At 57.4% G+C, this 54916-nt stretch carries 43 protein-coding genes and 1 tRNA gene (1 of these 44 running past the window's edge); 31 read left to right on the top strand and 13 right to left on the bottom strand.

Going from position 1 to position 54916, the window contains the following annotated elements:
• Nucleotides 1-158: 158 nt before the first annotated feature.
• The 3 genes from aac(6') to QMZ18_RS13520 all read left to right on the top strand — a co-directional run bounded on the left by aac(6') (nt 159) and on the right by QMZ18_RS13520 (nt 3270).
• On the top strand, nt 159-605 hold the full coding sequence (gene aac(6'), locus QMZ18_RS13530) for an aminoglycoside 6'-N-acetyltransferase (protein ID WP_322097207.1): 447 nt from the start codon (nt 159-161) through the stop codon (nt 603-605).
• Between the two features lie 347 nt (nt 606-952).
• Nucleotides 953-1369, top strand: a complete 417-nt coding sequence (locus tag QMZ18_RS13525; RefSeq protein ID WP_282606818.1) for a VOC family protein — start codon at nt 953-955, stop codon at nt 1367-1369.
• 359 nt (nt 1370-1728) lie between these two features.
• Nucleotides 1729-3270 carry a M81 family metallopeptidase gene (locus QMZ18_RS13520; protein ID WP_282606817.1) on the top strand — a complete coding sequence of 514 codons (1542 nt, stop codon included), beginning with the start codon at nt 1729-1731 and terminating at the stop codon, nt 3268-3270.
• A 235-nt stretch (nt 3271-3505) separates the two neighbouring features.
• On the opposite strand, the gene meaB is transcribed toward QMZ18_RS13520, so the two are convergent.
• Complete coding sequence (meaB, locus tag QMZ18_RS13515) at nt 3506-4441, bottom strand: methylmalonyl Co-A mutase-associated GTPase MeaB (protein WP_282606816.1); 936 nt, start codon at nt 4439-4441, stop codon at nt 3506-3508.
• A 94-nt stretch (nt 4442-4535) separates the two neighbouring features.
• Complete coding sequence (gene ggt, locus QMZ18_RS13510) at nt 4536-6317, bottom strand: gamma-glutamyltransferase (RefSeq protein WP_282606815.1); 1782 nt, start codon at nt 6315-6317, stop codon at nt 4536-4538.
• 159 nt (nt 6318-6476) lie between these two features.
• On the opposite strand from ggt, the gene QMZ18_RS13505 reads away from it, so the two are divergent.
• Complete coding sequence (locus QMZ18_RS13505) at nt 6477-7319, top strand: class I SAM-dependent methyltransferase (RefSeq protein ID WP_282606814.1); 843 nt, start codon at nt 6477-6479, stop codon at nt 7317-7319.
• Between the two features lie 100 nt (nt 7320-7419).
• Here the strand turns inward: QMZ18_RS13505 and QMZ18_RS13500 are convergent, their stop codons facing one another.
• Complete coding sequence (locus QMZ18_RS13500; RefSeq protein ID WP_282606813.1) at nt 7420-8973, bottom strand: gamma-glutamyltransferase; 1554 nt, start codon at nt 8971-8973, stop codon at nt 7420-7422.
• A 209-nt stretch (nt 8974-9182) separates the two neighbouring features.
• Here QMZ18_RS13500 and QMZ18_RS13495 point away from each other — a divergent pair, with 209 nt between their 5' ends.
• Both QMZ18_RS13495 and QMZ18_RS13490 read left to right on the top strand, forming a co-directional pair.
• A complete protein-coding gene (locus QMZ18_RS13495; RefSeq protein WP_282606812.1) occupies nt 9183-9455 on the top strand; it encodes a hypothetical protein in 273 nt (90 codons plus the stop codon).
• Between the two features lie 178 nt (nt 9456-9633).
• On the top strand, nt 9634-10851 hold the full coding sequence (locus QMZ18_RS13490; protein WP_282606811.1) for an amidase: 1218 nt from the start codon (nt 9634-9636) through the stop codon (nt 10849-10851).
• A gap of 24 nt (nt 10852-10875) precedes the next feature.
• Here the strand turns inward: QMZ18_RS13490 and QMZ18_RS13485 are convergent, their stop codons facing one another.
• A complete protein-coding gene (locus tag QMZ18_RS13485) occupies nt 10876-11391 on the bottom strand; it encodes an adenine phosphoribosyltransferase (protein WP_282606810.1) in 516 nt (171 codons plus the stop codon).
• A gap of 535 nt (nt 11392-11926) precedes the next feature.
• Here QMZ18_RS13485 and QMZ18_RS13480 point away from each other — a divergent pair.
• The 9 genes from QMZ18_RS13480 to QMZ18_RS13440 all read left to right on the top strand — a co-directional run bounded on the left by QMZ18_RS13480 (nt 11927) and on the right by QMZ18_RS13440 (nt 24449).
• Nucleotides 11927-12913, top strand: a complete 987-nt coding sequence (locus tag QMZ18_RS13480) for a TAXI family TRAP transporter solute-binding subunit (protein WP_322097206.1) — start codon at nt 11927-11929, stop codon at nt 12911-12913.
• A 143-nt stretch (nt 12914-13056) separates the two neighbouring features.
• Nucleotides 13057-15651: a TRAP transporter permease gene (locus QMZ18_RS13475; protein WP_282606809.1), complete on the top strand. Its 2595-nt coding sequence runs from the start codon at nt 13057-13059 to the stop codon at nt 15649-15651.
• Between the two features lie 15 nt (nt 15652-15666).
• Nucleotides 15667-16098 (top strand): universal stress protein, encoded by a 432-nt coding sequence (locus QMZ18_RS13470; RefSeq protein ID WP_282606808.1) that lies wholly within the window; start codon nt 15667-15669, stop codon nt 16096-16098.
• A gap of 389 nt (nt 16099-16487) precedes the next feature.
• Entirely contained in the window at nt 16488-17603 is a 1116-nt protein-coding gene (locus QMZ18_RS13465) for a DUF2336 domain-containing protein (protein ID WP_282606807.1), read from the top strand.
• Between the two features lie 372 nt (nt 17604-17975).
• A tRNA-Pro gene (locus tag QMZ18_RS13460) sits at nt 17976-18052 on the top strand.
• Nucleotides 18053-18464: 412 nt separating this feature from the next.
• Nucleotides 18465-19409: a metalloregulator ArsR/SmtB family transcription factor gene (locus QMZ18_RS13455; RefSeq protein ID WP_282606806.1), complete on the top strand. Its 945-nt coding sequence runs from the start codon at nt 18465-18467 to the stop codon at nt 19407-19409.
• 83 nt (nt 19410-19492) lie between these two features.
• Nucleotides 19493-20458 carry a methylenetetrahydrofolate reductase [NAD(P)H] gene (gene metF / locus QMZ18_RS13450; protein ID WP_282606805.1) on the top strand — a complete coding sequence of 322 codons (966 nt, stop codon included), beginning with the start codon at nt 19493-19495 and terminating at the stop codon, nt 20456-20458.
• 3 nt (nt 20459-20461) lie between these two features.
• A complete protein-coding gene (metH, locus tag QMZ18_RS13445) occupies nt 20462-23986 on the top strand; it encodes a methionine synthase (protein WP_282606804.1) in 3525 nt (1174 codons plus the stop codon).
• 58 nt (nt 23987-24044) lie between these two features.
• The gene (locus tag QMZ18_RS13440) at nt 24045-24449 is read left to right on the top strand and encodes a hypothetical protein (protein ID WP_282606803.1); all 405 of its coding nucleotides are present in this window, start codon (nt 24045-24047) and stop codon (nt 24447-24449) included.
• A 13-nt stretch (nt 24450-24462) separates the two neighbouring features.
• Here the strand turns inward: QMZ18_RS13440 and QMZ18_RS13435 are convergent, their stop codons facing one another.
• Together QMZ18_RS13435 and QMZ18_RS13430 are read right to left on the bottom strand one after the other, a co-directional pair.
• Nucleotides 24463-24681 (bottom strand): hypothetical protein, encoded by a 219-nt coding sequence (locus QMZ18_RS13435; protein ID WP_282606802.1) that lies wholly within the window; start codon nt 24679-24681, stop codon nt 24463-24465.
• A 39-nt stretch (nt 24682-24720) separates the two neighbouring features.
• Nucleotides 24721-25743 carry a polyprenyl synthetase family protein gene (locus QMZ18_RS13430; protein WP_282606801.1) on the bottom strand — a complete coding sequence of 341 codons (1023 nt, stop codon included), beginning with the start codon at nt 25741-25743 and terminating at the stop codon, nt 24721-24723.
• A 231-nt stretch (nt 25744-25974) separates the two neighbouring features.
• Between QMZ18_RS13430 and QMZ18_RS13425 the strand changes: the two genes are divergently transcribed.
• The 6 genes from QMZ18_RS13425 (at nt 25975) to ppdK (ending at nt 34147) form a co-directional block, all read left to right on the top strand.
• Nucleotides 25975-26190, top strand: coding sequence for a DUF2007 domain-containing protein (locus QMZ18_RS13425; protein ID WP_282606800.1), 216 nt, complete (start codon nt 25975-25977; stop codon nt 26188-26190).
• Nucleotides 26187-26972 (top strand): tRNA1(Val) (adenine(37)-N6)-methyltransferase, encoded by a 786-nt coding sequence (locus QMZ18_RS13420; RefSeq protein WP_282606799.1) that lies wholly within the window; start codon nt 26187-26189, stop codon nt 26970-26972. The genes QMZ18_RS13425 and QMZ18_RS13420 overlap by 4 nt, the downstream gene beginning before the upstream one ends.
• A gap of 78 nt (nt 26973-27050) precedes the next feature.
• A complete protein-coding gene (locus QMZ18_RS13415) occupies nt 27051-27950 on the top strand; it encodes a S49 family peptidase (RefSeq protein WP_282606798.1) in 900 nt (299 codons plus the stop codon).
• A gap of 490 nt (nt 27951-28440) precedes the next feature.
• A complete protein-coding gene (locus QMZ18_RS13410) occupies nt 28441-29385 on the top strand; it encodes a glycine--tRNA ligase subunit alpha (RefSeq protein WP_282606797.1) in 945 nt (314 codons plus the stop codon).
• A 4-nt stretch (nt 29386-29389) separates the two neighbouring features.
• Nucleotides 29390-31468: a glycine--tRNA ligase subunit beta gene (glyS, locus tag QMZ18_RS13405; RefSeq protein WP_282606796.1), complete on the top strand. Its 2079-nt coding sequence runs from the start codon at nt 29390-29392 to the stop codon at nt 31466-31468.
• A 9-nt stretch (nt 31469-31477) separates the two neighbouring features.
• A complete protein-coding gene (gene ppdK, locus QMZ18_RS13400) occupies nt 31478-34147 on the top strand; it encodes a pyruvate, phosphate dikinase (protein WP_282606795.1) in 2670 nt (889 codons plus the stop codon).
• A 214-nt stretch (nt 34148-34361) separates the two neighbouring features.
• Here the strand turns inward: ppdK and QMZ18_RS13395 are convergent, their stop codons facing one another.
• Nucleotides 34362-34853 (bottom strand): methyl-accepting chemotaxis protein, encoded by a 492-nt coding sequence (locus QMZ18_RS13395; RefSeq protein ID WP_322097204.1) that lies wholly within the window; start codon nt 34851-34853, stop codon nt 34362-34364.
• A 274-nt stretch (nt 34854-35127) separates the two neighbouring features.
• On the opposite strand from QMZ18_RS13395, the gene QMZ18_RS13390 reads away from it, so the two are divergent.
• The gene (locus QMZ18_RS13390; protein ID WP_282606794.1) at nt 35128-36447 is read left to right on the top strand and encodes a nucleoside recognition domain-containing protein; all 1320 of its coding nucleotides are present in this window, start codon (nt 35128-35130) and stop codon (nt 36445-36447) included.
• Between the two features lie 429 nt (nt 36448-36876).
• Here the strand turns inward: QMZ18_RS13390 and QMZ18_RS13385 are convergent, their stop codons facing one another.
• The gene (locus tag QMZ18_RS13385) at nt 36877-37653 is read right to left on the bottom strand and encodes a class I SAM-dependent methyltransferase (protein ID WP_282606793.1); all 777 of its coding nucleotides are present in this window, start codon (nt 37651-37653) and stop codon (nt 36877-36879) included.
• A gap of 404 nt (nt 37654-38057) precedes the next feature.
• Between QMZ18_RS13385 and QMZ18_RS13380 the strand changes: the two genes are divergently transcribed.
• The gene (locus QMZ18_RS13380; protein WP_282606792.1) at nt 38058-38582 is read left to right on the top strand and encodes a glycine cleavage system protein R; all 525 of its coding nucleotides are present in this window, start codon (nt 38058-38060) and stop codon (nt 38580-38582) included.
• A gap of 881 nt (nt 38583-39463) precedes the next feature.
• Entirely contained in the window at nt 39464-40243 is a 780-nt protein-coding gene (locus QMZ18_RS13375; RefSeq protein ID WP_282606791.1) for a creatininase family protein, read from the top strand.
• A 26-nt stretch (nt 40244-40269) separates the two neighbouring features.
• Here the strand turns inward: QMZ18_RS13375 and QMZ18_RS13370 are convergent, their stop codons facing one another.
• Nucleotides 40270-41544: an MFS transporter gene (locus tag QMZ18_RS13370; protein WP_282606790.1), complete on the bottom strand. Its 1275-nt coding sequence runs from the start codon at nt 41542-41544 to the stop codon at nt 40270-40272.
• A 486-nt stretch (nt 41545-42030) separates the two neighbouring features.
• Here QMZ18_RS13370 and QMZ18_RS13365 point away from each other — a divergent pair, with 486 nt between their 5' ends.
• From QMZ18_RS13365 to QMZ18_RS13355, 3 genes are read left to right on the top strand one after another with little or no spacing between them, the layout of a single operon-like run.
• On the top strand, nt 42031-44511 hold the full coding sequence (locus QMZ18_RS13365; RefSeq protein WP_282606789.1) for an RND family transporter: 2481 nt from the start codon (nt 42031-42033) through the stop codon (nt 44509-44511).
• An 8-nt stretch (nt 44512-44519) separates the two neighbouring features.
• Nucleotides 44520-45356 (top strand): outer membrane lipoprotein-sorting protein, encoded by an 837-nt coding sequence (locus QMZ18_RS13360; protein ID WP_282606788.1) that lies wholly within the window; start codon nt 44520-44522, stop codon nt 45354-45356.
• Nucleotides 45356-46633 carry a hypothetical protein gene (locus tag QMZ18_RS13355; RefSeq protein WP_282606787.1) on the top strand — a complete coding sequence of 426 codons (1278 nt, stop codon included), beginning with the start codon at nt 45356-45358 and terminating at the stop codon, nt 46631-46633. Before QMZ18_RS13360 ends, QMZ18_RS13355 begins: the two co-directional genes overlap by 1 nt.
• Nucleotides 46634-46672: 39 nt before the next feature.
• Here the strand turns inward: QMZ18_RS13355 and QMZ18_RS13350 are convergent, their stop codons facing one another.
• Complete coding sequence (locus tag QMZ18_RS13350) at nt 46673-48364, bottom strand: DUF427 domain-containing protein (RefSeq protein ID WP_282606786.1); 1692 nt, start codon at nt 48362-48364, stop codon at nt 46673-46675.
• A 220-nt stretch (nt 48365-48584) separates the two neighbouring features.
• On the opposite strand from QMZ18_RS13350, the gene QMZ18_RS13345 reads away from it, so the two are divergent.
• Entirely contained in the window at nt 48585-48986 is a 402-nt protein-coding gene (locus QMZ18_RS13345) for a response regulator (RefSeq protein ID WP_282606785.1), read from the top strand.
• 133 nt (nt 48987-49119) lie between these two features.
• Here QMZ18_RS13345 and QMZ18_RS13340 read toward each other — a convergent pair whose 3' ends face one another.
• Nucleotides 49120-49257: a hypothetical protein gene (locus tag QMZ18_RS13340; protein ID WP_282606784.1), complete on the bottom strand. Its 138-nt coding sequence runs from the start codon at nt 49255-49257 to the stop codon at nt 49120-49122.
• Between the two features lie 396 nt (nt 49258-49653).
• On the opposite strand from QMZ18_RS13340, the gene QMZ18_RS13335 reads away from it, so the two are divergent.
• Nucleotides 49654-50418 carry a DUF4197 domain-containing protein gene (locus tag QMZ18_RS13335; protein ID WP_282606783.1) on the top strand — a complete coding sequence of 255 codons (765 nt, stop codon included), beginning with the start codon at nt 49654-49656 and terminating at the stop codon, nt 50416-50418.
• Complete coding sequence (locus QMZ18_RS13330) at nt 50408-51538, top strand: DUF2332 domain-containing protein (protein ID WP_282606782.1); 1131 nt, start codon at nt 50408-50410, stop codon at nt 51536-51538. The genes QMZ18_RS13335 and QMZ18_RS13330 overlap by 11 nt, the downstream gene beginning before the upstream one ends.
• Before the next feature lie 30 nt (nt 51539-51568).
• On the opposite strand, the gene QMZ18_RS13325 is transcribed toward QMZ18_RS13330, so the two are convergent.
• Nucleotides 51569-51997, bottom strand: coding sequence for a CHAP domain-containing protein (locus QMZ18_RS13325; protein WP_282606781.1), 429 nt, complete (start codon nt 51995-51997; stop codon nt 51569-51571).
• Nucleotides 51998-52584: 587 nt separating this feature from the next.
• Here QMZ18_RS13325 and QMZ18_RS13320 point away from each other — a divergent pair.
• Entirely contained in the window at nt 52585-52824 is a 240-nt protein-coding gene (locus QMZ18_RS13320; RefSeq protein WP_282606780.1) for a YMGG-like glycine zipper-containing protein, read from the top strand.
• 132 nt (nt 52825-52956) lie between these two features.
• Here the strand turns inward: QMZ18_RS13320 and QMZ18_RS13315 are convergent, their stop codons facing one another.
• Nucleotides 52957-54916, bottom strand: the 3' portion of a protein-coding gene (locus QMZ18_RS13315) for a methyl-accepting chemotaxis protein (protein ID WP_282606779.1). 194 nt of this gene lie beyond the right edge of the window; only the last 1960 of its 2154 coding nucleotides appear in the window; its start codon lies beyond the right edge, outside the window; it ends in the stop codon at nt 52957-52959.

The following is a 54916-nucleotide window of genomic DNA, read 5'->3' as shown; positions in this document are numbered from 1 at the left end:
CATGAAAAGCGAAACGGGCCAACGCGCCTATACAATCAAGTCATCACCAGAAGCGACTTTTTCAACGGTATCCGGACAAAGCTGACATCCCAACTGAGTGAGATCGCGTCAGCTCATACCGATTTGCGGACATTCCAGAAACCGGTCTAAATCGAGCTATGCCAATACGGATCGCGACTTCTTTGGATATCGAAGATTGGGCTGAGCTCCGCATCCAGCTTTGGAAAGACATGGCATATGACCAACACCTGGACGAAGCTGTGACGATGCTCGCTAGGCCATCTGGTGAATTCGTCGCCTTCTTGGATGTTGTCGATGGAAACGGCATTCGTGCATTTGCCGAGGCCGCGTTACGCTACGATTACGTAAACGGATGTAAGACTTCACCGGTCGCTTTCCTGGAAGGTATCTTTGTACGCCCCACAGATCGGGGGGCTGGCATCGGCAGGAATTTGTTGAAGTCGGTCCAGTCCTGGGCGCATCAGCAGGGATGCTCTGAGCTCGCATCCGACGCACATCTCGACAATGTGACAAGCCACGCGTTTCACACGGCCTTGGGCTTCGAGGAAACCGAGCGTGTCGTCTATTTTCGCAAAGCGCTATAGGACCGCTTTTGCGCTTCGACGGCATTCGTGACCTCTGCGGCATCTGTCACTATGGGCTCAAAGCGGAAGTTCGTTGCACTTTAAACCAATGACGGCAGTGCGGACAACGTGAGCTTTCGCTGCAATTGCACCAATGTCGGCTTTGGGGGAGACGTTCAACAAACGGTCGTTTTCGGTGTGATTTTGCCAGCGTACGAATGACTACTTCAAGCCCCTAGCCGCAATACGCCTAAATGGTCGATCATGCGTCGTTTCGTGTAGCGGTTATTGAGCCGAATTGTGTGCTGGCCAACCATAATGCAGTAAACTCGTTACAATAACCAAACTTCCGGAAAGGAACGCGCAGCATGATTGCCTACGTCACCGTCGGCGCTGATGACATCGCTAGCGCGAAACGGTTTTACTCTGCGTTCCTGCCAGCTCTTGATTACGGGCTGAAGGAGGGTCCTGAGGGTCTAAGCTACGCGTTGCCCGAACAACCGGGTCAATCTGCCGCTCTGCCGGATTTCTACGTTAAACCACCCTTCGATGGACGTCCGGCCTCGGCTGGGAACGGTGCTATGATCGCATTCGAGGCTCGCAGTCAAAAGCAGGTTCGTGACCTTCACTCCGCCGCGCTTGCCGCAGGCGGCTTTGACGAGGGCCAGCCGGGTTTCCGTGACTCCTATGGACCTCATTTTTATGTTGGCTACCTCCGCGACCCTCAAGGCAACAAGATCGCACTGTTCTCCAACGATCCAGCCGAACCCGGACGAGACGGATAACGCAGGTTACACGGGCGACAAAAACGCATTGTTCGCATGCCAGGCCTAGGGGCCGCGCAGCAAAGGCTCGTTTGCGGAGTGTGACGTACCTGCCTTGTTTTGCACCACCACAATCCTTGTTAAAAAACCAAAGCAGTAGTTGAAGGTTTTTTCCTCACCCATGATAGAAGCCATTCGCCGCGTTGCAGAAGATCGGTAAAATGGGCTCACAGCGGAAGCTCGTTGCACTTTGAACCAATGACGGCAGTGCGGACGAAGCAGCCTTTGGCGCCTATGGTTTGAAGGGCCGCGTAAGCTCTTGACCGTTTACATCTGCCCATGTTTCCTCACTTTGCGCATCACTTCCAAAGGGCTCACGCATGACACCTCCGAAAATCGCCCTTCTTGGTGCAATTCTCGAGTCAAATCGCTTTGCACCCCCGGCCGAGTTGGTCGACTTCACGTCGCTGACTTGGCTCGCTGGCGATGCTTTGCTGTCCGAGGCCCGCGCCACGACCCCGAAGCTTGCGACAGAATTCGCCGCGTTTGTCCGCGCGATGGATGCCACGGGAGACTGGACGCCGGTGCCGTGCATGTTGGCGGCCAGCCATCCGGCAGGTCCGGTACGCAAGGCCGTTATCGAAGAGGTTATCGCGACGTCGGAAGACATGCTACGTGCGGCTGGTCCGGTTGATGCGGTCTACATATGCAATCACGGTGCGATGGTGGCCGAACACGACCATGACCCCGACGGTTTGTTGATGTCACGCATACGCGGCGTTGTTGGACCGGATGTGCCGATCGCTGCAACGCTTGATCTACACGCGAACATCTCTGAACGCATGGTCGAGGCTTGTGACTTGATCGTCGGCTATCGAACTAATCCTCACGTGGATCAAATTGAACGCGGCGAGGAGATCGCCTTTTCGCTTCGACGGATATTGGCGTCGGGCGTTCGACCCAGGATCGCGCATGTCAAACTGCCTCTCGTGCCGGCATCGGTCACACTCTTAAGCGCCGAGCACCCCTATGGCACCTTGATCGACCTCGGTCAGCGAAGACAGGCCGAGTATCGGGGTGAGGTTCTCAACGTGTCTGTCTTTGGCAATTTCCTTTTCTCGGACACACCCGATAATGGCCTGAGCATTGTTGTCACAGCACGTGAAGACGCGCACGCGGCCAATGCTCTGGCGGTTGAGTTGGCCGACATGGCCTGGTCCTTGCGCAAGGACTTTGTTCGGCAATTGACCTCCATCGAGGAAGCCGTGGCGATTTCTTCGGGCCAAGCTTCGGGCCAAGACCGGGCGCCCGTGATTTTCTCTGATGCAGGCGACAATCCCGGCGGCGGAGGAAGTGGTCGGACGACAGAGCTATTGGCAGCCCTTCACGCGGCTGGCGTCTCAAACTGTCTTTTTGGGTCTTTCTGCGACCCCGAGCTTGCGAGCGAAGCGCACCGCGTAGGTGTCGGCAATCGGTTCAAAGCGCGCTTTAACCGGTCCTGCGATACGACGGTTTCCTGGGCGAAATGGGATCTGCCCTTCGAGGCCGACGCAGAGGTCCTGGCGCTTCATGACGGGGATGTGGTCGGCGAACGGGGCATGACGGCGGGGCGACGACTGGCTCTCGGGCCGTCCGCAGCGCTTCGCATCGGCGGTATCACCGTGGTGGTCATTACCGATCGCACGCAGACCGCCGACCCGGTGTTCTTCCACATGTTCGGACTGGACATCACGTCTGCCCGGACAGTCGTCGTCAAATCCCGAGGTCACTTCCGGGCCGGGTTTTCCAACTGGTTCTCTCCGAGCGAGGTCTTCGAAGTTGACACGGGCGGCCTGACGTCGCCGGTCCATGACCGCTGGCCGTTCACGCATCTGCCGCGCCCGAACTATCCGATGGACGAAGACACTGCATGGTCAGCGTGAACACTTTCTTTGTGGCGCATGCCGAAGCCCCGTCTGGCGGTCTCGATAACTCCGGCATGGGTCGTGAGGGCGGAAGATAGTCTATCCGCGACTATCAGATCACAAAATTGACTCACATGATTTGGACGTAAGCGGCTCTTCGTGCGAGACGCCACATCTATCTCTTTGGGCGCGTTGCCGTCATTCGATCCCACCGGATTAACCGGTCCTGCCCTTACTGAGCCGACGGGATCCGTCACTTCATCAAATCAGGGATGAGCTCACCCATGCGGTCAAAGGGTGACGCGGCCGCAGGCAACTTTAGAGTCCCTGCCTTTCGTAAGCCCTCACGGCCGAAGCGGTCGCGCACCGCGGCGCGCAGCCAGAGCTCGGCCTGGCTGTGACGTACAGCCGCAAGTCCTCCGGTTTCTCGAAGCCATGCGAGATGCCGGTCCAAGGTTTCGATAAAGTCGTCGAGGCCTCTCCGCTCGGCCGCAGCGATCGACATGACGGCTACTTTCCACTGCTCTTTCGGCTGTTCAGTAAGAGACAATGCCCCTTTGAGATCTGCGAGTGCACGCTGCGCCGCCTTTCCCATATCTGCCTTGGTAACCAGGGCAATATGCGGGATTTCGACAATACCCGCCTTCATGAATTGAAGGGAATCGCCAGAGCCCGGCTGAACGCAGAACACCACCGTATCGGCCACGCTGGCAACATCGGTCTCCGACTGGCCGACGCCGACCGTCTCGATCAGAACCACGTCGAAGACCGCGCGCATCAGAACCATGGCGGCAATGGTCAGATCGGCCAGGCCGCCGAGCCGGTCCCGCGCCGCCATGGAGCGGACGAAAACCCCTTCATCGACGGTCTCGCGCGACAGCCGGACCCGGTCACCCAGCAAAGCACCGCCCGAGCGCGTGGACGAAGGGTCAACCGCGATAACACCCACGGTCCGCCCGTCCGCGCGCAGGGCTTCGATCAGGGCGCCCATCAAAGTCGATTTGCCGACGCCGGGCGGCCCGGTCAAGCCAATGACATGCGCGCGCGGCGCAGCGTAGGCATCGCTTAAAAGCGAGAGGCTTTCGGCTGCATCAGGTCGCCGCTCGAGCTGCGCCAAGGCGCGTGCCAGCGCCGCCTTACCACCGGCGGCAACCTCTTCCAGCGACAGAGTGATTCCACTTGCGTTCATAGGGCCGCAGTTGGCCTTCACAGCCGCCCGACGTCAAGCCCCGACAGCAGTGAGACCAACCCCAGCGAAAGCTCTATGAACTTACCTGAAGGCGTCAGTCGCCTAGCACCATCCCTTCGCGCCGGGGATCTGCACCACCGACCAATTTATCCTTGGCAATGACAATGCCGTGCAGGCCGCTGTTAAGGTCGCGGACCTTAACCTCATGACCAAGGCCTTCCAGCGTTTCCTTGTAGGCCTCGGCATCGGTCCCCTGCTCCAGGTCGGTGGCCCCGTTGCGGTTGACGAAGTGCCCCAGGTCGATCGCCTTCTGGATATCCATCTCCCAGTCGAGAACGGCAACCAGGGTCTTGGCGACATAGTTGATGATCCGGCTGCCGCCCGGCGAGCCGATCAGCAGAACCGGTTCACCATCCGCGTCAAAGACGATAGTCGGCGCCATGGAGCTGCGCGGGCGTTTGCCGCCCTCGACCCGATTAGCAATCACCTTGCCATCTTTTTCCGGCGCACGGGAAAAGTCGGTCAGCTCATTGTTAAGCAGGAAGCCGCGCACCATCACCCGGCTGCCGAAGCCGGTTTCGATGGTGGTAGTCATGGAGACCGCGTTGCCATAGCTGTCACGGATCACAAAATGGCTGGTACCCGGACGTTCCAGGCCTTCATCCGGCGACCGGAGGGCTGCGTCCTTCCAAGGCGGCGTGCCGGGCGAAGCCTTGCCCATGGCGCCGTCGCGCTTGATCAGGCCGGCGCGGTCCGAAAGGTAATCGGCATCCAGCAATCCCTTGGTCGGCATGCGCACAAAGTCGCTATCCGCCATATAGAGCCCGCGGTCGGCATAGGCCAGCTTACCGGCCTCGGCAAAGAGATGCGCGGCTTCCGGCCCCGGTCCCATCGCGGGCAGATCGAAGTGGCTCAGTATGTTCAGAATCTGACCGACCGTCAGCCCACCCGAGGTCGGCGGCCCCATGCCGCAAACTTTGTGAGCACGATAGTCCGTACAGACAGGGTCCCGCTGTTTAACGTCGTAGTTGGCAAAATCCTCAAGCGTCAGGATGCCCGGATTTTCAGTCGTCGCAGCAACCGCAGCCACGATGTCCTTGGCGATATCGCCTTTATAGAAAACATCCGCGCCGCCTTCGGCAACCGCCCGCAGGGTAGCCGCGAACTCAGGGTTCTTCAGCAGGCTTCCGGCCTCCTTGGGCGTGCCGTCATCCTTGAAGAAGTAGGCCTTTGCAACGGGGAATTTATCCAGTCCCTTTTCCTGAGCGCCCGCGATCGATTTTGCCATGCGCGGAGAAATTTCAAAGCCGGCGTCCGCCAAACCGATAGCCGGTTGTAACAGGTCGCTCCAGGAGGTCTTACCGTGCTTGCCGTGCGCAACTTCAAAAAGCCGCAGGGTGCCCGGTACGCCGACTGAACGGCCGCCGACCACAGCCTCCCAGAAGCCTTTGGGCGTCCCGTCTTCCTTGAGAAAATACTCAGGTGTCGCTGCGGCAGGTGCTTTCTCGCGGCCGTCATAGGTTTCAAGCGTCTTGGTAGTCGCATCCCAGTAAAGCAGAAAGGCGCCGCCACCGATTCCGGACGATTGAGGCTCGACGAGATTGAGCATCATCTGTACGGCAACCGCGGCGTCGATGGCCGTGCCACCGGCTTTGAGAACATCGTAGCCCGCCTGGGCGGCGAGCGGATTTGCGGCGGAAACCATGAAGTCCTTCGCAGCCACCGATTCTTTCGATAGGCGCCCCGTCCCGCTCTCCGGTTGTGGGTCCTGAGCCTGCGCTCCTCCAATCCCCAGGGAGGCGGCGAGTGCCAGCGCAGCGAGGCCTCGGCGCAGCGATAGGCTCCTTTGCCCTGTTACGAGTTGATTTTCCGTCATAATCCCAACCTCCAGAAAACGGCCAATTTGGCACTTGTCGCCGACCAGATAGTTTTTCACACTTGGATCTGCTTGTCAGTCTTGGGATTCGCGGTCTGCGGGTAAAAGCAGTTGTTACGGATCCAGCCTGACTCCAAACCTGTGGCGATGGATGGTGTCATGATGGATCTAGTTCATTCGCACTACGCCCGCTTCGGCGTTCTGACCCAACGCTTGCTGGCAGCCCTCTCCGACGCGGGCCTTACGTCTTCGGCATTGAGAGGCGGCGATCTGGCGGCGCTGGATCAGTTTCATGTCGGCGGCCGCCGGGCGAGCGAAGACTTGGCCCACCTGCTGTCGCCCCGGGCCGGCACGAAGATCCTGGATCTGGGCAGCGGAATCGGCGGCTCGGCCCGGTTGCTTGCCGAGGAATATGCCTGCGAGGTCGTAGGATTGGATCTGACCGAGGTCTACTGTCAGACGGCCCGTGCGCTGGGTACGGAGACCGGGCTTCAATGGTCGCTGCATTTTCTTTGCGGTAACGCGCTTTCCCTGCCCTTCGCCGACAACAGCTTCGACGCCGTTTGGAGCCAGGACGTCGCGGTAAACGTTGCGGACAAAAATGCGCTTTACCGCGAAATCGTCCGTGTGCTGAAGCCCGGCGGGAAGCTCGCCATCAACGACATTGTTGCGAGTGGTTCAGGCGCGCTTCAATTCCCCCTGCCCTGGGCACCGGAACCAAGATGGAATCACCTGCTGGACGCCGACGCTCTCCGGCACTGCATCCTGGACAGAGGCCTACAGCAGGTCGCTTGGCAGGATAAAACGCAGGAGGCGAAAATATGGGACACCGCGTCCCGTCGTCAGGCCCTGCCCACGAGTGAACAGACCGGCCGCGTGCCGCCGCCGATGGGCGCGCAACAGACCTTCGGACCGGACTTCAAGCTTATGACCGATAATCTGTTACAGGCGCTCGAAGATGGTGTTATCGAGGTTGTTCAGGCGGTCTTCAGGAAGCCCTGAATCCGCTCCGCCTCACTTGATTGGCGTCGTTTCACCGGGATGACAGATCACCTGTGATTCCGTCTAACATCAACGCTCCTTGGTATAACCAGGAACCACTCTAGAGAACACGCGCCGCCCCGCCCCGCCTTGGATCGCCCGCGGCGGATAGAGCGCCGTTTGCCGCACGGTGCACGGAGTGGACACCGCCAAAGAAGAGGTTGTGCTCGGGCCAGTTCAAGGCCCGTGTGACTAGATCGCCCATGCCTGCCACATCAGGCGCCTCCAGGCCGCCCTCCAGATTGGCAACGCCGCCCTCGACATGCAGCCTGGGTGCTTCGACTGCCTCGCGCAAAGGCAGGCCGCGGTCGATCAGATTGATGAGAACCTGCAGGATCGCGGTACGGATGCGGTTGGAGCCGCCGGAGCCGAGTCCGATCAGGCTGCCGTCGCCTCGGGTTGCGACGGTCGGCGCCATCATCGACGACATTCTGCATCCTTCCTGCCAGCCGCTCATTCCTCCGGGATTGAGATCTTCTTCACCCAGCATGTTGTTCAGCATCACACCGGTGCCCGGCAGAATGTGGCCGCAGCCCTCGCCATTGGACAGTGACATCGCCGCGACGTTGCCCTCGGCGTCCACCACGCTGATGTGCGTGGTGCCCCGGTCCGCCCGTGGCGCTGCGGCGACTTCCGCGCGGTAACGCGCCAGCAGATCCGGTGCATAGAGCCGCCGGGCCGCTTCCCCCTCGACATTAAGGTTCTGGTCGAGCGCGGTCTGCATCCTGGCCCGGTTGGTCAGGGCCATCACCCGCCCCAGCGACGTGAGCCGGGCACCCTCGTCCTGCGTCTCCGCTTCCATCGAGGACAGGAGTTCGAGGGCAAAGCCAATCAAAATGCCGCCTGCGGACGGCGGCGGATTGGTCAGTATCTCCGCGTCGCGGTAACGCCGTGCGATCGGCTGCCGGCACTTGACGTCGTATCCGGAGAGATCTTCCTGCGTCAGGTGCCCGCCCTGGTCTGCACAGCCTTCGAGGAGGAGACGGCCCAGATCGCCGCCGCCGTAGAGCAGGTCTTCGCCTTCGCGCAGCAGAGCCTCGAAACTATCCGCCAGGTTCGGCTGCCGCTGGCGGTCGCCCGTCGTTATGAGCGCGCCGTCGTCCTTCGTGTAAAGCGCGCGGGCCTCGGCTTCCGCAACAAGAATAGGCGAGACCACCTCGATCAGGTAGGCGTCCACGGGCCGCAGCACCACGCCCTCGCGGGCGAGCCGGATGGCGGGCTCCAAAATGCGCTTAAGGGGGACACTTCCGAGGTCCTTATGGACCCTGAAAAGGCCCTTGATCTGCCCGGGTGTTGCAGCGGAACCCAGTCCGATGTGGAATTCTTGCGTCGCCGTGCCGAAATCCGCATGAATCGGGTAAAACGACGTCTCTTCCGCCGGCCGCCTCCGCCCCGGCGTATCCACAAAAAAATCATAAACCGTTGCAGAACCGTCCGCAGGGCGTGCCAGGAGGAAGCCCCCTCCAGCGAGCGAAGAGAAAATCGGCTCGGCAACACAGGAAGCGGCAAGACCGGCAAGCACGGCATCGAAGGCATTTCCACCGTCCGACAATATTTCTTCGACCGCGGCGGCAGTTGCGGGGTGACCGCAAGCGACGGCGCCGTGATTGCTCATATCTTCCCCCCAGTTTCCATGGCCTCAAAGGTTCTGCACTTGGTATGAATCGGCCGGTCTTCTGGCATGTCCGGGATTGGATGTCGAGCCCTGCGATTTACCATGACGCCCCAATATTGCCACGTTTGATAACTAGGTTTCAGGTCTGTATATTCGCGCAACGCCCCACGGCAGGCATTTTGCCTTATCCAGGAAAGGATCTCTTCGCCATGCGTCGCGGACTTTTAATCTTAAGTTTGACGGCTTGCGTCCTGCTCATGGGATTGCCATCGGCTCAGGCGCAGGACGAAAAAGACCCCAGCGAACTGGCCCGGGAAAGCGTCGAATTGATGATGCGGTCGCTCAACCTGCTGATTGAGCGCATCCCGCAATACGAGCTACCGGAAATCAACGAAAACGGCGACATCATTATCCGGCGTAAACGCAGCACCGCAAAGCCGAAAAATGAAGACGATTCGGATTTGGAAAAGACCCGCATCTGATCGTTTGAAAGGTCCTCTGCTGCGCGGCAAAAGATAGCACCTGTCCCAGTCGGCACCACGCTTGACAGTCAGAGCGAAAAGCTGAAGCTTTGGTTTCGCCTGGACTGCGCGCGAGTTCGATGCGGTTCTGCCCAAACCACAGAAACCAGTCCTTCCGGGCTGACAGCGGACGTAAAAAATGATCGACAGTCTGGGTGCCTTCCTACCTGACAGCAATGTCAACTTAGCCGGTGCGGACGACGGTCCCTTGCGCGGTGTCACCTTCGCCGCAAAGGATATTTACGACATTGCCGGTCACGTGACCGGGTGTGGAAATCCTGATTGGGCACAGAGTCATGCCGCCGCCACCATGACGGCACCAGCGGTCCAACGCTTGCTCGATGCCGGCGCCTATCTGGTCGGCAAAACCATTACGGACGAGCTGGCGTACAGCCTGAACGGTCAGAATCATCACTACGGCACGCCTTCCAACTCGAACGCGCCTGGCCGGATCCCGGGCGGCTCGTCGAGCGGGTCCGCGTCTGCTGTGGCCGGCGGACTGGTCGATACCGCTTTGGGCAGCGATACCGGCGGTTCGATCCGCACACCCGCCAGCTATTGTGGCCTCTACGGCCTGCGTCCGACCCATGGCCGTATTCCGCTGGATAATGTAATGCCGTTGGCGCCGAGTTTCGATACTGTCGGGTGGTTCACGCGCGACGCAGAATTGCTGCGCCGTGTGGGCGAGGTGCTGTTCGAGGAAGCGGTGGACAGCACGGCAGCACCAACCCATCTTCTGATCGCCGAAGACGCCTTTGCGCTCGCGGAACCCGACGTCCGCACAGCTTTAGAACCTTTCGTCCAGAAGCTGGAAGCCCGCCTGACTGCAGGAAAAGGCATGATCCTGGGTGAACCCGGCGGAGGACTGGGCGAATGGATGTGGCGCTTCCGAAAGATTCAGGCGAGCGAGATCTGGCGAGTTCACGGCGACTGGATCGAGGCGCAAAAACCTGCGTTCGGGCCTGAGATAGCCGAGCGCTTTGCCTGGGCACAATCGGTCGACCCTGGAGAAGCCGCCGATGCTTCAACTGCGCGGCAAGAATTCACGGCTAGGATCGATGCTATAATACCGGCCGACACACTGCTCTGCCTGCCCAGCACGCCAGGGATTGCACCGCTGGTTTCCGCAAGCACCGAATCCTTGCTGGAGCACCGCGGAAGCGTATTGAGCCTGAATTCCATCGCCGGATTGAGCGGGCTGCCTCAGGTCACTCTGCCCCTGGCAACGGTTTCCGGGTGTCCGGTGGGCCTATCACTGATCGCCGGGCGCAACGCCGATATGGCGTTGCTGGCTTTCGCGGAGGCCTTCACGCACGATATGACAAACGCAGAGCTCGAACCCCGCTTCGGTCTTTGATGACCGAATTACAGTTCGCTGGATTCAGTCGTCGTACTGGATCAAGGTTGTCACAGGCATATCGAGGCCTTCACGCCCCTTCAAAAAAGCCAGCTCGATGATGCAGGCAGCAGCACGAACGTCCGCACCGCTTTGACGCAGTAATTCGGCCGCAGCTCTCATTGTACCGCCGGTCGCCAGCAGATCGTCGAGCAGAACAACCCGTTGTCCGGGATGGAAAGCATCCGCCTGGACCTCGATCGTGTCCGAACCATATTCAAGGTCGTAGGTGTAGGGGATGGTTTTGCCAGGCAGCTTGCCTTTCTTGCGGACCATCGCGAAGCCCAATCCGAGTTTCAGCGCAAGGGGTGCCGCAACGAGGAAGCCACGCGACTCGATCCCTGCAAGAATGTCGGGCTTGTGTTCCATAACCGCATCGGCAAGGCGCTCGACCGTCGCCTGCCAAGCCTTCGGATGCGCTAAGAGCGTCGAAATGTCGTAAAACAGAATTCCGGGTTTCGGGAAATCCGGAATGGAGCGAATGTGTTGTTTTAGATCCATAGTGTCAGATAGTCCCCACGAAGAATTTGATCGAAATCGGAATCCTATTTTTTTGCATACACGAGGGCGATCATCCCTCGCACCGTCCCCCTCCAATCGACGATCAGAGCTCTTTGCAGAATTCTCGTCTCGCGCGACACCTATAGGGAGCAAGCCTTCATTCCTACAGAGGCTGCCGCAGGGTGGCAATGGGGAGCTGGTTAAATTCAATCACTATCGAGACGACTTTTACTCTCTGCAGGCGTGCCGACTTCGACAAGCCTGATCGCCAAGGTGGTATAGGCTTCGCCGTATGGCTGAATGCAGTGCAACATACTTAGGACTGGCGCACGCCTGGGGAAGTATGTTCAAATTGGTAAACAAGCGCACACAAACAAGATGCGTAAACAACAAAACTGGGTGCAGGGAATGCAGAAAAATCAACAGCTTGCTTCGGCTCGGCGAACACGACTCTGCGCGTTGTGTCGTGCGGGCTGCTCTGCCCTGTTGAGCAGGTTCAATCGAATTACAAGGTCATAAACGGGAGAAAGACCCAATGAGAAAATTTGCGTTTAAGACAGCGGTCGTAAGTGTCGCCATGGGCGCGCTGATCGGTCTTGGCATGAGCGCGTCGACGGCGTCAGCAGAAGACAAATTCGTTACGATCGGCACCGGCGGGCAGACCGGTGTGTACTATGTGGTCGGCGGCTCGATCTGTCGTCTGGTCAATCGCGGAACCAAGAATCACAACATTAAGTGTACCCATACGACGGGTGGTTCCGTGGCCAATATCAACGGTGTTCGTGCCGGCGACCTGAACATGGGCGTCGCGCAATCCGACTGGCAGTACCATGCTTACAATGGAACGGCACCGGACAAATTCCCCGATGGCGCTTTCAAGGATTTACGGGCTGTATTCTCGGTTCATCCCGAGCCCTTCACCGTGGTTGCCCGTGCCGATTCGGGAATTAAGACCTTTGAAGATCTGAAGGGCAAACGCGTGAACGTCGGGAACCCCGGTTCCGGTCAGCGTGGCACGATGGAAGTCGTCATGAAGGAAATGGGCTGGACGATGGACGATTTTAAGCTCGCTTCAGAGTTAAAGTCGGCTGAACAGTCCCAGGCACTTTGTGACAACAAGATCGATGCCATGGTCTTCACCGTTGGACACCCCAGCGGTTCGATCAAGGAAGCCACGACCTCCTGCGAGTCGATTCTGGTTCCGGTGACCGGCCCGGCCATCGATAAGCTGGTCAACGACAATGCTTACTATGCGACGGCAACTGTTGCTGGCGGCACCTACACCGGAACCGACAGCGATACGGAGACTTTTGGTGTCGGCGCGACCTTCGTGACCTCCACTGCGACGGACGAAGAAACCGTCTATCAGATGGTGAAGGCCGTGTTCGACAACTTCGATCGCTTTAAGAAACTGCATCCGGCATTTGCCAATCTGGAGCCGGGAAAGATGATCAAGAATAACCTGTCCGCACCTCTGCATGACGGCGCGGTCAAGTACTACAAGGAAAAAGGCTGGATGTAATTCCAGCGTGAACGGGCGGGGCTTCGACCCCGCCCGTTTCCTTTATACCCTCTGTTCCGATGTGATTGGCGAGCATGAGGGCCAAGCTGAATTTCATTAAAATAATAAACTCACGACGTATCGCAAAAATACCGGGGGCACACATGAGCGACGATAAGACAACGGGCACTCCGATGTCGGATGACGAACTCCAGGACTTGGTTGCCGCAACCGATACCGGAGCGCGAAATCCAACCGGACCGGCTGCCAAGATTATTCTGGGTGCTGCGCTGATCTGGTCTTTGTTCCAGCTTTGGATCGCCTCTCCGCTTCCCTTCATTTTCGGCGGCGTGTTCAATACGACTGAGTCCAGGGCCATTCATCTGGCGCTCTCAGTGTTTCTCGCCTTTTTGGCCTATCCCGCTCTCAAGCGCTCGCCCCGCGATCATATCCCAATTCAGGATTGGGTCCTTGCGATCGTCGCGGCTCTGGCAGCTGCCTACAATTTCCTCTTTTACACAGAAATTTCGTCGCGTCCGAACAACCCCAATATGACGGACATCATCGTCGCCTGCGTCGGTGCCGTGACCCTGTTGGAGGCGACAAGGCGTGCCCTCGGTCCGCCGCTGATGATCGTTGCGATCGTATTTCTGATCTATACCTTCGGCGGTCCGCATATGCCGGGAATTCTCGCCTGGAAGGGCGCAAGCTTTGGCGCCGTTGCCTACCATCAGTGGCTCTCATCCGAAGGTGTCTTCGGGATCGCGCTTGGTGTTTCCACCAGTTTCGTCTTCCTTTTCGTCTTGTTTGGCGCGCTGCTCGATAAGGCCGGCGCCGGGAATTACTTCATCAAGGTGGCCTTCTCGCTCCTGGGTCATTACCGCGGCGGTCCCGCAAAAGCAGCTGTGGTCGCCTCGGCTATGACCGGCCTGATCTCAGGCTCCTCGATCGCAAATGTCGTCACAACCGGTACCTTCACCATTCCCATGATGAAACGGGTCGGTTTCTCTCCTGAAAAAGCAGGGGCCGTCGAGGTTGCCTCCTCAGTCAATGGCCAGATCATGCCACCTGTCATGGGGGCAGCCGCCTTCCTGATGGTCGAATATGTGGGGATCTCATATTTTGAAGTGGTCACCCACGCCTTTGTCCCGGCGCTGATCTCCTACATCGCGCTGGTCTATATCGTTCACCTCGAAGCCATGAAGGCTGACATGCAGGGTTTGCCGCGTCGCGGTGCGCCAACGCCTCTCATGAAATTCCTGGTGATGACCGCGTTTGGCATCGCCCTCGTCTGCGGCTTGTCCATCGCGGTCTACTATGGGCTGGGTTGGATCAAACCACTTGCAGGTGATGCCGCCGGCTTCGTAATTGCCGGTCTGCTTGCAATTGTCTACGTGACGCTGGTCCGCTTTTGCTCCAAGTACCCGGAACTCGAACTCGACGATCCTGATTCACCCGTCGTCGAACTGCCGGAGGTTGGACCGACGGTGAAGTCGGGACTGCATTTTATCCTGCCTGTAATCGTGCTGATCTGGTGCCTGATGGTCGAGCGGCTCTCACCGGGCCTTTCCGCCTTCTGGGCAACGGCTTTCATGATTTTCATTCTGATTACCCAACGGCCGCTCTTTGCAATGTTCCGCGGGATCAGCAGCCTCGGTGGTCATGTGCAGCAAGGCTGGTCAGAACTGATCGACGGACTGATTGCCGGCGCAAGAAACATGATCGGCATCGGCATCGCGACAGCTACGGCCGGCATCATCGTTGGCGCCGTTTCTCAAACCGGCGTCGGATTGGTCCTTGCTGAACTGGTCGAGATTCTGTCGTTTGGCAACATTATGCTCATGTTGTTGCTCACAGCCGTTCTCAGCCTAATCCTCGGTATGGGACTGCCCACGACGGCCAACTACATCGTGGTCTCTTCCCTGCTGGCCCCCGTCATCGTCCAACTCGGACAGGATGCCGGATTGATCGTGCCTCTGATCGCGGTACATCTCTTCGTGTTCTATTTCGGCATTATGGCTGATGTGACGCCACCGGTCGGGCTTGCGTCCTTCGCTGCAGCTGCAGTTTCGGGCGGGGATCCTATCAAGACTGGTTTCGTCGCGTTCTTCTACAGCTTGCGGACCGCAGCCCTGCCGTTCCTTTTCATCTTTAACACCGACTTGCTTCTGATCAATGTGAGCTGGGTCGGCGGCATTATCGTCTTCATAACGGCAACGGCGGCCATGCTTGTCTTTGCGGCGGCAACGCAGGGCTATTTCCTGGCCCGCAACCGTGCCTATGAATCGGTTCTCTTGCTCTTGATCGCCTTTACCTTGTTCCGCCCGGGTTTCTGGATGGACATGGTTTCTCCGCCAAACATCGAGACGGCGCCGAACCAGATCGTTCAAGTCGCCGATAAGATGGCGCCCGGTCAGAAACTCCGCCTGAGAGTGGATGGCGAGGACGCAGTTGGCGAACCACGAAGCTTCGTCGCTCTCCTGCCGTTGGGCGAAGGTGAAACCGGCGAAGACCGCTTGTTTAATGCCGGTCTGGAGCTTCTTGTCGATGGCGAAGATGTCGAGGTTGACAATGCTGCTTTCGACAGCGCAGCGCAGGCTGCCGGCCTCGACTTTGGTCAAAAGATCAGAATCGTTTTTGAGCCGGTAGATCAGCCTCCAAAGCAGCTGATGTATATTCCGGCCCTGATCGTCCTCGGCCTGATCATCATGATGCAACGAGGCCGGCGGAAAAAAGATCTTTCCATTGCTGCGGCATAACAGGAGCAAAAAAACATGTTTAACAACATCCTGCTGGCCGTCGACTTGAGCGATCCCAAGAGCCAGGAAAAAGCGTTGGAAGCCTCACTGTTGCAGGCGAAATTATCAGGGGCATCGCTGCACATCATGACCGTCGTGCCGGATTTCGGCATGAGCATGGTGGGTTCCTTTTTTCCCAAGGACTACGAAGCACAGGCGTTGGAGGAAGCCAACAAGCAGCTTCACGCCTATGTTTCGGAGAAAGTGCCTGACGATGTGTCTGTGCGGCACATTGTTGGTCATGGCACGATCTACGAGGAAATTCTTAAGTATGCAGGCGAATCTGAGGCGGACTTGATCGTCATGTCTTCACATCGCCCTGAGCTAAAAGATTACCTGCTCGGTCCGAATGCGGCCCGCGTGGTGCGACATGCCAAGATGTCAGTCATGGTGGTGCGCGGAGATTAACCTTCGCCAAGGGCCGTTCCGGGCAGCGGCAAGGAATTGCCCGGCTCATTCAGGGCAGTGTGCCGCACGGCAGGAATGTGATCACGACCCATGAGTAGATCCGGGTTAAACGGCATTGCCACAAGCGATCTGTCGTCCCGATGATTCTGCTCTAACCATGTGAACCCGCTCCAGACACCCTGTCAGCGCCGATTGGGTATCGATTACTCTTTCTGCATCATAGGGTTAGAGTGACACTGCATCAGATGTAACGCAGCCTTTTCGAGTGTTAAACATGCCTTAACTCACCCTTCGCTATACTGAGATCGAATTTTCGCTACAAGGTGCAGAACCGGCACTACCGTGGGTTCTATCGCCGAGCGAAGTGATGATTACAGGTAGTGGGCCCCATGACACGCAGCCTAACGCAAGCCGACGTCGCCAAACTTATGGCGGACCCTTCCCCGAAAGTCCGTGCTGAGACGACCGGGAAAATCGCCAGCCAGTTCGCCGACCAAGAACTGGGTGAAGCCGAACGTAAGATCGCCGAAGACATCTTTCGTGCGCTTGTCAAAGACGTTGAACTCTCGGTTCGAGAGACTTTGGCCGCCCACTTAAAGACGAGCCGCGATCTGCCGCACGATGTCGCATTGGCAATGGCGAAGGACGTTGACTCCGTTGCCTTGCCGATCCTGAAATTCTCGGATGTCCTGACGGATGACGACCTGGTGGAAATCGTATCCGGTGACGATGCCGCCAAACAGGTCGCCGTTGCTCAGCGCTCCATCGTTTCCTCTTCAGTGGCGGACGCCCTGATCGATACCGGCAACGAAAAGGCTGTTGCCCGACTGGTTTCCAACGAGGGCGCCGATCTGAACGAGACGGCACTCGATCGGGTCATGAACAACTACAAGAACAGCGATGCCGTGTCTGATTCCATGGCGCGCCGGCCAACCTTGCCGGCTGCGATCGCCGAACAATTGGTCTCGGCGCTGACCGACCAATTGCAGGATTACATGGTCAAGAACCATGACCTGCCCTCCGACAAGGCGCATAACCTGATCCTCCAGGCGCGCGAACGGGCTACAGTTACTCTGCTGAAAGACGGTTCGAGCGATGCCGAACTGATCCAGCTTGTACGCCAACTCAACCGAAGCCAGCGCCTCTCGTCCTCGCTGATCCTGCGTGCACTCTGCACTGGAGACATCAAGTTCTTCGAGTACGCCATGGCCGAGTTGGCTCAGATTCCGGTCAAGAACGCCCGCAAGCTGATCCACGACGACGGCAAACTCGGACTGGAATCAGTTTACAAAAAAGCTCAGCTTCCCATCGTTCTTCTGCCGGCGGTGCGTGCCTGCGTGGAACTGATGAACGAAACCGACTATGACGGCGGCAGCAACGATCGCAACCGTTTCACCAACCGGATCCTGGAACGAGTCCTCACACAATTCGAAGATCCTTCGAGCAAAATGACCGAAGACGATCTGGAATACCTGATGACCAAACTGGACCAGTACGCGGCGTAACCTCCCCCTCTCGGTAAACCTGGGGCCTCTCGGTAGAACCTGGCGAAAAGATACGGCGCAGCCCACAAAGGCTGCGCCGTTTTCTTTTTTGACCCCTGCCGCAACGAACGGATTGGGTGAGCGAATTCAGTCAGCTATCGCGCGTTCAAGTCAAGTAACCGAGATCTTTCCAGATCCGAGTCCCCGCGGAACCCGGCAAACCAGGGACATTGGGTTCAAGAAAGTTCGGGCGGATCTTTCCGCCCAACCCAAGACTTCAAGCCGGACAAATCCCGCCTGAGAACCGGCCTCTAACTCCGTGATGATTTTCTGACGGCAACTTCACAGTATCGTTGCCAAATAAACACGAGCGAGCTATAACCGCCGCGGCTCCGGGGAGTAGCTCAGCCTGGTAGAGCACTACGTTCGGGACGTAGGGGCCGGAGGTTCGAATCCTCTCTCCCCGACCAAACAAAATCCAGGACATTTGATGACTTCGGGCGCCGCGCCCTCCTGCGACAGAGCTTCTGGAGCCACGCCGCATTTGGCTACCCAGCGGCCAATTCGCCGTCTCCTCACATGAACGCCGACCCCCAAAACAGAAGCAAACGACCGCTTGCCCGGCACCAAATTCGTGGCCAAACCCGCCTTCATAAGCTGCCTCTGGCTTACGCCGTCACCTAGATCCTCCGAAAACGGCCGGAGTTGAGCCCGACGTAAACCTGAGACCTGCAATAACCCTCAGGCCTTTGAACCAATTGGTTTTTGAGGCAATCCGGAGGTTTTTTGAGGCGTCGATTTTCATCTGTTTGATCTTGACATAAAGATATCTTTATATCTACATTAGCACAATATTAATGCCCAACGACGAAGATCGCCGACATGGAAACACTTCTCTCCGCTCTGAAAGCCGCCGGCGAGGCCACCCGCCTCCGCCTCCTCGCTCTCTGCGCGCACAGTGATCTGACCGTATCGGACCTCACGTCGATCCTCGGTCAGAGCCAGCCCCGGGTTTCACGGCATCTCAAATTGCTGTGCGACGGCGGCCTGCTGGACCGGTCGCGAGAAGGCAGCTGGGTCTATTTCCGGCTCACTACACACGGCACGGGTGCGGAAATTGCGCGCACGCTGGTGGATGCAATCCCTTCAAACGACGCGACCCTGACCCGCGATCTTGAACGGCTGGAGCGTATTCGCCGGGCCCGCAGCGAGCGGGCATCGGACTACTTCCGCCGCAATGCTGAACAGTGGGACCAGATCCGCTCGCTTTATGTCGATGAGCAGGAGGTTGAGCAAAAACTCCTGGAGCTGCTCCCGGATGAGAGAATCGGTGATCTGCTGGACGTTGGAACCGGAACCGGCCGGGTGATTGAGCTGTTCGCTCCCCGGGTGACAAAGGCAGTCGGCATCGACATGTCCAGAGAGATGCTGATGGTGGCTCGAGCGAACATCGAGCGTGCTTCCTTACGTAATTGCACCGTCAAGCAAGGCGATATGTATCAGCTGCCGGTTCAGAGCGGCAGCTTCGACGCCGTCACCTTGCATCAGGTTTTGCATTTCGCCGAAACGCCCACCGAGGTGCTGGCCGAGGCAGCGCGCGCGCTGCGCCCCGGCGGCAAACTGATCCTGGTCGATTTCCAGGCGCACGAACTGGACTACCTGCGCGACGAGCATTCTCACCGCTGGCTCGGCTTTCGTGACGCCGACGTCAAAGACTGGTGCGCAGATGCAGGATTGATTGCCAGTCAGTATGTCGAACTGCCCGGCGAACCCTTGACAGTGGGCATTTGGACCGCGGAACGGCCAAAGGTGGATCAAGTGCATTGATCAAAGGACGTCACTTCATATTTCACACTTCCAGCTAACGCGCCCCTGACTAAAGCGACTCTTCACCAAAGGACCAAGAAGCCATGAGCGCCTCGACCCAGTCTCCAAAACCTGCTGCAACTTCTGGCCAGCGCACGATCTTTGCGCCCGGTGATAAGATCGCGAAGGTCTCCTTCGAGTTCTTCCCACCGAAGACCCCGGCCATGGAGCAGAAACTCTGGAACACCATCGATCATCTTCGACCCTTGGCCCCACGCTTCGTCTCCGTAACCTATGGTGCCGGCGGTGGAACTCAGGCGCAGACACTCGAGACAGTTAAGAAAATCCGCAGCAAGACCGACCTGGAACCGGCTGCGCATCTGACCTGCGTCGGTGCCAGCCGTGGCGAAATCGACGATGTTGCACGGGCCTATTGGGACGCCGGAATTCGAAACATCGTGGCTCTGCGCGGCGACCCGCCCAAGACCGATGGTCGTTATCGTCCGCACCCGGACGGCTACGCCTACGCATCGGATCTGGTCGCCGGCCTCAAGCGCATCGGAAACTTCAAAATCTCCGTTGCCGCCTACCCTGAAGTTCATCCGCAGGCGGCCTCTGCCGACGCTGATCTGGACAATCTGAAACGCAAGCTCGACGCCGGTGCCAGTCAGGCCATCACCCAATTCTTCTTCAATCCGGAGGACTTCCTTCGGTTTGTCGACCGGGCGGAGGCCGCGGGAATCTCACAGCCTATCATTCCGGGCATCCTGCCGATCACCAATTTTGAACGGACGGTCGAATTTGCAGCACTCTGCGGTGCCACGGTCCCCGGTTGGCTTGCTGAACTCTTCACCGACCTTGACGACGAACCGGTCGCACGAGGTTTCGTCGCGGCGGCCACCGCCGTCGAGCAATGCCGCTACCTCCAGACCCGCGGCGTCGAGGAGTTCCATTTCTATACCCTCAACCGCCACGAACTGACCGCAGCCATCTGCCGGATGCTGCGCGCGCCCGGACTGCAGAAGGTGACTGAAGTGAAAGAGGACGCCCAACAAGAGGTTCGGCTGTAACAGATGAGTAAATTTCTTCAGGCTCTGCAGGACCGCGTGTTGTTGTGTGACGGCGCCATGGGCAGTCGGGTGCAGGCGATGGATCTGCATTTGGAGCGCGATTTCTGGGACAAGGAAAACTGCACGGAGGTGCTCAATCTGTCGCGCCCGGATGTGGTGATTGAGATTCACAAAGGCTACTACGCCGCCGGCTCCGACATCGTTCAGACCAACAGCTTCGGCGGCTCTCCGCTGACCCTGGGGGAATTCGAACTGCAGGACCGGGCATATGAGATCAATCGCCGGGCCGGCGAACTGGCGCGTGAAGCCTCAGAGACCTTTGGCCCCGATGGACGGGAACGCTTCGTTCTGGGGTCGGTGGGCCCAGGCACGCGCCTGCCTTCGCTTGGCCACATCGGTTACGACGAGCTGGAAACGGCCTTGCAGATTCAATGCGCCGGACTGATCGACGGCGGCGTCGACGGCATTCTGATCGAAACCTGTCAGGACCCGCTGCAGATCAAGGCGGCCGTCAACGCCGCGAAGGACGCCAGAGAAAAGGTTGGCCAGAGCGATCTGCCGATCATGGTGCAGGTAACCGTCGAAACCACCGGCACTCTGCTGGTGGGTACCGACATTGCAGCGGCCGCCACCATCATCGATGCGCTGGATGTTCCGATCCTGGGCCTCAACTGCGCGACCGGTCCTCAAGAGATGGCTGCTCATGTGCGCTGGCTCTCGGAGAACTGGAAAGGCTTGCTGTCCCTACAGCCCAATGCCGGCCTGCCGGAACTGGTCGATGGCTGCACCCACTATCCCCTGACACCCGGTGAACTTGCCAAGTGGCTCGAACGTTTCATCACTGAAGACGGCCTGAACATGGTCGGTGGCTGCTGCGGGTCGACGCCGGAGCACATCTCCGCCATCGACACAATGTTGTGTAATCTTGGAGACTCGAGCGGGAAGTCAGGTTCCCGCCCTAAACCTATTGAGCGCAACCCTTTCTGGATTCCCTCCGTTGCCTCGCTCTACAGCCCAGTCTCCCTGCGGCAAGAGAACGCCTATCTCTCGATCGGTGAACGCTGCAATGCCAACGGAAGCCGCAAGTTCCGACAGCTGCAGGAACAGGGTGACTGGGAAGGCTGCGTCGCCATGGGCGTCGAACAGGTCAAAGAAGGCTCTCACGCGTTGGACGTCTGTACTGCCTTCGTTGGGCGGGATGAAAGCGCGGAGATGGACGAAGTCGTGACCCGTATGCGCGGTTCGGTAACCGCACCGCTGGTTCTCGACTCGACCGAGCTTCCGGTCCTGGAGCAGGCACTGAAGCTCTATGGCGGCAAAGGCATCCTGAATTCGATCAACTTCGAGGACGGCGAGGAACCGGCCGAGAAGCGGGTCAAACTGGCCCGGAAATTCGGTGCGGCGGTTATTGCACTGACCATCGACGAAGACGGCATGGCGAAAGAGGTCGAGAAGAAGGTTGAGGTCGCCAGAAGGCTCTACGACTTTGCCTGCGTAAAGCATGGCCTGCCGCCCCAGGATCTGATCTTCGACCCCCTCACCTTCACCATCTGCACCGGCAATGAGGACGACCGCAAGCTGGGCCTTTGGACGCTGGAGGCCATCGAACGGATTTCGCAGGAGCTGCCGGACTGCCAGATCGTGCTGGGGTTGTCCAATATCTCCTTCGGCTTGAACCCTGCCGCACGCCATGTGCTCAACTCGGTCTATCTGGATCACGCCATCAAGCGGGGACTGACCGGCGCCATCGTGCATCTGTCGAAGATCATGCCGCTTCACAAGATCCCTGAGGACGAGGTCAAGATCGCCGAGGATCTGATCTTCGACCGGCGCACAACTCTGGAGAACGGGGAGACCTACGATCCCCTGCAAGCTTACCTCGCCCTCTTCGAAGGCCGCACCGCGGCGAAAACCGAGAAGAAGGAACGCGCCAAAGACGTGGAAACGCGTCTGAAGGACCGCATTGTCGATGGCGACAAGCAGGGCCTGACGGAGGACCTCGACGAGGCCATGACGACGACGCCTCCGCTGGACATCATCAACATCCATCTGCTGGCCGGCATGAAGGTCGTCGGCGAGCTGTTCGGTGCCGGCAAGATGCAGTTGCCGTTCGTCCTGCAATCGGCCGAGACCATGAAAGCCGCGGTCGCCTATCTGGAACCCTTCATGGACAAGGTCGACGGACAGGAAAAAGGCATCATCGTCCTGGCAACTGTAAAGGGCGACGTCCATGACATCGGCAAGAATCTGGTTGACATCATCCTGACGAACAACGGTTACAAGGTCGTCAACCTGGGCATCAAACAACCGATCGAGAGCATTGTCGCTGCTGTCCGGGAGCACAATGCCGACGCTGTCGGTATGAGCGGCCTGTTGGTCAAGTCCACCGTCGTTATGCGGGAAAACCTGGAGCGTCTCTCCAAGGACGAAGTCGAGGTACCGGTCATGCTCGGCGGTGCCGCCCTGACCCGGCACTACGTCGAGACCGACTGTGTCGCCGCCTATACCTCCGGCCGCGTTGCCTACGCCCGCGATGCCTTCGACGGACTGGATCTGATGCAGAAAGTCGTGGCCAACGATTTCGACAACCATGTCGCGGAACGCAAAACCAAGATCGAAAGCCGCAAGGTCAATACCAAGAAACAGCTTGGACGGCCCGCCGATGCGGATCAGCGTCCGGTCGACCTGGAGGAGACTCGCCTGCGCCGGGAAGAACTGGCTGAAGGAGTGGAAATCCCCGAACCGCCTTTCTGGGGACCTCGGGTCATCGCCCGCGCACCGGTCGATGCGTTACTGCCTTTCCTGAACGACCGCATGCTGTTTCAGTTCCAATGGGGTTATCGCAAAGACGGCCGTTCTCTCGAGGATTACATGGTCTGGGCCCGTCAGGAACTGCGGCCTGTACTCAAGCGCATGCTTGACGTCTGTAAGCAGCAGGATGTCCTGCGGCCTCAGGCAGTCTACGGTTACTGGCCTGCGAACGCAGAGGGCAATGACGTCATCCTGTTCGATGCCGAGGATCACGACAAAGAGGTCGGCCGTTTCACCCTGCCCCGGCAGGCCCGCGAAGGCGGCCTCTGCATCGCCGACTTCCTGCGCGATGTTTCAACGGGCCAACGCGATGTCCTGGGAATGCAGATCGTCACCATGGGCCAGCAGGTAGCCGACGTCGCCCGCGAGTGGTTCGCCGACAACCGCTACCAGGATTATCTCTACCTGCATGGCCTCGGCGTGGAATTGACCGAGGCGCTTGCCGAATACGTCCACAAACGCATTCGCGGCGAGTTGGGCTTCGGTCACGAGGACGACCGCGATATGGCCAAGATGTTGCAGCAGGGCTATCGCGGCTCCCGCTATTCGTTCGGCTACCCGGCCTGTCCAAATCTGGAGGATCAGCATCATCTGCTGAAGCTGCTGCACGCCGAGCAGATCGGTGTGGATTTCTCCGACGAGTTCCAGCTTCACCCCGAGCAATCGACCAGCGCCATTGTGCTGCATCACCCGCAGGCAAAATACTTTTCGGTCTAACCGCCCAGGCTCCTTCGTTTCAGAGAAGCGGAGGAGTCAGCAAGAGGAGTCAGATAGAATGAGCAACCTCGCAACGATCCATAATTTTCCCCGGGGCAACCAGAACCCCGATCTCGGCGCCGCGCCGGCCTGTACCCTCAAAAGTGTTGAGGAGGCCGAGCGCGCCGAGCGCTGGTGGCTGGAGCAATGGTCGGCTTTTCCGACTTACAGTGTGGATGCAGAAGGCACTTCGCACTATTGGGACGTACCGGATGACAGCGGCGTCTATCAGGATGACTGGCCGTTGGGCGAGAAGTTGGCTGAAGATACGATCCGCCAAATGCGCCGCTTTCCGGAAGGCAGCACCGTTCTGCGCCATATCCTACGTGAAATCGATCAGACTTCGACCATCGCCCAGGGTTTTCTGAACCGACTGGAAGACGTTCTGATTTCACCGGAACTCTACGCGAAGCTCGAGAAATAATGAGCCGTCTGGCTCATTTACCGCCCGGTGCGCCGTATTCGTCGATGAAGCGCTGGAAAACACGTTCCAGCGCCTCCGGTTCAGCGATTTCTTCGAGGTTCTCGAGGAGGATCGTCAACAGGTAGTTGTTGCCATAGCCATAACTGGCATTAAGCGCCCGCAACTGGTCATAAGCCGACTCAGATAACGCAGCATTGAAGCGTTTGGGCAGAGGGTACGATTTTTTTGCCACGGGACAGCTCCCGCAAAAGTCCAAAATAAGACTACGCCGTCAATATGCCCGGTCGATGGAAAACTCGACCGCTTCCAGCAGCGCACTCTTGATTGCGGAGTCGGGGAAACCTGTCAGAGCCGCACAGGCTTCGCGGCCATAGCTCCGAGCTCGCTCCATGGAGTCTTCCATGGCATTGTGCTTGGCGAGCAGTTCGATCCCACGCTCCAGATCACCGTCTTTTTGATCCAGCTCTTCCAGGCAACGACGCCAGAATGTCCTTTCCTCGTCGCTGCCGCGCGCGAAGGCGAGCACGACCGGCAGCGTAATCTTGCCCTCGCGGAAATCGTCACCAATGCTTTTACCCAGTTCCGCCTGACGGGCTGAGAAGTCCAGCACGTCGTCGACAAGCTGGAAAGCAATGCCAAGACTGCGGCCGTAGCGATCCAACGCCTCAGCATCTTCTTCCGGACGATCGGCAACCACGGCACCGATCCGGCAGGCCGCTGCAAAGAGGGCTGCAGTCTTCGAACTGATCACCTCAAGATAGGCTTCTTCAGTGGTCGTCGTATCGTTGGAGGTCAGGAGTTGATGCACCTCGCCTTCGGCAATGATGGCCGAAGCGTCGGAAAGAATGCGCAGAACCTCGAGAGAGCCGTCCGCCACCATCAATTGGAACGCCCGGCTGAAAAGGAAGTCGCCGACCAAAACACTGGGCTTGTTACCATAAAGCGCATTTGCCGTGGCCAATCCACGCCGCAGATCACTCTCGTCCACGACGTCGTCATGGAGCAGGGTGGCCGTATGGATGAATTCAACACAGGTTGCCAGGGCTAAGTGACGCTCGCCCTGGTAACCGCAGAGCTGGGCGGACGCCAGGGTCAGCATCGGGCGCAGGCGTTTGCCGCCCGCGGCCACGATATGCCCCGCAAGCTGGGGAATAAGGGCGACCGGAGATTGCATGCGCTCTACAATGAGCCCATTGACCGCCCGCATATCCTGGGACACCAAAGCCGAAAGGGCTTCCAGTCCCGCTTTTGCAGGCGCGCTTGCCGAATCATTTATGTCGAGGGCGACAGCCAAGTTCCTAGCCTCACTCTTCCTGCGGTCCTTCCGGTATGCTTTACCAGAACGAAGCCGTCAGGCTATGTATTGACCTCAGAATAGATTTAACCGCAGGCCGGTCAAGCCCGACAGGATGTCGCACAATAAATCCTTGGTGATTGGCGGGATATTCCTGGCGTAAACTCCACTAAATCACGTCTGTACCTATGACGTGGCAGCAAGGACGCGGAAAACCTCGATCGGGAGTATATGAAAGAGCTGTTTCGAAGCAACGACCCGGTGAAGTTGTCCTGGTTACAGGCTTTGCTGGCGGATTCAGGGATCGGATGCCTGGTACTCGACAATCACGCATCTGTGATCGAAGGTTCCATCGGAGCCATTCAACGCCGCGTCATGGTCGCCGACGATGATTTGGATCGGGCGGTCCAACTCCTTAGCGAAACAGGTGAAGAGAGCGCCTGGTGAGCGATCCCGCCCCTCCTCCGGGCGCTGATGCCGGCCAAGCGGGTACAACCGAAGACGCCCTCCTGGACGGGCGCATCGTTCTCCAGCAACCCAAAGAAGGTTACCGAGCCGCGATCGATCCGGTTTTCCTTGCAGCTGCCGTCGCGGCCAAGCCAGGTGAACGTATTCTCGACCTGGGAAGCGGAGTCGGTACTGCAGGTCTGTGCCTGTTGAACCGGGTGCCCGGTATTCAGGTGACCGGCCTGGAGATTCAGGGCGACCTGGTGGCATTGTCGCGGCAAAATGCCGCAGGTAATGATCTTGCGTCGCGATTCGAGGCAATCGAGGGCGATATCCTCTCGCTTCCGCCGTCGCTACCCCTGGAATCCTTTGATCACGTGATCTGTAACCCGCCATACTTGGCATCGGGCGCTGCGCGCCCCTCCCCCAATCTCGCACGTACAACAGCGAACCAGGAAGGCGACGCACAGCTGACCGACTGGATTGAGGCCGCTGTTGCGCTTGTCCATCGAAAAGGGAGCATCACCTTTATTCATCGGGCCGACCGTATCGACACCTTGATACAGGGATTGACCGGACCGACTGGCGGTCTGCGTCTGTTTCCCCTCTGGCCAAAGGCAGGAAGAGCGGCGAAACGCGTCATTCTGCAATCCCGGAAAGCCGTAGCGAGCCCTACGATCATGGCTGCCGGCCTCATCCTGCATCAAGACGACGGCCAATTTACGAAAGCCGCCGATGACGTCCTCAGGCACGGCGAAGCCCTTAATCTATCCTGCGTTTGAGCCCGAGAGCGTGCTTCAAAGACCCTATTGGGCAGGTTGCTATTGGCAGAACTAAAGCAGCTGCCTATGTTCCCAGGCATGAAACTCAAAAGTCTGCTCTCTTTTCTGCCGATTAAGGCCTTCAAGGAAACCGAGCCCGTTGTCGCAGTGATTCGCCTAAACGGCGTCATCGGCGCCGCCGGGCCCTTACGCGGTGGTATGACCTTGGCAGGGTTGGAAAAGCGTCTCGACCAGGCCTTCAAGATTAAGAATCTCGAAGCCGTCGCGCTTGCCATCAATTCACCTGGCGGATCGCCCGTCCAATCGGACCTGATTGCAAAACGAATTCGGGACCTGGCAGGCGAGAAATCCGTGCCGGTCTATGCCTTTTGCGAGGATGTCGCGGCGTCGGGCGGTTACTGGCTAGCCTGTGCAGCCGATCACATCTATGCACAGGAATCCTCGATCGTGGGCTCAATCGGTGTGATTTCTTCCGGTTTCGGGTTTCCGGCTGTCCTGGAGCGCTTTGGCATCGAACGCCGGGTGCGCACGGCGGGTCATCGCAAATCCACCCTGGATCCCTTCGAAAAAGAAGATCCGGAAGACATTGCGCGGCTTGAAGGCATTCTGAAGGAACTCCACGAGACCTTTAAAAACATGGTGACGAGCCGGCGCAAGGATCGGCTTAAGGAAGAACCAGAGGTTCTGTTCAGTGGCGAGTTCTGGACCGGGACCAAAGCCGTAGAGATGGGCTTGATCGATGGAATCGGAGAGCTGCGGAGCACGATGCGGGAGCGGTTCGGTGAAAAGGTCAAGCTGATGCCGCTCGAGGATGCGCGGCCCTGGTGGCGCAAACGGATGGGTTTTGGTGCCACCGGCGGCCTCGGCGAAATACTCTCTGGCGGAGGTCTCGCAGCCGTGGCAGAACCGCAGGAATGGGTGCAAGGGCTTGTCTCAGCAGCTGAAGAACGGGCACTCTGGTCGCGATTCGGGCTATAATAAACAGAAACGAGATGGCGGGGCGGGAACTGGCACAGACCCGGCCCTAGATCCGGCGTAAACTAAGGACAGGCGATGTTCGGACTCCCTTCAATCGGAAAACTAATGGTCCTGGCGGCCATTTTGGGAGCCGTCTGGTACGGTTTCAAGATGATCGGTCGGATGCAGCAGAACCGAGACGCACAAGAGCGGCAAAAATCAGCAGACTCGAAAGGACCGGATTCGGCCGCTGGGAACAGCGAGAACACCGCCCTGGATCTGGTTCAATGCCCAGCTTGCAAGTCCTATATTCCACCGAACAGCAAGTGTCACTGCGGAAGCCAGGTATAGGCTTAAAGACAAGACCAGGACGCCGCCCGGACACAACTCTGGAGAAAGACCGGCCACGGGCTTTTCAAACCGCGTCGTTTCGTCTGTTCCGCCGCTTGATTCCGGCGCCAGCCGGGGATAAGGTGCGCCCCGTTTCGCAGCGCAACAAAAATGAGGCCCCATGTCCGAGGCCGGCACTCTCCGCCCCGCAAATCCCGAAACCTGTTTTCAACGCCTGATCCTAAAGCTCCAGGACTATTGGGCGCGTCAGGGTTGCGTCATCCTGCAGCCCTACGATCTGGAAGTCGGCGCAGGCACCTTTCATCCGGCAACGACCTTACGCGCCTTGGGTCCGGGGACCTGGAATGCGGCCTATGTGCAACCTTCACGGCGACCGACTGACGGCCGCTACGGCGAAAACCCCAACCGTCTGCAGCACTATTATCAGTTTCAGGTCCTGATGAAGCCCTGCCCGCCCAATAGCCAGGAACTCTACCTGGGTTCGCTGGACGTTCTGGGCATCGACCCCAAACTGCATGATATCCGCTTTGTCGAGGATGACTGGGAAAGCCCGACACTGGGCGCCTGGGGTTTGGGCTGGGAAGTCTGGTGCGACGGCATGGAAGTCAGCCAGTACACCTATTTCCAGCAGGTCGGCGGCATCGACTGCGATCCGGTACCGGTGGAACTGACCTATGGCCTTGAGCGGCTGATCATGTATGTCCAGGGCGTCGAGAACGTGTACGACCTGGATTGGGATGGGATCCCCAAGGATCAGGGCGGCAAGACCTACGGCGACGTCTTCCTGCAGGCCGAGAAGGAATTCTCGACCTTCAACTTCGAGGTCGCGAGCACCGACATTCTGTTCCAGCACTTTGCCGACGCGCAGAAGGAATGCCAGCACATCCTGGAATTCGGCCGCGAAAACGGGCGGCTTCTGCCCCTGCCCGCCTATGACCAGTGCATGAAGGCGAGCCACCTCTTCAATCTGCTCGACGCCCGCGGCGTGATTTCGGTGACCGAACGACAGGCCTACATCGGTCGGGTACGTGAGCTCGCGAAGGCCTGTTGCGAGGCCTGGCACGAGACACAAATGGGTTATGAATCCCAGAAGGATAAGGCGTAAAGCCATGGCCGAGCTGCTTTTCGAGCTCCTCAGCGAGGAAATCCCCGCCCGCATGCAAGCCAAGGCAGCCGCGGATCTGAAACGCTTGGTTTCGGAACGCCTGAAGGCCGCCGGCTTGGCATATTCGTCGGTCGAGAGCTACGCGACACCGCGTCGGATTGTCCTGGTGGCAGACGGCCTCCCAGACAAACAACCGGATGTTTCGGAGGAAAAGAAAGGCCCCAAGGTCGGGGCGCCAGAACAAGCCATTGGTGGCTTTCTGAAGGCCAATGGGCTGACATCGGTTGACGAAGCCGAAGTGCGCGAGACCCCCAAAGGCAGCTTCTATTTCCTGGTCAAGGAGATTGCCGGGCAGGCAACCGCCGAAGTTTTACCCGGCATTCTGATCGAGTCGGTTCAGGCTCTGCCCTGGGCCAAGTCCATGCGCTGGGCCCGCACCGGCTTCCGCTGGGTTCGTCCGCTGCATTCAATCGTCGCCCTCTTCGACGCACAGGTTCTGGAGGGCGCGTTGGATCTGGGTAACGGTATGAAGGTGCACTTCGGAAACAGCACCGTCGGTCACCGATTCATGAGTGATGGTGGACCGATCGAGGTGACCGGCTTCGCCGACTACAAAGAAAAGTTGGCAGCGACCAAGGTCATGCTCGACCCGGCAGACCGCCGTCGGGTCATTGCAGAGACAGCCGATAGAATCACGTCCGCCGAGGGCCTGTCCCTCAAAACCGACGAAGCCTTGCTCGACGAAGTCAGCGGTTTGGTGGAGTGGCCGGTCGTGATGATGGGAAACATCGACGAGGATTTCATGTCCTTGCCGCCTGAAGTCCTTTCGACCTCCATGCGCAGTCATCAGAAATACTTCTCAGTGCAGGACGGCGACAGGCTCGCCAACCGTTTCCTGTTCGTCGCCAATATGGAAGCCGACGATGGCGGCGCGACCATCATCGAGGGCAATAAGCGGGTGCTGAGCGCCCGCCTCGCCGACGCGCGTTTCTTCTGGGATCAAGACTGCCAGCAACCTCTGACCAGCCGCACACCGGCGCTATCCGATATCGTATTCCACGCCAAACTGGGTACTCTCGATCAAAAAGTGGACCGGGTCGAGGCGCTGGCCGCTGAACTGAGTGCCTATATACCAGGTGCCGACAAGGATCGTGCCCGCTCTGCAGCACGCTTGGCCAAAGCCGACCTTGTCACAGGCATGGTTAGCGAGTTTCCCGAGCTGCAAGGTATTATGGGGCGCTACTACGCCCTTCAAGACGGCGAACATGTCGAGGTCGCCCAGGCGATTGCTGAACACTATTCACCGCTGGGCCCAAGCGACGCCTGTCCTTCCGCCCCGGTTTCGGTTGCGGTTGCCCTGGCTGACAAAATCGACATCCTGATCGGTTTTTTTGCCATCGACGAGAAACCAACCGGCTCGAAGGACCCTTATGCCCTGCGGCGGGCCGCATTGGGTGTTATTCGGCTGATTGTCGAGAACGGTTTGCGGTTGCCTCTCAAAGCTATCTTCGAAGCGGCGCAAAAACTCTATCCGCATCTTGATTCCACCTCTGTTGGACCGGATCTCATGGTGTTCTTCGCCGATCGCCTGAAAGTCGCACTGAAGGACAAAGGTGTGCGCCACGATCTGGTCACTGCCGTCTTCGCGCTGGGCGGCGAGGACGATCTGGTGCGCCTGCTGGCCCGCGTCGAGGCTCTGGGAGCCTTCATCGACAGTGAGGACGGCGCCAATCTTTTGGTCGCCTTCAGACGTGCGGCAAACATTGTCCGTATCGAGGAAAAGAAGGATAGCACCAGTTATAGCGGCGAGGTCTCGCAGGAAGCGTTCGAGCAGAACGAGGAGCGCGCACTGTTCGATGCGCTGGAGCAGGGATCTGCAACTGCCGGAAGTGCCCTGTCAGAAGAAGATTTTACCGCCGCCATGGCGGCGTTGGCCCAGCTGCGGCAGCCGGTCGATCGTTACTTCGAAGATGTGACGGTCAATGCGAAGGATATCGACCTACGGGTCAACAGATTAAGGCTTCTTTCTCGTATTGGTGCGACCTTGGGTCGGGTCGCGGATTTCTCCAAAATCGAAGGGTAATCGAGTTCAATGACTAAGTGGGTCTACAGTTTCGGTGACGGAACAGCAGATGGCCGTGCCGACATGCGAAACCTTCTGGGTGGCAAGGGGGCCAATCTGGCCGAAATGTCGTCGCTCGGCTTGCCGGTGCCCGCAGGCTTCACCATCACGACCGAGGTCTGCACTGCCTATTATGACAACGACCGGCGTTATCCCGATGAACTCGCGGGTCAGGTCGATACGGCACTTGCTCAGATCGAAACCCTCGTTGGCGTGAAGTTCGGGGATCCGCAGAACCCCCTTCTGGTGTCGGTGCGTTCCGGTGCGCGGGCCTCCATGCCGGGCATGATGGATACGGTCCTCAATTTGGGCCTAAACGACGAGACCGTGCGTGGTCTTGCCGCGGCATCCGGTGACGAACGCTTCGCCTACGACAGCTACCGCCGCTTCATACAAATGTTCGGCGACGTGGTGCTGGAAGTCGACCATCACCACTTCGAGGACATTCTTGAGCTCCACAAAGAAGACCGCGGCCATGCCATGGACACCGACCTCGACGCCGACGACTGGCGCAAGGTAATCGAAGGCTTCAAAGCCAAGATCGTCGAGGAGACCGGTGAGCCATTTCCGCAGAACCCCAAGGATCAGCTCTGGGCCGCAATCTCGGCCGTGTTCGGATCCTGGATGAACCAACGCGCCATCACTTACCGCCGCCTCAACGCGATCCCGGCCGCCTGGGGTACCGCGGTTAACATTCAGGCAATGGTCTTCGGCAACATGGGCGATGACTGCGCCACCGGGGTCGCCTTTACCCGCGATCCCTCGACCGGCGAGAACATCTTCTACGGCGAATATCTGGTGAACGCACAGGGCGAAGACGTGGTTGCGGGGATCCGCACGCCGCAGCACCTGACCATCCAGGGCAAGAACGCCAACGGTTCCGACCTGCCGGCCATGGAAGAGGTCATGCCTGAAGTCTTCGGACAGCTTAACGATGTGCGCCTGCGTCTGGAAAAGCACTACCGTGATATTCAGGACATCGAATTCACGGTGCAGCGCGGCAAGCTCTATATGCTGCAGACCCGTTCCGGCAAACGTACCGCCCCCGCAGCTCTCAAGATTGCCGTCGACTTCGTGAACGAGGGGTTGATCACAGAGGCCGAAGCTATTACCCGGGTCGATCCGGCGGCTTTGGATCAACTGCTTCATCCGACGCTTGACCCAGATGCCCCGCGCCACATCCTGACCCGTGGCCTGCCGGCCTCCCCCGGGGCAGCCTCGGGAAAAATCGTGTTCAGCGCCGATGCCGCGGAAAAGCAGGCTGCCGCCGGCGAAGCCGTCATTCTCTGCAGGATCGAAACCTCGCCAGACGACATCCACGGCATGCACGCCGCCCAGGGAATCCTGACGACACGTGGCGGCATGACCAGCCACGCGGCCGTGGTCGCGCGTGGCATGGGACGCGCCTGCGTGGCCGGTGCCGGTGAACTCCGCATCGACTACAAGGAACGCATTCTGCGGGCCCGGAACGAGGAACTCCGCGAAGGTGATCTCATCACCATCGACGGCGGCAGCGGCGAAGTGATGAAAGGCGAGGTCCCAACCATCCAGCCCGAGCTGTCCGGCGATTTCGGGGTGCTCATGGGCTGGGCCGATTCGATCCGCCAGATGCGGGTACGCACCAATGCCGACACCCCGAACGACTGCCGAACTGCCCGTTACTTCGGCGCAGAAGGCATCGGACTCTGCCGTACCGAGCACATGTTCTTCGACGCCGAACGGATCATCGCCGTCCGGGAGATGATCCTGGCCGACAACGAAGCAGAACGCCGCGCCGCGCTGGCGAAAATCCTTCCCATGCAGCGCCAGGATTTCATCGAGATCTTCGAGATTATGGAAGGTCTGCCGATCACCATCCGGCTTCTCGATCCACCGTTGCACGAGTTCCTGCCGCACGGCGAAGCAGAGCTGGAAGAGTTTGCAGAAGCCTCCAATGCACCGCTCGAACTGGTTCGCAGCCGGGCCGGCAAGCTTTCCGAGAACAACCCGATGCTCGGGCATCGTGGCTGCCGCCTCGGCATCTCCTATCCCGAGATCTACGAGATGCAGGCCCGCGCGATCTTCGAAGCCACCGCAGCCGTCGCCAAGGAACACGGCAATACAGTCGAGCCCGAGGTCATGATCCCGCTGGTCGCCATGAAGAAGGAAATCGAGATCCTTAAGGCCCTCGTGGATCGAGTGGCCCGCGAAGTGATGACCAGCGAGGGGATCGAAATCAAATACCTGGTCGGCACGATGATCGAGTTGCCGCGGGCGGCTCTGCTCGCCAGTGAAATCGCCGAAGAAGCCGAATTTTTCAGCTTTGGGACCAACGATCTGACTCAGACCACCTTCGGGCTGTCGCGGGATGATGCGGGGAACTTTCTTGGCACCTACGAGCAGCGCGGCATTATTGAGCAGGATCCCTTCATCTCGCTGGACCACAGCGGTGTTGGCGAACTGGTGAGCATTGCCGTTGAACGCGGCAAGGCGCAGCGGCCCGACATCAAGCTCGGCATCTGCGGAGAGCATGGCGGCGATCCGGCATCGATCGACTTCTGCCAGAAGGTCGGCCTGGATTACGTCTCCTGCTCGCCCTATCGCGTACCCATCGCCCGTCTTGCTGCAGCGCAGGCTGCTTTGACGACACAAAAGACCTGACCGACGAGGCTTCACGCCTCGCTCGTTAGAGCAGTTAACGTTTAAACGGACTCAAATTGCACGCCTCTCAATCAGCAAGCTGCTGATCTCGGGCACAAATTTTGAAACTCTGCGATTCCAGAAAACGCAACCCGTTATAGGTACGCAAAAACAAAAAAAGAGCGGACCAGGCACGAAGCCCGATCCGCTCTTTAAATTTCGATACCCGGGAAGTTTACATCGTGACGCCGCCCTGCATGGCCGGTTCAGCCGGCTCACTTGCAACCGGCGCGGCAGCCGGCTCGGGTACTGTCACCTTCGCTGCTGGCGCAGGCGTGGGAGCAGCAGGCGGGCTGGCGACCGGAGACTGACCTGGGTTGTTGCTCAAAGCAGCTTTGGCGGAATGGCTGCGCGTCGTCAGGCGCTCGGCCTGTTCTGTCAGAGTCTTCAGCGTTTCACTGATTTCCGACGTCGCGGCAGAGGTCTGATTGGCAAGCTGTTTGACTTCGCCGGCCACAACGGCAAATCCCTTACCGGCTTCACCGGCCCTGGCGGCCTCGATGGTTGCGTTCAGAGCCAATAGGTTGGTCTGCTTCGCGATAGCATCGATCTGCTGGGCGACCTTGCCGACCTTCTCGATTTCCTCACTCAAGAGGCGTGATTCTTCCTCGATGCCTTCGATAACATCGACAACATTGTTAAAACCTTCGTTCGGTGCAGTGTTCATAGCGGAGGACCGGCCAGCTCCCATGAGTTTAAGAAAATTTTGACGAGCAGATAAGGCAAGCGTTCATCGTGAGACCGAGAAATAGCACCTCAAACTTAACAGCCGATTAACCGAACCTAACGGTCTGACGTACTGTTCCCTACGGTCGTATCAAATTTAGACCTTCAACCACAGCGGTCGTTGCCAATCACCGCAAATCCACGTGCGCTGGCCCGACTCGGTTCGGACGTGATAAGCAAGACTCGGTGATAACTGCTGGCGTGGACTCCCCTTCGTGAACGGTATCTTCTTTGCAATCGTTATCGTTGCGTTCGCCGTCGCAGGTTTGCGTCAGTTCGACTGGGACCCCAGAAGCGGCGGTTCCAGCCCCATGGAAGTCCTGTCAATCGGCATGATCGATGCCGCCAGCGGCGCGGTGACCCTGGCCCTTGGGCTGGTTGGCGCAATGGCGCTGTTCCTCGGTTTGATGAAAGTCGCCGAGGCCGGCGGACTGCTCACGGTTATCGCAAAGACACTGCGCCCCCTCATGATCCGCTTGTTTCCGGATGTTCCGGAAGACCATCCTGCCATGGGCGCAATCGTGATGAATCTCTCGGCCAACGCGCTTGGCCTTGGAAATGCCGCGACCCCCTTTGGCATTCGAGCCATGGAAGAGCTCGACAAGCTGAACCCCAATCCAGGTACAGCAACCAATGCCATGGCGCTGTTTCTGGCCATCAACACCTCGAGCGTTACGCTCCTGCCAACCGGCGTCATCGCCCTGCGCGCTGCCGCAGGCTCCGAAGACCCCGCCGGTATCCTGCCGACGACCCTCTTTGCGACCATCTGCTCGACCACGGTTGCCATTGTGGTTGCCAAACTCTGTCAGAATCTGTGGCCGGCATCCGCCGCCTCCGGCGATACGGCAGAGTTGCCAAAAGATGACGTGAAAACTGCAGCTCAGGGGGACTATTCGGATGAGGTTCGTGCAATGGCCGAAGACGCCGGGCACAGCGCCTATCCCTTCTGGGTCTCTGCATTGGCCTTGTCGACGATCCTCTGTCTGGTTCCGCTCACCATTCTGTTCGGTCAATCCATTTCGCCGTGGATTATCCCCGGACTGATGGTCGCCCTTCTCGGGTTCGGCGTTCTTCGGGGCGTGCCAGTTTATGAAGTCTTTGTAGAGGGCGCCAAGGACGGCTTTCAGGTAGCGCTCCGAATTATTCCCTACCTTGTTGCCATCCTTGCAGCGATCGGTATGTTCCGCGCCAGCGGTGCGATGGAGCTGATGATCGAGCCCTTGGGACAGGTGACCCGGCTCTTTGGCCTGCCGCCGGAGGCCCTGCCTATGGCGCTTCTGCGGCCACTTTCAGGATCTGGCGCATACGGCATCCTGGCATCGATCATCGAGAATCCCGCTATCGGCCCGGACAGCTACACAGGCTATCTCGTCAGCACCTTCCAGGGCTCGACGGAGACGACGTTTTATGTCCTGGCCGTATACTTCGGTGCGGTACAGATCAGGCGGATACGCCATGCCCTGGTTGCCGCGCTCGCCGCCGATGCCACAGGCGTCGCCGCAGCCATTGTTATCTGTACGCTCCTCTATACATAACGCCGCGCCGCCAAATTCCGATCGAGCCGGTAATTCGCTGACACGAGTCCCCACGGACATCGTGCGCTCAAGACCCCCTTACAATGCGGATAACTCGACGTTATCTTATTGACGTAATTTATTATTTTCGTATCTGCCTGTTTCGACCCACTCCCCTCTGCCCCAGAACAAAGCGCTATTTGTTAAGCAAAGAAAATTTGACTGGCGAGCTATCGACGGGAAAGAGATTTGGTGTTTTGGCCAAACTGACCAGGGCGTTTTAAACCTTGGGCGAACGCGTTAGCAGCAACCACTCCTGGCAACAATGGTCAAAAGCAAGATATGTCCTCAACCTAGAGCGGATCGGAAACCAAGTCAGAAAGACAGCCGAGATCTCGCTACAGACCCGCCGGCCCGCATCTCTACGACTGCCATCCTTGCCGGCCCTGCCTACGGCGTGTCTGGCTTCCGAAAGGAGATACATCCCTTTTCGCAGTAGTGGTAGCCCTCCTGGAATGTCGGAAACTCCTGCCGCCAAGCAGCCAGGGTTGCCTCTTCTTCCGAACGGTCGGCGTCGTCTGCAAACACCGTCCCTCCGTCAGCAAGCCGGGTGAAGAGTTTCGGGCCGGCAGGATAGCGCGCCATATTACCGACGAGATGTGGAGGACCGTCAACAATGATCATGTCAATCGCAGAATCCGGCAAATTCTGATGATCGTACCAGGAAAACTGTCGTTCTCCGACATCTTGCCGAACCAGCGGCGCATGTAAGACTGTCGCCCATTCACTCAAGCCTTCACGCTCAAGATGGGATCGGGTTGTCTCCGCGAAGGCCTTATCGTTCTCAAGACTGTAAACATGGCCTTTGCCGTTTTCGCGCAAACAGGAAGCGAGTACGACCGTCGACGTCCCTGAACTGCACTCGACAACCGTGTCCGGTTTGGCCTCACTGGCATGGCGGGCAATAATCAATAAAAAATCCGGCGACGCTGCCCAGCCACGTGTCGGCGGTAAAGGGCGCGTCAGTGATAACTCGTGCTGAAGAATGTCCAAATTCTGGCGTTGTTGAAATATATCAACGAGATCGGTTCGTTGAATTTTCATCACACGAAAGAGTATTTCGCTGATGTTATTATCTATTCTTCTGATCTTATGAAAGCAATAAGCCAGCAAAAGAACAATAAACAGCAGAATAACAAGAATTATTGATTCGAGTAGAACGTCCATACCTATGACTTTTCCTTGAGTTTCAAGAAAACATTGAAATTCAAAATGAACCGGTGAGCATCACGGAGCCAACCAAAAGCACAATGGGCGCCGGGACGCAAAGGTTGGTTACTTTGACGCATTCCCGCCGAAATTCGGCGCCATCATATAATCGAAAAACCGTTAACGGTATATCTTGGTTTCGTTGCGCCCGAAAAAACTGCTTTTTTGGCACCTGGAATTCAACAGGAGTTACCAAAAGGTCGAGTCACAAAGATAATCTCTGTCCCGTGCGAATGAAGGCGCTTAGACTATTTTTGCAACCTGTCGCCTTGGCTGGCGATTATCACGAAGGGCGTAGAACAATAGGCGAAGTTTCATCTGAAGGGGATGAACAGCGTCGGAAACCAAGAGAGGGATGTGCTATGGCAACGTCGTTGGTATTAACGGTTCTTGGTGATGACAAACCGGGTTTCGTTGAAACTCTGGCCGAAGCAATCACTGCAAACGGCGCCAATTGGCTGGAAAGCCGCATGACTCATCTCGCAGGTAAATTTGCAGGGATCGTCCATATAGAGGCCGCCGAAGAAAAGGTCGACGGAGTGCTCAACGGCTTAAACGCTCTAAGTTCGGGCGACCTACAGATCCTGGTCGAGCGCAGCAGAACGGAGGCCCCGGCCGTCAATTTCGAGGAGCGTGTGCTTGAGCTTGTCGGGTCGGATCATCCTGGGATCGTTCACGATGTCACCCGCATTCTTGCCGAACGAAAAGTCAGCATCGAAGATCTGAATACGGGAACCGACAGCGCCTCCATGGCCGGCGGAAAGGTGTTTCGGGCAACCGCGGTCATCCGTGTACCGGATTCGGTGGACCTGGACAGCTTGAGAGGTGACTTGGAGGAATTGGCCAATGATCTGATGGTCGATATTTCACTTGGCGTTGCGAACTGAACGAACAAGCGTCATTCAAACGACATGAAGTTTTTGCATGGCAACAACATGCCATTGTTGATAACTACGTCGTAATTTCAATATTCTGTCCGTTGAAGTTGGCCGGATTTGCGCATAGGCATAGGACGTCGAAAATTAAGATCCTCGCTTGGAGGCTCCGGGATGTGAAACGCCTCTGACTCGATTTCGGAGGCGACCACGTCGATACACAGAAACTCTGTCGCGCCAGCGGTGCGAAATACTGATTTGCCCCTACAAACGATCGGTCACCACGTGCGATTGGCACGCGCATTGAGATGCGAGGCCCTGTTGGAGCACTTGTCATCTTTGGTGAAATTGCCAGCCAAGCTGCTTGCACGTCGAAATGCCGTTCGGGGCAGCCGGCTGACTCACCCAGTCACACTGCGCATCAGAGCGAGAGCTCATTCGCTTTCTTAACTCAAAATAGAGCGCAAAAAACGCACTCAAAATCACATCATACAAGTACGAAAGACCTCCTTGATTACTTAACCAAGAATGATCGCGCTCCAAGTTAATTTTAGGGTGTTGCGGCATGGTCATGCAATTCTGAACATCCGCGCAAATGAAGGTCTCCGCACAGCGGAGACCTTTTTCCGTTTTGCGGAGGGACTGTTGCCGGGAAAAGCCTCCCAAGGCGACGGGCACAATCAACGCAAGAATTGTTTGTAAAATTTCCCTCTAATCCAAAACATTATAGATAGTATTTCTTGTTACCACTTCGCGAATCCAAATCATTGCAAGATAATTCAAGCAAAAATACAATCCTAGGTCACTTGACGATTCATATATCTTAGTTCGAATATCCCGGCATCGCTTCGACGACATTGTTTTAAATAAGATTCCAGACAATCGGATACATCTTGACCAAATCTACAGCTGGGCGACTTCTCGAAGAGATGACCTGGCCGGAAGCTGCTGAACGCTTCCAGGCTGGTGCCGTCGTGGTGATTCCGGTTGGCGCCGTCGCCAAAGAACATGGGCATCATCTGCCACTGAATACCGAATCACTCATTGTAAAAGAACTGACCAACCGGTTAACCGTGGCACTGCCGATCGTCGTAGCGCCGATCGTCACCTTCACCTACTCCCCGGTCTTCAAAAAGTATCCGGGAAGCCAACATCTTTCGGCCGACACCTTCATGCGGATGATGATGGAATTGCTGACAAGCCTCGTTGCGCAGGGGGCAAAGCACATTGCAATTGTCAATAGCGGCGATTCGACGGAAGGTCCTTTGCGTCTGGTGATCAATCAGTTCTTTGATGAATCTTCGATCCGGGTCGGTCTGTCCAATCTTCGGCTCCTTGGGCGTGATCTGGATGGTATACTGGAGCAAGATCAAGGCGGACATGCGGACGAGCGGATGACATCGATGATGCTTGCCATTGCACCAGAAACGGTCCGCATGGAACGGACCCGTCCTGATTATGGTCGCCGAAGCCGTCCAATGAACCGCGCGTTTACTCAGCCAGTGCGGTTCTCCGGCGACAAGGAGGCGGAAGACATCGACTTCAGCGCGACCGGTATTATTGGAGATCCCACGCTTGCCACGGCAAAAAAGGGCAAGCGCCTGCTGGATGAAATCACCGAGCAGTTGGCGGAAGGCTTACGTGAACTCTTCCCGGAAATCGAAGACGCCTAAAGGTTATTGAGAGACGACGAATCTCATTAATAAGTCGAAGCCGTTCTGGATCTTGCAAGCAACGCCGCCGCCAGTGCCAGCATCATGGCAACAGCGGCTGAGTAAAAGATCCAAGGCGTCTGTCCCTGGTCCATAATCCATCCGAACAGCAGCGGAGCAATCGCGCCGCCGACATTCATGCCGGAGGTGACGAAACCGAACACCTTGCCCACCGAACCAGGCGGCGCTGCAGACCGGACCATGATATCCCGTGATGGCCGAATGGCACCTTGCATCAAGCCTGCAAGCGCGATTGAAAGGGTAACGGCAAGAAGCGGCAAGAAGGAACTGCCAACGAACAGCAGCGCGCCGGCACTGATGCAAAAGCCGACAATAAGAACCAGATCGTGCCGTTTGGTCCGGTCGGCTATGATCCCACCCAGAAGAACGCCAAACGCACTGCAAGACAAAAAGACTGTCAGAACGACACTGGCCGAGTCCAAAGACGTGGCATAGAGATCCACCAAGGCGACAACGGTAAAGCTGTTGAGACCAATACCGGCAATCGACGCCATGATCATGTAGGAAAACAGTAGAAGCATGGGCTTGGTAAACAGAACCCGGGGATCAAGAGAACCCGTGGTCTTAGCTTTGGCGTCTCTTCCGTCCTCCCCCTGCGCCGCAAGATCAGCCTCAACCGAGGTCCGCTCTTCCAACACACGTCCGAACAGCAACATGGCACCGAGCACGAAGAATCCGCCGAAGCCCACGATAACAAGAGCCGGCCGCCATCCCCAGAGCGCCGTCAATGTGATCATGATCGTCGGTGCAATCGCCCAGCCCAGATGGCCGCTGAAGGTGTGGAAACTGAATGCCCGTCCAATCACCGCATTGTCGATGCGGGCCGACAGGATGGCGTAATCGGCCGGATGGAAGACGCTGTTCCCGGCACCCAATATCAACATCATTGCCAGTAAAGTATAATAACTGGAAGTCAGGCCGCTCAAGACGATCGCACCACTCATGAGACCCAGGCCGATCATCAAAAGGCGCCGGGCGCTGAAGCGATCCACAAGAAAACCAACAGGCACCTGTACCAGACCAGTGGTGACGCTCGAAACAGTCAGCAAAAGGCCAAGGGCCGAATAGGAAACGCCGAATTCGCTTTGAAGCAGAGGGAATAAGGGGGGCAGCACGATCACATAGAAATGCGCAAAGAAATGGCCTGACGAAACCAGTCCAATAATCTTGGTTCGGTCCGATAGGCCGTGTTTTCGATCTGCCGCCGCGACAGTCATGCCGGTTTCCGTTTCGTCAATCATGGTTCAGCGATGCGGCGATAAAGGATCGCCGTCGCCAACACACTCGCCCAACTCCCGTTGAAACCTGGACCTGGGGATCTTGGTATCAATGAAGACGAAGGCCGTCGAATGTCCTAACCGGCGTCTGCAAAGGCGCAGAGAAACGATGGAAATACGGAGCCGATATCTCGGGAACGCAGTCAAGCAGCTTAGCGATTGAGCCTGTATCCGTCCAGTCACGGGGTTGACGCCAGTTCGGTCGTTCTCATGGTAAAACTTCTCCGAAAGTTCGTAACCAGTCACCGTGCGGGCACTGGCAGAAGCCCTCACTCAATTCAAAAAGATTACTTTGTCCACTTGATCAACGTAATCCATCGACCATCTATGATGCTGATGTAAACTGCACGGTGTAGTTTAATCGAACGCTGTCGGGCGTTTGGTCGTTTACCAACGAGAGCCGATACGGCATGTTTGGTTTGGCGCACAAATGAAGCGAGAGGGGAACTTATGCCAGCGCAACCTGGAGATCAGGAATCGCAACTTGAAACACCCGGCTCGGAAACAACGACAACAAGCCCCGCTGGCGCTTTATCGGAAGATCCCCTCGCCCTAGCCAGAAGCCGCGCAAGAACCGGCTTTGACCGCCGTATCATCAACTACACCGGCTGGGTACTACGCTGGCGCTGGCCGGTACTCATCTTCTGCATCCTGCTTGCCCTTGCTGCGGGAAGCGGTGGGCGTTTTCTAACCTTCACCAGCGACTACAGAGTCTTTTTCGGCGAGGAGAATCCGCAGCTTCAGGCCTACGAAGCGCTGCAGCGGACCTACTCCAAAGACGACAATATCAGTTTTGTCATGAAGCCGGACAACGGGCAGGTCTTCTCGCCTGAGTTCTTGGCAGCGCTGCGCGACCTCACGGAAGCGGCCTGGCAGGTTCCTTACAGTACGCGCGTCGACAGCATTGCCAACTTTCAACACAGCTATGCCGAAGGCGACGACCTGACGGTAGAAGACCTGGTCGGAAAGGGCCTCGAACTCAATCCGGCGGAGATCGAGAACATCCGCACAGTGGCTTTGAGCGAGCCCCTGCTGGTCGACAAGGTCATTTCCGCCGACGCCCGCACCACAAGCGTAAACGTCACAGTCACTCTGCCGCAAAAGGCTGAAACCGAATCCGCCGAGGTGATGGCATTCGCGCGCGAGATGGCAAAAAAGTTCCGTGCAGAAAACCCCAACGTGGTTCTGGTGATGACGGGTGTCGTTCCGCTCAACAACGCCTTCAATGAGTCCGCACAGAACGATCTTTCAACGCTGGTCCTCTATATGTACGGCGTTCTGCTGTTAGTCATGATCGTCCTGGTGCGATCAGCCAGCGGAACGTTCACGGCCTTGCTGGTGATTGGCCTATCTGTGGTCACCGCTATGGGGATTGGCGGGTACATGGGCATAAAACTCACGCCGCCTTCGGCGATCGTGCCCAATGTCGTCCTGACCATAGCCGTTGCCGATTCAATTCACCTCCTGGTCACGATGCTGCGCGAGATGCGGAAAGGCGCCTCGAAGCATGCCGCCATCGTCGAAAGCATGCGCGTCAATTTTGGTCCGGTGTTCCTGACCAGTCTGACCACTGTGATTGGCTTTTTGAGCCTAAACTTCAGCGACGCCCCACCCTTCCACGATCTGGGCAATATGTCCTCGGTTGGTGTTGCGGCCGCCTGGATTTATTCAATCCTGCTGCTGCCGGCGATGATTTCTATGTTGCCGGTAAAGGTCAAAGTCGGCCAGGGCGGCGCGGAAAAAGCGGCCGGCATGGATCTGCTCGCGGACTTCGTAATCGAAAACCGCAAGCCCGTACTGATCGTAATGACACTAATCGTTGTCGGTCTCGGCGCGATGATCCCGCGTATCGAGCTTAATGATCAGTTCGTGAAATACTTCGATACTTCGCTCGAATTTCGCGCGGACACCGACTTCGCCACAGAAAACCTCTCAGGCGTTTATCAGGTCAACTGGTCTCTGCCGGCGACTGATTCCGGCGGCATCAGCGACCCCGATTACCTGGCTAAGGCAGACGCCTTTTCCAACTGGCTGAAGGACCAGAGAGGCATCGCGCATGTCCAGACGCTCACCGATACCTTTAAGCGCCTGAACATGAACATGCATGGCGACGATCCGGAGTGGTACAGACTGCCGGAGGATCGAGAACTCGCCGCCCAGTACCTGTTACTGTTCGAACTCTCCCTACCCTACGGTCTGGACCTTAACAATCAAATCAACGTCGATAAGTCGGCCATGCGGGTGATCGTCACGACCGATGACATCAGCACCAACCAGCTCCGGACGCTCGAGAGCGCAGCAACCGCCTGGCTCAAGACCAACTTCCCGGAAGGCAAGACCGAGGCCTCCAGCCCCTTCGTGATGTTCGCCTATATCTCCGAACGCAACATCATCGGCATGCTGACCGGCACAGTCACAGCCTTCATCCTGATCTCCCTGTCACTGATGTTCGCGCTGCGGAATTTCCGCCTCGGGATTATCAGCTTGGTACCCAATTTGGTCCCGATCGTGATGGCGTTCGGAATATGGTCAATCTTTGTCGGCGAAGTCGGCCTGGCCTCCTCGGTGGTCACGGCGACCAGCCTGGGCATCATAGTCGATGCGACCGTTCACTTCCTGTCCAAGTATCAGCGCGGTCGGCGCGATCGCAACGAAGACGTGGAAGGCGCCGTGCGCTATGCTTTTTCCACGGTCGGAACCGCACTCTGGGTGACCTCGGCGATCCTGATTGCCGGATTCGGTGTCTTGGCCTTCTCGACCTTCCGCATCAACGAGGACATGGGCCTGCTAACGGCCATCGCCATCGCCGTTGCGTTGATCGCGGACTTCCTTCTCTTGCCGACGCTTTTGCTCACCGTCGATAAACGACGAAACGAGCGTAACAAACAAAGCTTCGATGATCCCCAAATCGCCCCCAAAGCTGCGGAGTAGTTAGACGCATGACCTCCTTTCGAACCCGTCACCCGGCCCGGCACGCGGGCATTGCTTCAGCCCTCGCGGCATCACTGACAACAATTGCCGTGCTCGCCCCTCAGCCTTTGTCTGCGGAAACGACCGAAGAAAAGGGACTTGCTATTGCTGTCGAAGCCGACAAGCGCGACCTGGGCTGGATCGATAGCGAGTCAGAGTTAAATATGGTGCTGACCAACAGGAACGGCGAAACCAGCACGCGGCAACTGCGGATCAGATCCCTTGAAGTGGAGGATCCGAATCTCGGCGACAAAAGCCTCACCATCTTCGATCATCCGAGAGATATCGAAGGCACCGCGTTTCTCTCGCACACCAAGATCGCGGAACCCGACGATCAATGGTTATATCTGCCGGCTCTGAAGCGGGTAAAAAGGATCTCGTCGGCAAACAAGTCGGGCCCCTTTGTCGGCAGCGAATTTGCCTACGAGGACTTGGTCAGTCAGGAAGTGGCGAAATACACCTACAACTGGCTGCGTGACGAAGCCTGCGGAGAACTGCAGTGCTTCGTTATCGAACGCTTCCCGGTCTACGAAAACTCCGGCTATACCAAGCAGGTGGTCTGGATCGACCAGGAAGAATACCGGGCGATGAAGATTGAATTCTTCGACCGGAAAAACAGCCTGCTGAAAACGCTGCAGAACCTCGACTACAAAGAATACCTCGACCAATACTGGCGCGCCCATACGCTGCAGATGGACAATCACCAGACCGGTAAATCAACAACACTTACTTTTGACGATTATAAGTTTAAAGTAGGCAGCAAGGATGGTGACTTCACCTCCAACAGGCTTAAGCGGGCGCGTTAGTGAAATCTGGACTCGGTAGATCTCGGCACCCCCGAAAGCGGGGACAATTAAGGGCTTCAGCTGCGGCTGGAGCCCTCGTCGTTACCGCACTGATCTCGGGTATTGCAATTCCCTTCGCTGCGCGAGCAGGCGAATGGGATTTTTCCGGCTCGATCGCCGGCGAGCTTCGAGTCTTCCCGAACTCTCCCGCATTTGACGAACAGGACGACACAAAGCTGTCGCCCTCAATCGCTGTAGAGCCAGAAGTTGTCTATGAATGGAACGGCGGCGACGACCGCATAACTTTCGTCCCCTTCGGACGCTGGGATGCCCACGACGACAATCGCAGCCACGTGGATCTTCGCGAGCTGAACTGGCTGCATGTCGGTGACGATTGGGATTCAGTGATCGGCGTCGAAAAGGTTTTCTGGGGTGTGACCGAATCGCGCCACCTGGTCGATATCATCAACCAGGACGATGCGGTGGAGGACGTGGATGGTGAGGACAAGCTGGGCCAGCCAATGCTCAACCTCAACTTATTCCGCGACTGGGGCACAGTCAGCGGCTTTGTCCTACCCGGTTTCCGGGAACGAACATTCCGTTCGAACGATGCCCGCCTGCGCGGCAGCCTGCCGGTCGATGATGACAATGCGACTTATGAGTCCAACGCAGAAGAACATCACATCGATTTCGCCGTGCGTTGGGCGCAGACCTTCGACGATCTCGATATCGGCATTGCGCACTTTCACGGCACCAGCCGCGAGCCGCGTCTTCTGCCACGGGTCAACCCCGATGGCCGCGTGGTCCTCATTCCCCGTTATGACCAGATCGACCAGACCAGCCTGGACGCCCAACTGACCAAGGACGCCTGGCTCTGGAAACTGGAAGCCATCACCCGCAGCGGCCAGGGCGACCGCTTCTTTGCCAGCGTTGCCGGTTTCGAATACACACTGTTCGGAATTCTCGACAGCAATGCGGATCTGGGACTGCTGGCCGAGTATCTCTACGACGGCCGCGATGAAGACGACGCTCCGCCGGTTCTTACCGACGACGATTTCTTTCTGGGTGCACGTGCAACCCTGAATGACGAGCAGGACACGACCTTCCTGATCGGCGGCATCATCGACCGGGACAATCAATCGACGTCGGTTTCTATCGAGGCCGAACGGCGCCTCGGCGAATTTTGGAAGGTGGAACTGGAAGGCCGTCTCTTCGTCAACGTCGACGACGACGATCTCATCCTCAACGGTGTCCGGGATGACGATGTCATTACCCTGCGTCTGACACGCTATTTTTAATCTTGCGAATGGCGTTTCCGGCGGCTCGACGCTGGTGCCTCAAACCTCGTCAGATCGGCAATTTTCAAGTTGCTCGTCATCCGTTGTGGCCGTCGGTGCAGGCATGGTGTGTTCCAGCGTAAAGATCTCCCGCTCACCGCGAACACCGCGCAGACTGTGCCGCCCGAGTGACACCGCTCCATCGCAGAGATGCTGTGCGATCTCCGCCGAGAAGAGGATTTCCTGGTCGAGGTGCTTACAGATATTTCCAATCCGTGCCGCCTCGTTGGCCGCCGGACCGATCACCGTGAAATCAAGCCGTTGATCGACGCCCACGTTGCCATAGGTCACCTGGCCCTTGTGAATCGACAGGGCGAAGCGGAGCGGCGCCTCACCTCGCGCCTCGCGCTCCGCATTGACCTCTGCCAGCCGGCGGCTGGAGTCCTTGGCGGCCTCAATGGCCCGGAAACAGGCCGCACCGACCTGAGTACAGTTCAGACAGCCAGGCATCGGGTTCTCGCCGTCGATCGGAAAGATCGCCAATACGGCATCGCCGATGAATTTGAGTACTTCGCCACCGCGTTCCAGCACAGCGCTGGCCGTGCATTCGAAAAAACTGTTGAGAACGCTGAGATAGTCGGCACGCGAAAGGTTCTCGGCCATTGATGTCGAATCGCGAAGATCGCAAAACCAGATGACAGCGTTGATGTCTTCACCGTCCCCCCTTTTGACGCGACCGTTCAAAACCCGCTCACCCGTGTAAGCACCTAGATAGGTATCAAGCAGAGACCGTGACATCTGACGGAGCGCATGCACCTCGAACAGACGGCTTAAGATCGGAAGGATCTCGTAGATGTGGCCGAGGTCCTTGGTAGAGAACCCGCCGGGTTCGTCGGTCGTCAAAGTCAAAGCATTGGCCTGGCCGTTTGAAAACGGCAAAGGCATTGCAACGTAGTCGGTCGCACCGTCGGCCTGAAGATCACGCAGGATCGGAAAATCGAGAACCGGGTTGTTCCCTTCCAAGCGCCGGCGAATACCGCCGACACCGTCAAAAATCGGCACGAGCGGCGAATTGAGATAAGCGGCCGTGGTCAGGGCTTCATAGGGAACTTCGGTCTGATTTGAGGTTTCGCTCCCCCGGTGCCATCGGTAGGCATTACCGAGCAGTTGCGGATGCAGCGTCCTGACGATCAGTGCCAGCCGCATCAACGGGACACCTTCTTCCACCAGCTTCCGCCCCAGTCTGGCAACCAACTCCGGCGTGGTCGCCGCTTCCCAGGCTTCGCTCATCAGCCAACCAGTGAAGGGATTGCCACGAGTGTGTGCGACATCGCCGGCATCGATCGACACCTCGGTATCCTCTTCGTACCAGGCGTCCATGCGATTTTGGTAAAAGCCGAGGTAGCCTCCGATTTCGGCAACCTCAGGCAAGGGATCTTCGTAGCTCCACACAACGTTCTCGGTCGTTTTGTCGCCGACGGTCAAATTCCAGTAGCTCGCGTTTCCCTTAAAGGGACAATGGGTCCGGTGATCGGTCCGGTCCATGAGGTCCATGCGGACATCATCTCGCGGCAGATAATACACTGGTGCATAGCGGGTCTCCCGCAACAAAAGCGCAGAGGTTGTGTCCGCCACCACAGTGCCGTTAAAGACCACCTTGACGCGTTTGCTGGAGGGAACGATCTCCAGCCTGTAATCGGGATTGCCCTCGAGCTGGGCCCGCTCTTGGGGTACGGCGACCAATTCACCCATGCCTTATCCTCATTTCACCCTGATCGTGCTCTCCCATACAGATAGGTGGAGCGCAGACCAATTACCATAGAAACATCAGCAGTTTATCATGATTTCCTTAAGAGAATTCCGGACCATTTGACGCATTGAACAGGTGGTTCAACCGCTCCTCACGAAATTACGTATTTTGTTCGCGAAGTTGTGACTTACGGCCCGTTGAAACCACGCCTAACTATCATAAATGACCGTGCCGATATCTATTCTCCTAGTCGAAGACGATCCCGATTTTGCCTCCTCGGTCCGACTGGTCCTTGAAGATGCCGGTTACGAAATCATCGGAATAGCCAACAACTGTTCGCAGGCCTTGAAGCTGGCAAGTGAGCGCACACCCGATTTGGCAATCCTCGATCTTCAACTCGATGACGAAATAGATGGCGTAACACTAGGCTTCGAGCTCACAGCCAGTGATGTTCCCATCATTTACCTCACCGGCGACATTACGATAGCCATCCGCCAAGCCTATGAAATAGCTTCCGATTTTCTGGAAAAACCGCTCAGAAGCGTGGACCTGCTTGCCGCTGTCGAAAACTCTCTCTCTGCGCGCAGGCAGCCGCACAGCCTCAAAGCTCTGCAGAGCCCTTAAGACTCGCGAACAACCCCGTGTCGTTGATTACGCTCATCCCCGAGCCCGCGAGACAAGCTTACCAAGGGGATGCCCCGAGGCATTCTGCGAGACTGATGATGGGCAATCGTGCCTTTCGCACGCTCTGGCGCGCTTAAACGCTCGTCAGAAGTCCGAAGACATAGGCAACGACCACGAAAACAACAATACCGACGACAACGCCCTCCGCCCAAAACAAAAAGCTTCTTTGTTCGTGGCGCGTATCCCTGCTTTCTTTAACCGACCTGTACATAACTCTCTCCCGACACAACTTCGTGTTATGACCTTCGAGTGATGCTTTACGCATTCCTTGCAGAGCCATTATACCGCGACTCGGATTCATTTGCATCGAAACATTTGTGACGGAATTTTCCAGTGACGGCGAATGGCTGCCGCCCCTCACATCATGCCGTAATTTTTCCTTTCACACACCGCAAAAGCAGTAGCAGGTGTTATATTTTTCAACTAGTTATGAGAAAAATTCGTATATTTACTCATAGTCTATCCCGGTTCGGCGTGATAGCATGGTTTCACTATCTGTTTGCTGGAACATCGGCATTCTTTGACCATCCGGCAGTCACGGGTAGTCATTTAAATCACAAACGCCCAAGTTGCAGCCAGGCCTCACCTCAACACCGGAGTTCCAAGAATGCGCACCGCTTTTGTTACAATGGCCTTCCTCGTCGCAGCCCTGCCCCTGTCGCAAAGCATGGCTCAATCCGACTGGTTGAAAAAAGGCAAAGACCTGCTGGATTCCTCCGGTGTGTCCTCGGGCGGGAGCAGTTCAGGGGGGTCGGCTGTCAGCGGCCTTTCAATGAATGAGATCAGCGACGGCCTCCGCGAGGCCCTGAAAGTCGGATCCCAGCGTGTGGTCGACCAAGTCGGGCAAACCGACGGTTATAACGGAGATTCCAAGATCCACCTGCCTTTGCCGGACTCGCTGAAAAAAGTTCAGTCGGCATTGGAGCTAGCCGGCATGTCATCGATGCTCGACGATCTGGAGTTGCGCTTGAACCGGGCGGCGGAAGCAGCGGCGCCAAAGGCAAAAGATCTGTTTCTGGATGCCATTGGCGAAATGACGCTGGAGGATGCGGAAAAAATCTACAACGGACCTGACGACGCTGCGACAAAGTACTTTCAAGGTAAAATGACGTCACCTCTGGCCAAGGAAATGGAGCCGGTGGTCAATCAGAGCCTGTCGGAAGTGGGGGCGATCCAATCCTACGAAAACGTCATGGGCGAATACCGCAGCATCCCCTTCGTGCCAGATGCCAAGGCGGATCTGACGGAATATGTTGTCGATAAAGGCATGGATGGCATTTTCTACTACCTCGCCCAGGAAGAAGCGGCGATCCGCAAAGATCCTCTGAAGCGAAGCACTGCGCTATTGCAGAAGGTCTTCGGTGCCCAGTAACGAACCGCCTGAAGCCTCGCCCACCTCGCCGCCGGGAGAAGCCGCGGTTCGCGCCCACTTTCTGGCGCAAAGCAAGTCTTGCCGTTCAATGGGATCACCCTTTACCGCAGGTCTGCTTGAAACGGCAGGAGAACGCCTGAGCACATCGAGCCGGATCGGTGCAACTGTGCTGCGATGGCCTGGCACGCCCAGCGATGATGCGCTGGCATTGCGTTTTGCCGCTGGCCTGCACTGGCTCGCATTGCGCGGCGGCGACAAGGAACTTGCTGAACTCTACCGTGAGCGCGGGATCGTCGGACAACAGCCGTCGTCGTGGAAACTCATCGAACAGGTTTTAGAGCGTCATGGCACGGCCTTGATGAGATTCATTGAACGACCGCCTCAAACCAATGAGGTCGGCCGCTCGGCTGTCATATTCGGCGGTTTCATGGCTGTCGCGGCCCGGACCGGACAACCACTTTCGCTGCGGGAAATCGGATCCAGCGCCGGATTGAATCTTAATTGGCACCGCTATGGCTACTGTCCTTCCGGTATTGATCTTCAGTGGGGCGACATAGAAGGGCCGGTCGTAATGCGCCCCGACTGGGAAGGGCCGGTCCCGACTCTGGCGAACGTCGAAGTGATCGACGGCATGGGTTGCGACCTCAATCCCGCCGACTACACGGCAATCACGCTTTCCAGTGATGAGCCAGTACCGTCCTCGGACGAAGCGAACCGGCTTCTTGCATACATATGGCCGGATCAAGAAGAACGTATGGCGCGCATGCGAGGCGCGTTGCGCATCGCCGTCAAACACCCACCCATCGTAGAGCGTGAAAGCGCAGCAGCCTGGTTGGGAAGGGTCGTAAAGAAACAGCCGGCGGATTGTGCGCAAGTCGTCTTCCACACCGTCGTCTGGCAGTACCTGTCACCCGATGAGCGCAGTGGCATCAAAGATGCGATTGACCAGGCAGCAGCGGCGGCAACAACCGCAAATCCCTTTGCCTGGCTTCGGATGGAACCTTCTGAGGATGGTGGCTGCGCTGAACTTCGACTTACTCTCTGGCCTGAGGACAGCGAGATTCACCTGGCGGATGTCTGTTATCACGGTAAGTGGATACGCTGGTTCGGCCGCGAATAGACCAACCGGTAAACCAGTCGCGCTTGCCTCTTAGCGCTTTGCTTCAAGTGTATCGGGATAAATGAAGCCGGAGACGCCGTAGGCACGTTTCCCGTACTTCTGACCCGGCGTGTACCAGACCCGCACCGAAGACCAATCGTTGTTTGGAGAAACATCAATCACGGGCGTGTAGCGATGGATACGTCCGCGGTTCAGCCAATTGGCCTGATGCACCAAAACTTCACGATCATTCAGTATTTCCGCGACCACCGCCAAATGCCCGTAACGAAGGCGCTTGCTCTTGCTCAGCACGAGAACAGCGCCCACTTGCGGCTTGCCAGCACGCTCATAGCGTCCTTTTGCACTCTGCCACCATGTCCAGGCGTTACCCCGAATACCGATCGAAGAGACCTCTCGGGCGTAGGGCACGCATTGCAGGGATCTCTTTGCCTTGTACATAACCGGCTTCATACGGGGCATGGGGATCCCCGCAGATGCGGTAACTATCTTGGGCTGAGCCACAGCCGGCTTACGCAAAGGGGCTGAACTTTCTGGTGAAAATTCAGAAAAATACTCAGGCTCAAAGGGTTCGGGATCCCAACCTGCCGTCGATTCCCAATCAGATTCATCCATCGGCGCGGCAATGGCATCCCCGAGCGTGGAAGCAGTATTTACAGGAGCAGGCTCTCTCGACGCACAAGCGGCAAGCAACAGCAGCAAAAAAGTGGCGAATGCTATACGCACAGAGAACAACTTTCGTCGCTACGCGACGAAGGCTCCGGCGCCAATCCATGTGACCATAATTACCGAACTTCCCCCGAATTAACCGCATTTCGCCCATAGGGTGCGCAGTTCAGAACTCCCGACCCACGAGTCCTCAGTATAAAACAATAACAAGGCCCGAAGCGAAAGCCTAACACAGCAGAGATTCGCCATGCATCAGGCAATTTCGCCGCTTGTCACAAGGATGACATAGCAGATCCCGGCACATCTGCACCATTTATCATGGAATCGCATGAAAAGCGGTTACGTATGTCAGTCATAAACCTCCCAAAAAGGAGAACCCGATGTATCGCGGTGCAGTTCCATTGGTCGCCTTAGCTTTTTTGCTGTCAGCTTGTGGCAGCACAGATAAGGATCGTGGCCTTAGCGGCGCAGCGATAGGTGCTGGTGCCGGTGCCGTGGTCGGTGCAGTTACAGGCCTAAGTGTGGTGGAGGGCGTCTTGATAGGCGCAGGAGCCGGCGGTCTGACCGGTGTACTGACGGACGAAGATCAGATCGATCTGGGTAAACCGTTTTGGGAATAGCCTTTTTGTACAACGAGGTTCCAGGAGCAATTCCCTGGCCCCATGACAACAGGACAAAAAAGGCGGCACAGCCTTCGCTGTACCGCCTTCTTCTAAACCTCGTTGATGAAGCTCTGTTTCCGCGTGCAGGCTTTATGCAGCACGAACCTGAGAAAGAAAGCTTTCGACCTCCGATTTCAGGCTTTCCGACTGCTGCATCAAATTACTCGATGCCGTAAGAACGTGTGATGCAGATTCACCGGTGTCCTTGGCAGTCGAGGTGACACCGCCGATGTTAGTCGAGACCAATTCGGCGGCTGCGGAAGACTGTTGCACATTGCGCGCAATTTCCTGGGTCGCAGCCCCCTGTTCTTCGACGGCCGCAGCGATCGACCCTGAGATCTCGTTGATCTGGGCCACTGTCTCGCCGATCGCCTTAATGGCAACGGCGGAACCGGTCGTGGCATCCTGAATACTGCTAATCTGCATCGAGATCTCCTCAGTGGCCTTTGCCGTTTGATTAGCCAGCGACTTGACCTCGGAAGCAACCACGGCAAAGCCCTTGCCGGCCTCTCCGGCGCGCGCCGCTTCAATGGTGGCATTGAGTGCCAACAGGTTGGTCTGTTCGGCTATGTCTGAGATCAGATTAACGACTTCGCCAACCTTCTGGGCCGCATCGACCAATCCCTCAACCTGGCTATTGGTCGCCTGTGCGTCCGATGTTGCCTTGGCGGCTATCTCGGTCGAGCGGGCCACCTGCGCACTGATCTCCTGGATCGAGGCTGCCAGTTCTTCAGACGAGCCGGCAACGGTCTGAACGTTGACGGATGCTTCTGACGATGCGTGAGAAGCCGCATTTGCCTGCTGCTCGGTCTCTTTCGCCGTCGAAGACATGCCTTCCGCGGTGGTCTGCATATCAGTGGCGGCGTTGGAAACACCCTCCACGATGCCCTGAATATTGGCTTCGAAGTTCTTGGCCAGATCGTTCAAGGCATTCTTCTCCTGCAAGGCACGATCTGCCGCGGCAGTCTGCTCTTTCTGCATACGCTCCATCTCGACGGCATTGTCTTTAAAGACCTGCACGGCGGTAGCCATGGCACCGATTTCATCGGAACGTCCCTGAGCAGGAACTTCAACGGTCTTGTCACCGGCCGCCAACGAAGCCATCGCACCGGTCATACCAACAATTTGGGTCGTGATCTGACGCGAAAAGAAAACCCCCAACGCGGCGGTGATCGCAAGCAACACCGCCGCCAGCATAATCATGTCATTCCGCATTTCGACAATCGGTGCATTGACTTCGGTAAGGCCTTGCTCAGCAATCATCGCCCAACGCGCGCCGTTAAAGTCAATGAAGGAATAGGCCGTCAGAGCGTCGCCGCCAAGGTAAGATGCCGTCATCATTACGCCCGTCTCCCCGCCCAATGCCATCTGCACGGCATCGTTCTCGACACGTTGGCTAAGGATGGTCGACTCCTCGGAAAAGCGTGAATCGTTCCGCATTAGGAAGTCGCCGCCCACGATGAAAGACTGACCTGTTTCGCCAAGACCTGCAGCGCTTGACAGCGTCGCATTCAAGCGGTCAATCGGCATCTGGAACACCAGCACGCCATTGACAGCGCCTTCATTGTCGAACATCGGCGTCGACATGAAACTGGCAGGCGCACCATGGCTTGGTGCATAGGGCTGAAAATCGAAAAAACTCAGCGCACCCGGTTTTGCGTCTGCAAGCGCCGCGCGGTAGGCATTCCCGAGATCAGTATCTTTGTACTCGCCGCTTGTGAGGTTGGTTGCGTAATCAAGCTCTTTGAAAACCGTATAGACGAGATTACCCTCCATATCGAACAAGAAGATATCGTAGTAGCCGCGTTCTCTAAGGAACTGCCGGAACCAGGGGTGGTGCTTTGCGTGGACCTCGCTGTAACGAGAGCCATCTGGTGCAGCGTCGAGGTTTTCCTTCTCGCCAGTCGGATTGGGATTCTCGTCGATATACAACTTTTGCAGCTGCGCCATTTGGCCGGAACCGAGTTCCTGCCAAGCATCTGAAAATTCGACAAGCGCTTCACGAACTTGATGGTTCGTCGCCGTATAGCGCATGTCCTGGTCTATCGAA

It is taken from the genome of Pelagibius sp. Alg239-R121 (genome assembly GCF_947331435.1).
GTDB lineage: Bacteria > Pseudomonadota > Alphaproteobacteria > Kiloniellales > Kiloniellaceae > Denitrobaculum.
This window is presented reverse-complemented; position numbering and strand designations above follow the sequence as displayed.

What these genes read in the sequence shown, in the direction of transcription:
- QMZ18_RS13335 (WP_282606783.1), top strand. Translation starts at nt 49,654, where the DNA reads ATGCGCACCGCTTTTGTTACAATGGCCTTCCTCGTCGCAGCCCTGCCC.
- QMZ18_RS13490 (WP_282606811.1), top strand. Translation starts at nt 9,634, where the DNA reads ATGATCGACAGTCTGGGTGCCTTCCTACCTGACAGCAATGTCAACTTA.
- QMZ18_RS13365 (WP_282606789.1), top strand. Translation starts at nt 42,031, where the DNA reads ATGCCAGCGCAACCTGGAGATCAGGAATCGCAACTTGAAACACCCGGC.
- QMZ18_RS13440 (WP_282606803.1), top strand. Translation starts at nt 24,045, where the DNA reads ATGAGCAACCTCGCAACGATCCATAATTTTCCCCGGGGCAACCAGAAC.
- QMZ18_RS13325 (WP_282606781.1), bottom strand. Translation starts at nt 51,997, where the DNA reads ATGCCCCGTATGAAGCCGGTTATGTACAAGGCAAAGAGATCCCTGCAA.
- QMZ18_RS13525 (WP_282606818.1), top strand. Translation starts at nt 953, where the DNA reads ATGATTGCCTACGTCACCGTCGGCGCTGATGACATCGCTAGCGCGAAA.
- QMZ18_RS13455 (WP_282606806.1), top strand. Translation starts at nt 18,465, where the DNA reads ATGGAAACACTTCTCTCCGCTCTGAAAGCCGCCGGCGAGGCCACCCGC.
- QMZ18_RS13475 (WP_282606809.1), top strand. Translation starts at nt 13,057, where the DNA reads ATGAGCGACGATAAGACAACGGGCACTCCGATGTCGGATGACGAACTC.
- QMZ18_RS13470 (WP_282606808.1), top strand. Translation starts at nt 15,667, where the DNA reads ATGTTTAACAACATCCTGCTGGCCGTCGACTTGAGCGATCCCAAGAGC.
- metF (WP_282606805.1), top strand. Translation starts at nt 19,493, where the DNA reads ATGAGCGCCTCGACCCAGTCTCCAAAACCTGCTGCAACTTCTGGCCAG.
- meaB (WP_282606816.1), bottom strand. Translation starts at nt 4,441, where the DNA reads ATGAACGCAAGTGGAATCACTCTGTCGCTGGAAGAGGTTGCCGCCGGT.
- QMZ18_RS13465 (WP_282606807.1), top strand. Translation starts at nt 16,488, where the DNA reads ATGACACGCAGCCTAACGCAAGCCGACGTCGCCAAACTTATGGCGGAC.
- QMZ18_RS13340 (WP_282606784.1), bottom strand. Translation starts at nt 49,257, where the DNA reads ATGTACAGGTCGGTTAAAGAAAGCAGGGATACGCGCCACGAACAAAGA.
- glyS (WP_282606796.1), top strand. Translation starts at nt 29,390, where the DNA reads ATGGCCGAGCTGCTTTTCGAGCTCCTCAGCGAGGAAATCCCCGCCCGC.
- QMZ18_RS13370 (WP_282606790.1), bottom strand. Translation starts at nt 41,544, where the DNA reads ATGATTGACGAAACGGAAACCGGCATGACTGTCGCGGCGGCAGATCGA.
- QMZ18_RS13500 (WP_282606813.1), bottom strand. Translation starts at nt 8,973, where the DNA reads ATGAGCAATCACGGCGCCGTCGCTTGCGGTCACCCCGCAACTGCCGCC.
- QMZ18_RS13495 (WP_282606812.1), top strand. Translation starts at nt 9,183, where the DNA reads ATGCGTCGCGGACTTTTAATCTTAAGTTTGACGGCTTGCGTCCTGCTC.
- QMZ18_RS13485 (WP_282606810.1), bottom strand. Translation starts at nt 11,391, where the DNA reads ATGGATCTAAAACAACACATTCGCTCCATTCCGGATTTCCCGAAACCC.
- QMZ18_RS13410 (WP_282606797.1), top strand. Translation starts at nt 28,441, where the DNA reads ATGTCCGAGGCCGGCACTCTCCGCCCCGCAAATCCCGAAACCTGTTTT.
- QMZ18_RS13395 (WP_322097204.1), bottom strand. Translation starts at nt 34,853, where the DNA reads ATGAACACTGCACCGAACGAAGGTTTTAACAATGTTGTCGATGTTATC.
- QMZ18_RS13505 (WP_282606814.1), top strand. Translation starts at nt 6,477, where the DNA reads ATGATGGATCTAGTTCATTCGCACTACGCCCGCTTCGGCGTTCTGACC.
- QMZ18_RS13360 (WP_282606788.1), top strand. Translation starts at nt 44,520, where the DNA reads ATGACCTCCTTTCGAACCCGTCACCCGGCCCGGCACGCGGGCATTGCT.
- metH (WP_282606804.1), top strand. Translation starts at nt 20,462, where the DNA reads ATGAGTAAATTTCTTCAGGCTCTGCAGGACCGCGTGTTGTTGTGTGAC.
- QMZ18_RS13480 (WP_322097206.1), top strand. Translation starts at nt 11,927, where the DNA reads ATGAGAAAATTTGCGTTTAAGACAGCGGTCGTAAGTGTCGCCATGGGC.
- QMZ18_RS13345 (WP_282606785.1), top strand. Translation starts at nt 48,585, where the DNA reads ATGACCGTGCCGATATCTATTCTCCTAGTCGAAGACGATCCCGATTTT.
- QMZ18_RS13350 (WP_282606786.1), bottom strand. Translation starts at nt 48,364, where the DNA reads ATGGGTGAATTGGTCGCCGTACCCCAAGAGCGGGCCCAGCTCGAGGGC.
- QMZ18_RS13520 (WP_282606817.1), top strand. Translation starts at nt 1,729, where the DNA reads ATGACACCTCCGAAAATCGCCCTTCTTGGTGCAATTCTCGAGTCAAAT.
- ppdK (WP_282606795.1), top strand. Translation starts at nt 31,478, where the DNA reads ATGACTAAGTGGGTCTACAGTTTCGGTGACGGAACAGCAGATGGCCGT.
- QMZ18_RS13385 (WP_282606793.1), bottom strand. Translation starts at nt 37,653, where the DNA reads ATGGACGTTCTACTCGAATCAATAATTCTTGTTATTCTGCTGTTTATT.
- QMZ18_RS13320 (WP_282606780.1), top strand. Translation starts at nt 52,585, where the DNA reads ATGTATCGCGGTGCAGTTCCATTGGTCGCCTTAGCTTTTTTGCTGTCA.
- QMZ18_RS13415 (WP_282606798.1), top strand. Translation starts at nt 27,051, where the DNA reads ATGAAACTCAAAAGTCTGCTCTCTTTTCTGCCGATTAAGGCCTTCAAG.
- QMZ18_RS13380 (WP_282606792.1), top strand. Translation starts at nt 38,058, where the DNA reads ATGGCAACGTCGTTGGTATTAACGGTTCTTGGTGATGACAAACCGGGT.
- QMZ18_RS13425 (WP_282606800.1), top strand. Translation starts at nt 25,975, where the DNA reads ATGAAAGAGCTGTTTCGAAGCAACGACCCGGTGAAGTTGTCCTGGTTA.
- ggt (WP_282606815.1), bottom strand. Translation starts at nt 6,317, where the DNA reads ATGACGGAAAATCAACTCGTAACAGGGCAAAGGAGCCTATCGCTGCGC.